Source organism: Nocardia speluncae NBRC 108251, from assembly GCF_001613245.1.
Taxonomy (GTDB): Bacteria; Actinomycetota; Actinomycetes; order Mycobacteriales; family Mycobacteriaceae; genus Nocardia; species Nocardia speluncae.
In genome coordinates, this window is sequence record NZ_BDBZ01000002.1 from 115,344 (window position 1) to 173,014 (window position 57,671).

The window sequence follows — 57,671 nt, forward strand, 5'->3', positions numbered from 1 at the left end:
GGTGTAATGCCGGAAGACGTCCGCATCGGCGAGGGCCGGGCATCCGCCTCCGAGGGTGTTCTTGGTGTAGAACGCCTGGCCGTGCGGGATATCGTGGCGACTGTATCCGTCCTGTTGATGGGTGCGGACATCGGCCAGCGGCCGGTTCACCGGGAGGTGGGCGAAATTCGGCCCGCCGAGGCGAATGAGCTGGGTGTCCAGGTAGGAGAAATTCCGTAGCTGCAGTAGTGGATCGTTGGTGAAATCTATACCGGGCACCACATTCGCGGTATGGAAGGCGACCTGTTCCGTTTCGGCGAAGAAATTGTCCGGATTGCGGTCGAGCACCATCTCACCGACCGGGCGCACCGGGACCTGTTCCTCCGGGATCATCTTGGTGGAATCGAGCAGGTCGAAATCGAAATCGAATTCCTGCTCCTCCGGTACGAGCTGCACGCCCAGTTCCCAGCGCGGGAAATCACCGGCTTCGATACTGTCCCACAGGTCGCGCCGGTTGTAGTCCGGGTCTCGCCCGGCGACCTGCTGACATTCGTCCCACACCAGCGAATGCACGCCCAGGGCCGGCTTCCAATGGAATTTCACGAAGGTTCCGCGGCCCTCGGCGTTGACGAACCGGAACGTGTGGACGCCGAATCCCTGCATCATCCGGTAGCTGCGCGGCAGTGCGCGGTCCGACATCAACCACATGATCGCATGCAGTGTTTCGGGCTGTTCGGCCACGAAATCCCAGAGCGTATCGTGCGCCGACTGCGCCTGTGGGATCTCATTGTGCGGTTCCGGTTTCACCGCGTGCACGAAATCCGGGAATTTTATGCCGTCCTGGATGAAGAACACCGGGAAATTGTTTCCGACCAGATCATAATTTCCCTGATCGGTGTAGAACTTCGTGGCAAAACCGCGGACATCGCGCACTGTATCGGACGAGCCGCGCGATCCGGCGACGGTGGAGAAACGGACGAAAACCGGGGTCCGGGTGCCGGGATCGGTCAAGAATTTCGCGGCCGTGTATTCCGCCAGCGAATCGTCGTAGGGGCGGAAATAGCCGTAGGCACCGGCGCCGCGCGCGTGCACGACACGTTCCGGAATGCGTTCGTGATCGAAATGGGTGACCTTCTCGCGAGCATGGAAGTCCTCGAGCAGCGTGGGCCCGCGCGCGCCGACGGTCAGCGCGTCGTCGGTGTGGTCCACCCGAACCCCCTGCTGCGTGGTGAGGTACCCGCTTTCGCGGTCCTGTCGCAGTGGATCGAGCTGTTGTTGTTTGGGGTCGGCATCGCCCCGGCCTGCGCCGAGCGGGCGCTGCGCCGCCTCGGACGCGGCGGGGTTCGCGGAGCCCTGTTCCGATGTTCGGTCCACGAGTTGTCCTCCTCGATGGCGTGCCCGGCTGTGCCGTGCCCGGACTGTGAACATGGTCGTTTCCCGGTCGGCGGCTTCCCGGATCCGCGGGCGGCAAACACTCGGGCGCGCTCCGGGCAGTTCCTCCCGGCACGGCCGCCACGGCACCGCGGCCGCCGGCGGGCAGGCTGCTCGGGGAATAATCGCAGTCATGAATGCGCGGGACGAGCTGCCGGAGTCCGAGGTCGAACTCGTCGAACGAGTGGTCGGTGCCGGCGATCCGCTGGAAGTGGGACGGTTCCGGTACTACTTCGCAACCCGCAGCTGGGAATGGTCCGCAGAAGCCGCCCGTATCTACGGTTATTCTCCGGAAGTCCGGCCCACCACCGAGCTGCTGCTCTCGCATAAGCACCCCGACGATCGGGACCGGCTCGAGGCCATGATCCTGTCGGTCGAGGACGGGGGCCCGTTCTCCAGCCGGCACCGCATCATCGATACGGCGGGCCGGGTCCTCGAAGTGCTCGTGGTATCGGAACCCATGGTCGACGAGGCCGGCGAAGCGATCGGTACCGAGGGCTTCTACATAGATCTGTCCACCACCGCGGACGAATTCCGCCGGGAAGCCCTCGACGACGCCCTGCCGCAGGTACTCGATGCCCGGATAGTCATCGAACAGGCCAAGGGTGCGCTCATGCTCGCCTACGGAGTCAACGCCGACCAGGCTTTCCATGTGCTGCGCTGGCGGTCGCAGGAAACCAACATCAAGTTGCGCCGGGTCGCCGAACAGATGGTTGCGGCTCTTCCGGGCATCGCCGACGACGAGGTCCGGCTACGCACCCGCCTCGACCACCTACTGCTGACACTGCACCACGACATCGGCGCGGGAAGCACCGACGGCGATCCTGCCGCGGAGCCGGCCTCTCAACCCTGACCTGCCCTGTTTGCTCAGGGCCGGACGGGGTAGCGCCGCCACATGGCGACAAGCGTTTTCCGTGACCGTCACGAGGCCGGGCGGACGCTCGCGACGCTGCTGGACCGGTTCCGCGAGCCGGATACCGTCGTTCTGGCGCTACCCCGGGGCGGTGTGCCGGTGGCATACGAAGTGGCGCAGGCGCTGGGGGCACCGCTCGATGTCCTGGTCGTCCGCAGACTCGGGTCTCCGGGTAACTCCGAGCTGGCGCTGGGCGCTATCGCCAGCGGCGGGGTTCTGGTGACCAACCGTGATGTCCTGGCCGCGGAACGGGTCGGCCCCGATGTCCTGGAACGGATAGCCCGCGCGGAGGGCCGGGAACTGCGCCGCCGGGAACACGCCTACCGGGGTGAACGGCCACTGCTCGATGTCACGGGCCGGACGGTGATCCTGGTGGACGACGGCCTGGCGACCGGCGCGACGATGGACGTGGCGGTCCGCACGGTGTATCGGATGCATCCGGCGCGTGTGGTCGTCGCGGTACCCGTCGCCCTCGAAGCCACCTACGCTGGGTTGCGCGCCCGGGTGGACGAGATGGTCTGCGCGCGGGTGCCTGCGGGGTTCGCCGGGGTGAGCGCCGAGTACCGGGACTTCACCCCGAGCTCCGACGAGGAGATCCGCGATATGCTCGGCCGCGCCGTACAGCTCCCGGCAGGCGAACAGCGTGCCGCCGCCACCGGCCCGGAGGTAGGTGTCAGGTCCGCCGCCACCCCGCTGCCCGACGGCGTCCCGTCCGACGACGTTCTGCTGGACTTGGTGGGTGACGCCCGGTACGTCCTGATCGGGGAGGCCACCCACGGCACCTCGGAGTTCTACGCCGCCCGGGCCCGGATGACGCGTGCCCTCGTCGAACTCGCCGGTTTCGACGCGGTCGCCGTGGAGGCCGACTGGCCCGACGCCCACCGGGCGAACCGCTATATCCGGGGGCGCGGCGACGACAGTGACGCCGAACAGGCACTACGCGGTTTCCAGCGCTTCCCGATGTGGATGTGGCGCAACACCGTGGTCCGCGATTTCGTGGAATGGCTCCGCGAATACAACGGGCGTGCCCCGGCGCGCACCGTCGACTTCTACGGGCTCGATCTCTACAGCATGCGCCGCTCCGCTGCGGAGGTCATCGGCTACCTCGACCGCGTGGACCCGGCCGCGGCACGGCGGGCCCGCGACCGGTACGCCTGTTTCGACCAGCACACCGATGAACAGCACTACGGTTACGCCGCCGCGTTCGGCGCCGGCGACGACTGTGCGGACGCGGTGGTCGCGCAGCTGACGGAAATGCAGCGAATGAGCACCCGGGAGCTGCGCACCGACGGGCACAGCGACCCCGACGAACGGTTCTACGCCGAACAGAACGCCCGCCTGGTCACGGCAGCCGAACAGTACTACCGGGCGATGTTCGGTTCCCGCGTATCGTCGTGGAATCTGCGCGACGAACATATGTTCGCCACCCTCACCGCATTACGCGCACATCTGCGGCAGCGCTCCGATTCCGAGCCGAAAGTCGTAGTGTGGGCGCATAATTCGCATCTCGGCGACGCACGCGCCACGGAACTCGGGTCGGCCGGCGAATTGAATCTCGGCCAGTTGGTCCGGCAGAACTGCCCCGGCGAATCCTGCATCCTCGGCTTCACCACCCACACCGGCACCGTACTGGCCGCCGACGAATGGGACGGCCGCCCCCGGGTGAAGCGGCTGCGGCCTTCCCTGCCGGGCAGCGTGGAGAATCTGTTGCACCGCACCGGGATCGAACGGTTCTTGCTGCGCTTGGATCGCGACCCGATCCCCGCGCTCGCCGCTCCCCAGCTCGAACGCGCCATCGGAGTCGTCTACCGGCCCGACAACGAACGGCGCAGCCACTACTTCCACGCCCGGCCGGCGGACCGGTTCGACGCCTTGCTGCATATCGACGAAACCAGCGCGCTGACCCCACTCGACCTCGTCGCGTATCGCGGGCCGGACGAACCCGGGATACCTACCTCCACACCGTTTGAACCGTAGGCTTGCGTTACGCACCACCAGTGCCTCGCCCCCGCCCGTAACCGGTCGAGTGGGCTAGGGTGGTACGCAGTCACGCGTTCACCTTGAAACATGCAGGGTCGGCGTGACCGCGATGCGCGAACGCATCCTGAGCCGAGTCGGGTGCATCATGAATGCCGATACCAACTTCTCCTCCTTCGCTTCGGCCCATGCCACGTCGTCGTATACGCGCTCGCCCGAGCAGCAACTCCTCTTCCGGGTCCGGCGCCGGGGCGAGATCATTGTTCTGTCGGCCCGCGGTCAAGCCGACGCGTACACGCTGCCGCTGTGGCGGCAGGAGGTGGGGAAGGCCGTCGAAACGGCGGCGGCCGGACGCGGCGCGCTGATCGTCGACACCACCAGACTCGAGTTCCTGTCGCTGCGCACCCTCGCGGCGCTGGCCGAGGATGCGGAACGCTATCGGCGCGACGGCGTCGAGATATGCCTGGTCACCCCGAACCCGCGAATCGCCCGCCTTGCAGGCGGCGATCCGCGAATCGTCGCCCTACCGGTCTGCACGACGGTGGTCGGCGCACTGACCTCGCTGCAACTTCACCGGCAGACCGAACGCCGGCCCGCGCGCCCACAGCCGTATCGGACCCCGCAGATCACCCGCGAAGACCCGGAAACCCAGCATGACCGCCTGCTCCGTGAGTCGGCGTGGCGCAACTGATGCGTACACCGGCCGGAACCGGCCGCTCAGCGCCCGGACGAACGTGGGGAGACACGGCCTTCCGACGAGGTAGGGCGGTGGATGCGGCGGCTCGGAGCGCAGGCATCACACTGTTCGGTGATGAAACTGCCCGAGCTTCCCGATCTGCCGATCCGTAGTGTTCTCGATCGCATTGTCGAGATACTGACCGAACACGAGACGGCGGTACTGGTCGCACCGCCGGGCACCGGTAAAACCACGCTCGTCCCCTTGGCGCTGGCCGCGGGTGCCGCGGGGCGGGTGCTCGTCGCCGAGCCGCGGCGGCTGGCGGCGCGGGCCGCGGCCGGGCGGATGGCCGCACTGCTGGGCGAACAGGTGGGGGAAACCGTCGGCTACTCCGTAAGGGGGGATCGCCGAGTCGGGCGGCGGACCCGGATCGAGGTGGTCACGTCCGGGCTACTGGTCCGACGGTTACAGGACGACCCCGAGATGGCGGGCGTCGATACCGTCGTTCTCGATGAATGTCATGAGCGCCATCTCGACGCGGACCTGCTACTGACGTTGCTACTGGATGCCCGCGCCGGATTGCGACCGGATCTGCGGGTACTCGCCACCTCGGCGACCGTCGCCGCCGACCGGCTGGCGACGCTGCTCGGTGACGGCCGGCCGGCGCCGGTGGTGCAGGTCGAGGGCCGGACCCATCCGGTGAATACGACATACCTTCCGCCGTTACCACGTGAACGCAAGGAAGCGCAGGTCGCCCGTGCCACCCGGGCTGCGCTCGCCGGAACCGGCGGCGACGTCCTGGTTTTTCTTCCCGGCGCAGCCGAGATCCGCAAGACCACGACACTTCTGGCCGACCTCGACGACGTGGATATCGTTGCGCTGCACGGGCGGCTGTCGGCGGCGCACCAGGACTCCGCGCTGCGACCGGGGCCACGGCGGCGCATAGTGCTGTCCACGGCGGTAGCGGAGTCGAGTTTGACCGTGCCCGGTATCCGGGCCGTCGTGGACTCGGGACTGTCCCGCGTGCCGCGTATCGATCGGTCGCGGGGACTGTCCGGGCTGGCGACAGTCCGGGTTTCGGCAGCGGTGGCCGGCCAGCGCGCCGGACGGGCCGGTCGCGAGGCCCCGGGCCGGGTGTGGCGCTGCTGGGCGGAATACGAGCACGCCACATTGCCCGCCTATCCCGAGCCGGAGATCCGCACGGCCGACCTGACCCGGTTGGCGTTGGAGCTGGCGTGCTGGGGCACCGCCGACGGGCACGGCCTCATCTGGTGGGACGCACCGCCGGCCGGCGGACTGGCGGCCGGGCGCGAGGTGCTGCGAGTACTGGGGGCCGTGAACGAAGACGGCGCGGTAACCGATCGCGGGCGGCGGATGGCACGGATCGGGTTGCATCCCCGGCTGGCGCGCGCATTGCTCGATGGGGCGGCCGTGGCCGGAGCGCGCACTGCCGCGGAAGTGGTCACCGTCCTCGACGACGACACCCATACATCCGGCGTCGATCTGGTGGCCGGTCTGCGGGTGCTGCGGCGGGAGCGGCCGGCGCGCTGGCACCGCGAAGTCGAACGGCTGACCCGGACGGTCGGGGGACCGCAGGGGGCCGACGATCCCGCCTATGTCGTCGCGCTGGCCCATCCCGAACGGCTCGCCCGTCGCCGCGGCCCGGATTCCGCGAGCTACCTCATGGCCGGCGGCACCGCCGTGACACTGCCCGCCGGCGCCGGAATGGGCGACGCGGAATGGCTGGCGGTCGGTGTCGCGACGCGTGATCCCGGGCGGTCCGAGGGATATATCCGGCTCGCGGCGGTCGCCGATGAACAGCTCGCTCGCCGCGCCGCGGGGAACCTGATCACGACTGCCGACGAAATCGAGTGGATCGACGGCGATGTGGTCGCACGGCGGATCGAACGCCTGGGCGCGATCACCTTGTCCGAGCGACCGCTCCGCGACCCCGATCGTCGCCTGCTCGCCGTAGCAGTGCGGCGCGGGCTGGCCTCGACCGGTCTCGGGCTGTTGCGCTGGGACGCGGACGCTGTCGCCCTGCGGCAGCGCCTCGATTTCCTGCACCGCACTCTCGGCGCCCCGTGGCCACCGGTCGACGACGAATCACTGCTGGCCGCCGCCGGCACTTGGCTGGGTCCCGAACTCGCCGCCGCCCGCCGCCGTGCCGACCTCGAACGTATCGACGCCGGGCAGGCACTTGCGCGCCTGCTGCCATGGCCGGACGCTGCCCGGATGGACGAATTGGCACCGGACCGCCTCGAGGTGCCCTCCGGCAGCCGCGTACGCCTCGATTACGCGGCCGACCAACCAGTGCTTGCTGTCAAAGTGCAGGAAGTCTTCGGCTGGAAAGAGACGCCGCGCCTGGCTCGCGGACGGGTCCCGATCGTGCTGCACCTGCTCTCGCCCGCCCGGCGACCTGTCGCGGTCACCGCGGATCTGGCGTCCTTCTGGCATACCGGCTGGCCGCAGGTCCGGGCCGACCTTCGTGGCCGCTATCCCAAGCACGCCTGGCCGGAAGACCCCACCACCGTCCCCGCTCACCGGGGCACTGCCCGCAACGCGGGTCGCGGCCGGCCGGCACCACGCTGAACTGCCTCCGGTCGGCCGGGCAAGCGGGCCGCCGACCCGCACTCGGCTCGAGTTCCGGGCCGAGTGCGGCGGCGGGGACGGGTTGATTTCGCTGTAGGACGGGAGTCGACACCGCGGGCCACCACCCGAGTACACGAGTGTGCGCCGTCGTGGCCCCGGCAGTCCGCGCCGTTGTCGCCTGCGATTCTCAGCGCACCGCAACGCGCAGATGGCAGTTTGCGCCGGGCGACACCCCGAAAATTTGCGCCGAGGTTGCCGGTGCGCGCAGACTCGATGCGGGCAACGGTCCTGCTCAGCTCGCACCGGGAGGTAACGGGTGACGTTATATCGCACGCTCACACTTTTCGCAGCCGCGCTGCTCGCCGTGGTGGGTTGCGGTGACGACCCGCACACCGGCGCCACCCGACCGCCGGCGATCCCCGCCCCGCCGCCGCAATTCTGGTCGGCGCCGGCCGACACCCCGCAACAGCAGGCCGCCGTCGCTCAGGCGACCCGCCAGATCGACGTCTGCGCCCTGCTCCCCCGCGATACCCTCGACGACCTGGACCTCGGTGAGATCCGGGACGTCACGATCGGCCTCGACTCGTGCCGCGCCGTCCTGGGTGACCCGGCCCCGGCCGAAGCCGCCACCCTCACCTGGCATTCGACCCTGCTGCCGCCGCTCGCTCCGAGGATCGGCGCCAACAAACAGCTCGGTGACGTGAACATCCTGCTGGTCCCCGACCGCGAGCCCGGCGCCCGCTCCTGCGGCGCCACCGCCCGCTTCCCCTCGGGCGCCGCCTTCTACCTCGGCCTCTCCATCCCGAACCGCGATTCGTGCGCGGTCGCTGACAGTTTGCTACCCGGTATGATCGACCGCTGGCGGCAGTCGCCGGCCCAGGGCACCTCCCCCGACACCGTCACCACGGTCCTCCTCGGCGCCGACCCGTGCGCCGTACGCGCGAAACTGGACGGCACCGCCGATACCGACCAGCTCCGGCTCACCCAATGCCTGTTCCACTTTCGCGACGAAACCGCCACGGTGGCCTACGATTACCGCGTCACCGACCAGGTGCGCGCCCGTGCCACCGAGGAGAAGATCGACAACCGCACCGTGTTCCGCACGACCTCGCTCTACGACAGCCGAATCCCCATCTACTCGGCTGTCGTCGGCCCAGAATTACCTGCCGCCAGCACAGCTTTCGTTCCCCGCGTCCCGGCCGTCGAGGTTACCTCGGCCACCGACGACGTCGCCCGGCAGGTGATGTCGCAAGTCCTGACCCTTTTCCCGCAGTGAGGCGCTATCACGATCACCGCAGATGAATTGCCCCGCCGCACCGAATACCTCCGGCCCGGAACTCTTCAACGGAACGCGATACCACCCCAGCCCAGCGGGAGCTCGACGCGGCCGGCCCGGATATCGGCGACCAGGTCGGCGTAACCTTCACGAGCTTGGGCCAGGTGGAACCACGCCGTGCGCCGCAAGCGCACATCTGCGGAGTGCCGGACGGTCCACCAAGCGTCGACATACCGCATCGCGACCTGGTCGATCACGTGTCCGAGTGAATGGGTGTGGCTGCGCGCCCCGGTGCCGTGCGGCAGATGCCGAACCCGCCACGTATCGATAGCCGCCACCACCGTGGCGATCCGCCGCCGCGAGTCGGCTTCGCCGGATCGCAAGAGGCTCTCGCCCGGATTCATCGCCGAGGCCAGAACCGCGGCGCGCAGGGTTCCCAGTTCACAGGCCAATCCGGCCACCCCCGGGCTGCTGCGGGTCCCGAGATGACCCGCTATCGCGGCGAGCAACCGCTCGGGTGACAGCAGTTCCGCGGCGCCGCCCTCCTGCGGTCCACTGCGTGGGGAACAGCCGGTGCGGGTCCGGACATCGGCGTTCATGCCGCCCGACCCGATTCTGCGCTTCGCGCGGCGCCGGCGGTCTCACGTTGCCGGATCTGACGCAGCCGGTATGTCACCACCTCGTCGACTCGCGTGGCTTCGGCGATATTTCCGGCCTCGTCGTTCACGTAGGCCGCGCCCGCCAGCAAGGTGAGTAGCAGGCCGGTTGTCCAGGCCAGCCATCCCGCGCCCTCGGCGGCGAACCCGCCGACCCAGGGCGCGATGAACAGCATGAGTCCGATGACCGACAGCGCCCAGTGGTCCTTGGCCGGATTGCGCGCCAGTAGTGACCACATCGCGAATATGACGGTCAGCGCGCCCAATCCGATGGTAAGACTCGTGCCGGCCGGCGTCGTCGGGACCCACACCGGGATCAGTGCGGTCACTGTCCCCAAGGCCATCGCAGCCCATCCGACCGTCCGGTTCTCGATCATTCTCCGCATGCCATACCTCCATTTCGATACGCTACCCGTAGCGTAGCATCAATGCTTGGCATGATGGAGCCAGTTGTGCCGGCCAGACACCGAGACGAGGGAGATCCGATGAGCGATGCATCGGGAGCACGTGACGAACGGATCACCGCCGCAACACTGGAACTGCTGCGCACCAAAGGACCGAGAGCAGTGACCGTCGAAGCCGTGGCCGCCTTGTCCGGGGTGGCGAAGACCACGATCTACCGTCGATACAGCAACCGCCGCGATATGCTCACCGCCTCGTTGAGTTCCGTCGCCGAGCCCGAGCCACTCGCGGATACCGCGACCTTGCCGATCGTGACGCAATGGGTTGCCGAACAATCCCGGTATGTGATCGACGCGAGTATCGGCGCCGGCGGACTGGCCGCGCTACTCACCGACGAGGACCCGGAATTCACCACACTGATCCGCGCGCTGCTCGTCGAGCACCGTCGCCGGCTGGCAGAGGCGCTCAGTCGCGCACTCACCGCGGAGAGGCCGCGATCGGAACTCGACGTCGAAACCGTCCTGGACATGATCGTCGGCGCCTATCTCGCGGAGAACGCGCGCAGCGGCACCGCCCGAGACGACTGGACCGAGCGGGTACTGTCCGTCATCGACGCCGCACTGGGCAGCGGCCAACAGGATCGTCACCGGACCAGCCGATCGGCTTGAGGACTGCGGGGGTGTCCCTGGATATCGAACCATTCCCGCGTCGGAGCTCGGGTGTCAGCCGCGGTGGTAGCGCATTTCGTAGCTTGCCTTCTCCTCAGCGGCGCGGCGCTGCCGATCCGGGTCCGCCAGCACGGGGTCGAGACCATGCCTGACCAACACGTGACGCCGGTGCACATACACCAGGGCGACCGCGAAGAAGGCGAGCGGCAGGAAAACCAGCGCGGCCATCGAAACCCCCATCCACCACGGGCCCGGCACCAGGCCGAACAGGCACAGGAGCGGAATCGGGGGCACCAGGAAGCGTTGCAGATACCGCCGGGTGGCGCCCGGACCGGTCTGGTCACGCAGCACCCACTGCTGCATCGAGGATGGCAGCGGCCGGCCGAAAATGTAGCGGATGCGCTGGGTCGGTGTGGGAGTCCGGTCGGTCACAGGGCCCTCCTGCCGGCGGTTCGACACGCGCGCTTCGCCGCGGCGGCTCACGGATGCATTCATAATTCGTTCTCCTGATGCACAAGCGCTGCACTGCGGGCCGCCTCATTGACCCGGCCGAGTACTTCGCGCAATTCCTCGAGGTGGTCGAGCCCCACACCCAACCGGTCGACGACAGCGGGCGGAATCCGTTCGGCTTCCCGACGTAGCGCGCGCCCCGCTTCGGTGAGGTCGACCACGAGGGTGCGCTCGTTACCGGGGTCGCGCCGCCGGGTGATGAGTCCGGCGCTCTCCAAGCGTTTGAGCAGCGGCGACAACGTGGGCGAATCGAGCTGGATCGCCTCCGCGATGGCCTTGACCGACATCGGCGCCTCCCCCCACAGCGCCAGCATGACGAGATACTGCGGGTGCGTCAACCCGAGCGGCTCCAGCAGCGGCCGATAGACCGCAAGCACCGAGCGGTTCGCCACGGCGAGCGCAAAACACACCTGCCGCTCGAGCCGCAGCGGGTCATCGATCTCCGCGGTCATCACACCCCTATTCGATCGTCCGGCGCTTCCAAGATAGCCCACGAATCATTCGTGCACAAATTATTCGCCTATGATCACCATGGCGGCCACGGGGCCCTGCCTCATGGCAGCAGATCACCGAGGCATACCGATACCCGCGCAACCTGATGCCGACCAGGGCTATCTCGGTCGGACCACCCGACAACTGCGCCGGCGATGGTTGCCGACCGCACGGCAGGAAGAAAAGACCCTCGGATTCAGGCGCCCCACGGAGTGAGTACCAGTTTGCCGCGCACCCGCCCGGATTCGCTCAGCCGATGAGCTTCCTGCACCTCGTCCATCGGCAGGACGCGGTCGACGTGAACTCGTACCTGCCCACGGGCCACCGCTGCCCCGATCTCCGTCAGCGTGGCTGCCGACGGCCTGCCGGTAACCATCCGGAATCGGGGATCACCGGTGGCGTCGGAGTCCTGCACGGTGATGTAGCGGCCGTTGTCATCCAGCAGCTGGAGCGAACGCTTGCCGTACTCCCCGCCGACGAGATCCAGCACCACGTCGACGCGGTCGATGGCTTCGGCGAAATCGGTTGCTGTGTAGTCGAGGACTTCCGCGGCGCCGAGCCCACGCACGAACCGATGGTTCGCGGTGCGCGCGGTGCCGATAACGCGCGCACCGCGACGTTCGGCGAATTGGACGGCGAAGTGCCCGACACCCCCGGCGGCGGCGTGCACGAGCACGGTCTCACCGGGCCGCGGGTCCGCTGCGTCCAGGGCCTGCCAGGCGGTGAGTGCCGCGGTGGGCAGAGCGGCGGCCGTCACGTGGTCCACACCGGATGGGCGAGGTGCGAGTGCATTCGCTCGGGCGATGACGAATTCACTGTAGGTCCCGGTGCGGCTGTGGACCATCCCGAAGACGTTGTCACCCGGGTGCATTCCCGTTACGCCGGTGCCGGTTTCGACGACCGTGCCGGAGATATCGAAACCCAGTGTGAAGGGCGGGTCGCCCAGAAACCGGACCCGGCCCGCCCGGAGTTTGCAGTCCACCGGGTTCACCGCGGCGGCGCCGAGCCGGAGCAGTACCTCGCCGCTGCCGGGTACCGGCCGGGCGCCCTGCACTGTTTCCAGCACTTCCGGGCCACCGAACCGCTGCTGGCCGATGAATTTCATCGCTACTCCTGCACTTTCGGTTCTCTCCGGTCCAGGTGCCGCCTCACCACCGCGCTGGAGCGGGGGTTTCCATGGACAGCGGGCGCTCGTAGGAAAGGTCCGATTCGTCGCGGGTCCCGACGAGATAGCCCGCCTTCGTGAAGAAACTCGATTGCAGCATCGACGCGTCCGCCGCGAACATCGTCTCGACGGTCGAGCGCCGCACCACGATGCGCCACCCACCGTCCCGGCACTCGAGCCGGTCCAGATAGCGGCCGGCGATCACCTGGGCGCTGCGGCCGTCGTGTCCGAGCAGGACGACGATGACATAGCTCTCCGCGTGTGCGGTATCACCGTCGATCTCGCAGTTATGCGTCGTGATGTGGTGGGTGTGCACACGGGAGGTGGCCGCGTGCGTGGAATTGGCCCATTCGGCGTATTCGGGGCCCGGGTTCACCGCGGAGCCGTGTTCGTCGACTCCATCGGGGTGATAAGCGGCGGAGACGAGATCGGGGTCGTGGCGATCGCAGCCGCGCGCATGACCCGCGATGCAATCCAGGATCGCCGACCGGTCCATCAGGTATCGAACGTCTCGCTGCAACGCCGCCAAGTCGCTGTCGGTGGCCATATCTCTCCTCGGTGGCATGCGGCGAACAGGGCCGGTCGAACACTCTGACGTTCTCTCACCGCGTGTGCTGTACGATCGTACAGCACACGCGGTGAGAGAACGGGTGTTCACGGGGAGAACAGGAGGCGGGCACGGTGGCATCGGCACGGCGCACCGGCACCGAGACGTCCCGGACCAGGGGCGTCCTACTGGACTGCGTGGAGCAGTTGATGCTGGAAGAGGGATACGCGGCAGTGACGTTCCGCGCCGTCGCTGCCAAGGCCGGTGTCACCCCCAGCTTGGTCCAGTACTACTTCCGCACCCTCGACGGTATCTTCCTCGCCGCCATCCGCCGCTACACCGAACGCAATATCCGGCATCTCACCGAGGCCCTGGCGGTACCGCCCGGCCAGCGGCCCCGCATACTCTGGGATTACAGCCGCACCGAAGCGGCCAGTGCGCTGACCACCGAGTTCATGGCGTTGGGCAACCATCGCGAATCAGTCCGGGCCGAGATCGCCGAAGCAACCGAGCGGGTACGGAAACTCCAGCTCGACGCCCTGTCGCAGGGAGCCGACGGGCTCAGATTCCTCGATCGGAAACTCACCCCTGGCGGGCTGCTGCTTCTCATCACCGGTATCCCGAAATACCTTGCGCTCGAAGAAGGGATCGGTGTCCGCACCGCCCACCAGGAGCTGGTCGATGCCTTCGAGGAGTTCCTGGGTCCGGTGCCGGCGACCGTCGGCAAAGGCAAGTCCGCGCGGCCCCGCCGCGACCGACCGGGTGGCCGACTCCAGACCCGGTAACCCTGATCGGCCTCGGCACAGGGCATTTCGTAGTGCCGAAGCCGCCGCCACGCCTGGCTACCGCGAGGAACGACCGCCGCCTTCTCCGGCACCGACACGCCGGCCGAGCCGTGTCGAGATTCGCGACGAAGCCACAGCCCCAACAGGTTCGACCGGTCGGCCGCGCTCCCCTACTGGTCCTCGACGACCCGGGTCCCGTCTGCGAAGCGATCGTGCCAGCCCTGTTTGGTGGGGCTGGAGCTGATGGTCACCGCTATGCCCAGGGCGGCGAAAAACCAGAGCACGCCGCCGATACACGGGATGAGATTGAGCAGCATGTAGGAGTTGCGGAACGCGGATTCCTTGAGACCGGGCTTGGCTGCCCCACCGGCCCCTTCGACCTGTAGCCCGAGCAGTTTCTTGCCGGGTGTGGCGCCGGTGGTGACCTCGAAGCCGATGAAGTACAGGAAAGCGAATCCCGCACCGGGCAGGATGGAGAGCCATTCGGGGGTGCCGAATTTGTTCAGTATCCAGAACAGGATTGCACCGACAACGCCGGCGACGATCCAGTCGATGAAGCGGGCGCCGGCACGCTTACCCAGGCCACCCGGGGTAGCCCCGACCGGGGTGCCGAGTCGGGGATCGTATCCGTCTGTGCTCATTGATTCTTCCTTGTGATAGAGACCGCGCGGGTCGGGGTTCCGCCTGCCGAATGGCCGGTCACGCTACTTGCGCCCGGCGGCCCAGCGCAGACCCCACTGGTAGGCCCGGTCGAGGTCGGCCTGGCCACCGTCGACGTATTCGACCTCACGCCCCACGGTCAGCCCACGACCCGTATTCGTCAGCAGCGCGACCGCGCAGATTCGTGCCCCGTCGACCGCCGAATCCAGACGGACCTCGATCTGCGGCCCGGCGGTCGGATACATGGTGACCACACCGTCGACCGCCGCCCAGTTCGCGGCGCCCTCGTAGATCATGGCGAAGACCAGGATCCGGCGGAACGCGCCGGGGTCGGCGAGGTTGATGTGCAGATTCTCCCCGCCGGTCACGGCACCGGTGCGGTCGTCACGATCCAGCGCGATGAACGGCGGCCTGTTCAGGTCGCCGTAGCTGTTGCCCAATGCCTGGACGACTCCCTTGGAGCCGTCGGCGAGTTCATAGAGGCAGCCGAGGTCCAGGTCGATACCGCCACTCGCGCCGAGCAGTTTCGCGAAGAAACCCGGCTTCCCGGCCGGTCCCGGATCGGTCCAGTTCAGGTTCACCCGCATCACGCCCTGGCGTTCACCGCTTTTCGTGAGGTCGACGCTGCGTTCGTTCTTGGTGAGTGTCAGCTTGTTCGGGCCGGACCCCCGGTTCACGTCGCCCGCCGCGGACGGCGCCCGGCGCTTGGTGTAGTCGATGCCCATCGGCCGTGCTCCCGATCGCAGACGAGGTCAGATGTTCACGCCGTAGTCGCGGGCGATGCCCGCCAGCCCGGAGGCATAACCCTGGCCGATCGCGCGGAATTTCCACTCCGCACCATGGCGGTAGAGCTCCCCGAAGACCATGGCGGTTTCTGTCGAGGCATCCTCGGTCAGGTCGTAGCGGGCCAGTTCCGCACCTGTCGTCCGGTCCACGACCCGGATGAACGCATTGCGGACCTGCCCGAACGACTGCTGCCGCGCGTTCGCGTCATGGATCGATACGGGAAAGAAGATGCTGGTGATCGTGGGCGGAGTGGCGGCGAGGTCGACGTTGATCACCTCGTCGTCGCCGTCACCCTCACCGGTGAGGTTGTCGCCGGTGTGCTCGATGCTGCCCTCGGGCGAACGCAGGTTGTTATAGAACACGAAATGCCCATCCGAGAGGACCTTCTGATCCGGCCCGGTAGCCATGGCGCTGGCATCGAGGTCGAACTCGGCACCCGTGGTCGACCGCACATCCCAGCCCAGACCGACCGCCACCGCAGTCAGATTCGGTGCCTGTTTCGACAGCGATACATTGCCACCCTTCGCGAGGGTCACGCCCATCCTGCTGCACTCCTTCTCATGGTGAACGGCCACGGCCATGCTGCCGGGCCGCGAACATGGTGCCCGGAGAATGCTTAAGCCAGCATTAACGACGGTTCGGCGCGGGGGTCGCGGTGCCTGCACCGAATCGCTTCGACCACGGTGAGGAGCAACCGAACAGCACGGTTGCGGCCGGACGGACAGCGTCGATTCATACTGGGTGCCGTGCGCATATTGGTGGTCGACGACGAGAGCCGCTTCGCCGACGGGCTGCGGCGAGGACTTCGAGCCGAGGGTTTCGCCGTCGATCTGGCCTACACCGCGACAGACGGCCTCTGGCAGGCGCGCGAGGTGCGCTACGACGCGCTCGTCCTGGACGTGATGATGCCGGGGATGAGCGGATACGCGGTGTGCCGGACCCTGCGAGACGAGGGAAACTGGACACCGATTCTCATGCTCACCGCCAAGGACGGTGAATGGGACCAGGTCGAAGGACTCGATACCGGCGCCGACGACTATGTGATCAAACCCGCCGATTTCCCGGTCCTCGTTGCCCGGCTACGCGCATTGATCCGCCGCGGCCGCCCGGAACGCCCGACCTCACTGCGAGTGGGCAGCCTACGTCTCGACCCGGCCACCCGGGAGGTCCGCCGCGGTGATACCCCGGTGCGGTTGACTGCCCGGGAATTCGCTGTCCTGGCGTTCTTCGCGCGCGAGCCGGGCGTGATCCGCTCCAAGAGCGATATTCTGGCCGGCGTCTGGCACGGCGAATTCGACGGTGATTCCAATATCGTCGAGGTCTATATCGCACACCTGCGAGCCAAGATCGACAAACCGTTCGCTCTCGACACCATCCGGACAATCCGCGGCGCGGGTTATCGGCTCACGCCCGATGTCTAGCCTGCGTCTGCCGTCGCTGCGGGTGCGGATCACGGTGACGACCACGGCCGTCGTGCTGGCGGTCCTGGCCGGCGGTGCGGTGACTTTTCTGGCGCTGTTCCGACACACCCTGGTCACCGGGCAATCGGATGCCGCCGATATCCAGGCCGCGCAGATTGCCACGGACGCCCAGCACCGGCTCGAGAACGCCGCGGGTCCGATATTGCTACCGGTGTCGGAGGTCGACGATGTGATCATCCAGCTCCAGCAGGACGGTCGCGTGATCGCCACCTCCGAGGGGGATTCCGCCAAAGGGCCGACCCTGCCCGTGCCGTTCGCCGCCCGCTTTCCCCTCGGCGGGGACAGCTACGTCGTGCAATCGGCGCCGATCCCGGCAGAATCTGGAGCGGTGCAATCCGTTGTCGTCGCACGCTCACTCGAGGACGCCGACAGCGCAGTGCGATCGGCCGCCCTGCTGCTGGCCGCTGCGGTGCCCACCGTCAGCGCGTTCGTCGCGGCACTGATGTGGGCGGTGGTCGGCCGCTCGCTGCGACCGGTCGAGCGCATCCGGCTCGACGCCGAATCCATCGGTGCGGATCTTTCCCGGCGAGTGGATCCACCCGCCGGGAAAGACGAGGTCGCACGGCTGGCAGCGACCATGAACCGAATGCTCGACCGGCTGGAATCCTCACACCGTGCGCAGCAACGGTTCGTCTCCGACGCCTCCCACGAACTGCGCTCGCCCGTGGCCGCCATCCGCCAGCACGCGCAGGTCGCGTTGCACCATCCCGGGGCGACCGATCTGGCATCGCTGGCCGGGGTGGTCGACAGCGAGGCCGGGCGATTACACGGTCTGGTGGACGATCTGCTGCTGCTGGCACGTCTCGGAGAAGGGCCCGGCCACAACCGCGGCGAGGTCGATCTCGACGATATCGTCCTCGCCGAAGCGAGCCGGTTGCGCCAACTCGGTGTAACGGTCGATATCGCGGCCGTGGGACCGGCCCGGGTGTTCGCCGATGAAGGACTCCTGGCCAGGGCGGTTCGCAATGCCACCGACAATGCGCGCCGCCACGCCCGCGTTCGTGTCGATTTCACACTGCGCTGCGAGAACGGACAGGTTGTCCTGTGGGTCGACGACGACGGCGACGGCGTCCCGGAGACCGACCGTGACCGGCTGTTCCGCCGTTTCGAACGCAGCGACGACAACCGCAGCCGCACCCAGGGCGGCGCCGGCCTGGGCCTGGCCATCATCGCCGAAGCCGCCCGTCACACCGGCGGCAGCGCGCGATTGTCGAGTTCGCCCCGCGGCGGAGCCCGCCTCGAGATCAACCTGCCGGAACACACCGACGATTGACCCGGATACAGATCTCACCCCTGCCTCTGGAATCTCTCAGAACTGCCTCGAGCCCTCCGGCCCCGGAAAACACGCAGCAGGGATGCTGCCTCGGATCGCCCGACGTGCCGGCGAGGATCCTGCGTTACGAACACCACGGCCGTCTCTTCGCGGCATCAGTGCTTGCGACCAGCCGAAACCGACAGGCTGGCCAGCACCCCGGCGGGCGCGAGAAGCACGGCTGCCCAAGCGACGTTGGAGGTGCGCTTCCGGTCGCACTTTCCCTCCATCCGATCCTTGTGCTCCCAGCTCGAACCCTGCTCGGCCAAGGGAATATCGCCCTTGACTTCCCTGTACGAATACGAACGAGTGCCGTCACCCTCGTAGAAAATCTTGCTGTTCCAGCCGGCCTGAACCACCGACTTGCACTCCACCTCCAGCTCGTCCTCCCCATAGAACGTCAATGTGATAGGCGTGAAGAGCAGAGCCAGCGCCCACACAGCCAGCACCCCGGAGACCACGCCGCAGCCGATCCTGAACTTCGCGGACATCGCGCACTCCCTCGTCCTTCTCGCTGTGCCGCGCCCCTCGGACAGTGCCCTGGAGGCCGTGCGGACGGTCGCCGAAAAACTGTACGCCGCCCCCACTTCCGCCGCGACAAATTCAACTATGTGTAGCCGGTGCAGACGCGTGGAGATCCCGGGAGGACACGGGAGTGGAGCAGGAAGGACAGGGAGAACATCGGGGGTGAGTTCCGATCGGCTGGGGACTTCGGACTTGCTCGCTAGGGTGCGAGTCCGACGACGGCCTCCAGGTCTTCGAGGCCGGCCAAGTCTGCCGTGAGTTCGCTGCGTTCGGCTTCGGTGAGGGGAACGGCGCGGGCTCGGGTGAGGGCATCGACCGCGGCGGTGGTGTCGTCGGCGCGGATGGCGAGTTCGGCGCGGTAGGCCAGCGCCGCGAGCAGTTCGCCGGCGGGCGCGCAATCATGCTTCCGGGCCAGCGTGGCGTCCAGGATTTTCGCCGCCTGCTGATTGTCGCCCTTGGAGTCGCCGAGCACGACGGCGTTCTCCAGCGCCCTGGCCAGCGTGCCGACTGCGGGCGCACCGGTGGTGCCGGTACCCGGGGACGAGAAGATCCGGATCCAGTTCCCGCCGGGGTCGACGACCGTGAACCCGGAGTAGTTGTCGGCGTTCTTACGTTTGCGCGGGCGGGTCATCCGCGGGATCCCGGAGACCAGGAGCTTGCCGTGGACCGCGCGCATGCCCGCGGCGAACGCTTCGAAAAGCTGCTGGGTGTCGGGCACGAGGACCACACAACTGCCGTAGGAGTCCTCGGGCCTGAAGTTCGGCATGCCGAAGAACTGCAGCTGGAGGTCTTCTCGCTGTAGGCCCACGCACGGGTACGGGCGAACCTGGTAGTAGGTTCGGGTGAAGCCGAGCATGGTGTAGAACTCGACGATCTCGTCGATGGGTCCGCAGGGAAGTAGCGGGACGGTTATCTCGTGGGCCATGACATTGCTCCGTGCCGAAGGGAAGGTTTCGCCGATACTCGCGGCCGCTACTCGGCCGGCTGTGCAGGGTGACGGGTGGGGGAACCGGGCTCGCCGGCCATGCTGAATGCGCCCTCTTCCAGGCGCTCGATCAGCCGCTGGGTCCACTGGGCGCCGGTATCGGCGGTCGCCAGCCACAGCGAGATGACCTCGCCCACCGGACCCCAGGCGTCCAGCTCCGTGTCTGCGGGCAGGTGTGCGGTGATGCCGGTGCGCCAGTCGCGCATCGCGCCGGCTCGGGTGCGCAGGACCTGCAAGGCCTGCTCCCGGGGCAGGTCCTCGATCAGGCCCACCGCGGCGCACAGGACGTCCAGCCGCGGCTCGCGGTCGGCCAAGGCCCGACGCAGGAGACCGAGGTACTCCTGCTCACCCTTGTCCGTCAACTCGTATTCGATCCTCGGTGGACCCCCGCCGACCGAGGGATCTGCATCGGCCGTCGCTGCCAGAAGGCCCTGCCCGGCCATGCTTTTGAGCGCGTGATATACCGAACCCGATGTAGCAGTGGACCACTCGTGTGCACCCCAGGACTCCAGATCCGCGCGGATCTGATAGCCGTGTGCGCGACCGCGCCTGCGCAGCGCTCCCAGGACCAGAAGTCGTACCGGCTTCATCGAACCCTTTCCGCGTGGATAGCCAAATTTGGCTACTTCAGGAACATACTCCACCGCGGGCGTATTAGCCAAACTTGGCTACACTGGATCGTGGGTCGCCGCCGCCCGTGCATCTCGCTCTCGTCCCGCTGCGTCGCCGGTGTCCACGCAAGGGTGACTGCTCAACGAGACCCCCGTCGCACGATCGTTGATCAGCGAAGATTGGGGATTGCGCCTATCCGGAACGCTCGATTGGTGAACTGCCGGGAGTCCTGTCCCGACCCCTGCGTCAGCAGGTGCCGGAAATCCCTGACGAACTCTTGCCTCGGCGCCGCCGAGAACGAAACGACACCCGCGCAGAGGGCGCGTAGTTTTCGCCCATACCCGAGTTACCTTTTCCCGACTCTGAACTCACCGACGGAGTCGTGCCCCTGCGCAGCTGGGGATCGAGCGAGCCGTTCGCCGAAACATCGCCGGCTCAGCTGCGTCAGGCCACGACCGGGCGCTGGGAGACGCCGACGTATTCGCTCAGCGGCCGGATCAGCGCATTCGATTCACCCTGTTCGATGATGTGGGCGGTCCAGCCGGTGATCCGGCTCATCACGAAGATCGGGGTGAACACCTCGATACCGAATCCCAGCAGATGGTAGGCGGGGCCGGTCGGGAAGTCGAGATTCGGTTTGATTCCGGTGGCCTCGTCCATCGTGCGCTCGAGGGCCTCGTACATCTGCACCCACTGCTGCCCGTCGGTGACCGCCGCGATGTCCAGGAACGCTTTCTTCATCGTGGGCACCCGGGAATCGCCGTTCTTGTAGACCCGGTGGCCGAAACCCATCACCTTTTCCTTCTTCGCCAGCTTCTCGCGCAGCCACGCCTCGGCCAGGCCGGGGTCGCCGATCTCGAGCATGTGATGCATGACGGCCTCGTTGGCGCCACCGTGCAACGAACCCTTCAGGGCACCGATGGCGGCGGTGACCGCGCTGTAGATATCCGACAGCGTCGAGGTGACCACCCGGGCGGCGAAAGTGGAAGCGTTGAAACTGTGTTCGGCGTACAGGACCAACGACACCTCGAACGCCTTCACCAGTTCCGGCGCGGGTACCGTGCCGAAACACATGTTCAGGAAGTTCTCGGCGTAACCCATATGCGAATGGGGTGCGATCGGGTCGAGGCCACGGCGGCGGCGGTGGTCGGCCGCGACGATGGTGGGCAGCACCGCGAGCATCCGCAACGACTTGGCGCGGTTCGCATTCGCCGAATTATCGTCCTCGGCGGGGTCTTCGGCGCCGATATAGCTGATCGCCGTCCGGACCACGTCCATCGGGTGACAGGTATCGGGCAATTTCGCCACCAGTGACAGCAGCGACCGGTCGGCGCGGCGCGAGGCCCGTTCCTGCTGCTGGAACCGCTCGAGTTCGGTGTCGGTCGGTAGCTCGCCGTACCAGAGCAGGTAGGCGACCTGTTCGAAACTGCAGTGGGCCGCGAGATCCTGCACGGCGTAACCACGATAGGTCAGCGAGTTCGTTTCCGGCACCACCTTGGAGATCGAGGTGGTGTCGACGACGATGCCTGCCAGACCTTTGTAGATGGTCGGTATCGCGGTGTCCGTCATCACTGGTCCCTTCCCAACATGAAATCGAAGACATCGGAATCGAATTCGTTGTAGCGCTCGTACTGCAGCAATTCGTAGAGGCGGCTGCGGTGCTGCATGCTGTCCAGCAGACCCGACTGAGTGCCTTCCGAGTAGATCTCTCGCAGGCCCGCCTCGGCGGCGTGCATCGCCAACCGCAGGGTCGAGACCGGGTAGATCACCGCGTTGTAGCCGATCGATTCCAGCGTGGCGGCCGGGATCAGTTCGGATTTGCCGAACTCGGTCATATTGGCCAGCAGCGGGGTCGATACGGCGGCGCGGAACTTCTCGAACTCCGCAGGGGTGTGCAACGCCTCGGTGAAGATCAGATCGGCGCCCGCGTCGGCGTAGGCTTTCGCCCGCTCGATCGCGGCATCGATTCCTTCGATCCCGGCGGCGTCGGTGCGCGCGCAGATCACGAAGCCCGGATCGCGGCGGGCCGAGATCGCGGCCCGCAGCCGGCGCACCATCTCCTCGGTGGGCACCACCGCTTTGCCGTCCAGATGACCGCACCGTTTGGGATTGACCTGGTCCTCGAGGTGGCAGCCGGCGATCCCGGCATCCTCCAGGACGGTGACCGTGCGGGCGGCGCTCATCGGTTCACCGAACCCGGTGTCCGCGTCGATGAGCACCGGCAGGTCGGTGACCCGCGCGATCTGGTGACCGCGCCCCGACACCTCGGTCAGCGTGGTCAAACCGATATCCGGCAATCCCAGATCGGCGGAGAGCACCGCACCGGAGACGTAGACCCCCTCGAAACCGATCTCTTGGATCAGTTTCGCCACCAGCGGGTTGAACGCGCCGGGGAACCGCTGGATCTTCCCGGAGCCCAGCCCGGTACGGAAAGCCGACCGCTTATCGGCCGCTGCGGTCGAGGCTGCGAGCAGGCCGGTCATCAGAACAGTCCTTTCGGGGAACGGGGCGCGCGGGCGAGCACATCCGCCGAGACGGTGAAAGTGAGCTCCGACAACTCACCGGCGGACAGCTCGCCCGCGCGCTGGACCACTTCGAGGAAGCGGTCCTGCTCGGCCGGATCAACAACCCCCTCGGCGAGGGTGCGGAATTTGGCGATGTACTGATCGCGGGCGAAGGGCCGCGCGCCCAGCGGGTGGGCGTCGGCGATCGCGAGTTCGTCGACGATCACCTCACCGCTCTTCAAGGTGACCTCGGCGCGCGCACCGAACGCCTTTTCGGCCGGGTCGGTGGAGTGGTAGCGGCGGGTCCACTCCGGGTCTTCGGCGGTGGAGATCTTGCGCCACAACTCGACGGTGTCCGGTCGCTGCGCGCGTTCGGGCGCGTAGGAGCGCTCATGATGCCAGGTGCCGTCCTGCAAGGCGACCGCGAAGATGTAGGGCACCGAGTGGTCGAGGGTCTCCCGCGACGCTGTCGGATCGAACTTCTGCGGATCGTTCGAACCGGTACCGATCACGACGTGGGTGTGGTGGCTGGTGTGCAGCACGATCGAGGCGATCTGATCCAGGTCGCCGATCCGGTCACGGAGGCGGCGGGCCAGATCGATCGGCGCCTGACTCTGGTACTCGGCGGAATGCTCCTTGGTGTAGGAGTCCAGGATCGCCCGCTTGGCCTCGCCCGGGCCGGGTAGCGGCACCGAGTACTCGGCCTTCGGGCCGCCCAGCAGCCAGGCGATCACACCGTCTTCGCCTTCCCAGATCGGGGACGGCGCGCCTTCCCCGCGCAGCGCGCGGTCCACGGCTTCCACGGCCATCTTCCCGGCGAACGCCGGAGCGTAGGCTTTCCAGCTCGAGATCTCGCCTTTGCGGGACTGGCGGGTCGCGGTGGTGGTGTGCAGCGCCTGCCCGATCGCCTGGTAGATCGTCTCCGTATCCAGTCCGAGCAGGGTTCCGATACCAGCGGCGGCCGACGGGCCGAGGTGGGCGACGTGGTCGATCTTGTGCTCGTGCAGGCAGATCGCGCGCACCAGGTCGATCTGGATCTCGTAACCGGTAGCCAGACCCCGGATCAGATCCCGGCCACTACCGCCCGCGTGCTGGGCGACCGCCAGGATCGAGGGAATGTTGTCGCCCGGATGTGAATACTCGGCAGCCAGGAAGGTGTCGTGGAAATCGAGTTCGCGCACCGCGACACCGTTGGCCCAGGCCGCCCACTCCGGGGAGAAGCGGCCGTCGACGCCGAACACGGTCGCGCCCGGCCGATACGGGTGCGCGAGTGCCTGGGCGCGGGCGTTGGTGACCGGACGCCGGGTCAGCGACGCCGCGGCGACGGCCGCGTTGTCGATGATCCGGTTGACGATCATCTCCTCGGTCTCCGCGGCAACATCCACCGGGTCGGTCGCCACCTCCGCGATCCGCAACGCCAGATGCTGCTCGCGGGGGAACTGCTCCGCGGAGCGGTGGGTACGGACGAGATGATTCTTCACAGTCCTCGGCCTCCAAGGGGATCGGCGTACTTGGCTCGATTCGGACGTTACAGACGCGAAAGAGCTGTGGAAATCCGTCGCAAAGGGCGAATTTTGTGGAGGCCGACCTGCAAAGTTGCGGAGTTTGTGGAGGGCAGCACCGGGCCGGAACAGTCACCGCAGTCACCCGCTGTCAGTCGGTTGATGCGGGCGCGTATGGGGTGTTCGCCGGACGGTTCTCATCGGCGGCAAGCGGCCGTCCGATCTGCGGGAACGCGCGTTGCGCACACGCGGTGCGTTCACAGACCCGGCATCCTGCACCGATCGGAACAGTGGCGGCCGCGTCATGGATCGGAAGGCCGTGGGAATAGACGAGTTCATCGGCGAAGGCGAGATCGCATCCGAGACCCACAGCGAAATCCCGCGAAGGCGAGAGATATCCGGGATTACTCTCCCCTGTCGTGCGCGCCAGCCACAGATACGTGCGCCCGTCGGGCATCTCCGCGATCTGGGTGCGGATCCGGCCCGGGGTGGCGAAAGCGTCGTGCACCACCCACAGCGGGCAACTGCCGCCCGTCCGGGAGAAGTGGAACGCGGTGGCGGACTGCCGTTTCGAGATATTTCCCGCGCGATCGGTGCGGACGAAGAAGAACGGCACGCCCCGCTGCCCGCGCCGCTGCAGCGTCGACAGACGGTGACACACGGTTTCGAAACCGACCTCGAATTGCGCTGCGAGTAGGTCGATGTCGTAGCGCAATGCCTCCGCCGCGCCGAGAAACAGCCTGTAGGGCAGGACGAGCGCGCCCGCGAAGTAGTTGGCCAGCCCGATACGCAGCAGCCGCCGCGACTCCGCGGGCAGCGCCGCCGTCTCGGTGAGCAGAGTTTCGATCACCTCGGACTGGGTGAGGAACGCCAACTGTGTCGCCAGCTGGAACGCACGCTGCCCAGCGGTGAGACGCCGCGCGAGCGTGAGCGTGCGCGCTTCCGGGTCGTAGCTCCGTTTGGGCCCGGGCCGCCCCGGATCCTGCGACCGGATCAGCACCGTCACCCCATGCTCGTCGCGCAGCAGTCGCGCCAGCTGTAGATCCAGCCCGCCGATACTCAACCGGCTCGCGGCGAAGAGATCCTCGGCGGCGGTATCGAGTGCGGGGATGTGGTTACGCCGGTCGTAGAAATAGTCGCGGACATCTTCATAGGGCATCGCGGTACGTGCATCCAGGACTGGACCGTCGAGTCCGGCAGTGAACTGCTCGAGCTGCCCGTTGGCCGCGCGCAGGTGCCGGTGCTGCCTGATCAGCAACCGCGCCGCCGACGGCGCCCGCGAAAGCAATTCATCCAGTTCGGCGCCGCTCACCGAGGCAGACTCGGGGTCCTCGGTGAACACCTCGTGCAGATCAGCCAGCAACCGAGCATCGGTTTCCGGCGCGAAGAACCCGACCTCCAAGTCGAATGTCGAGGTCAGACGCATCAGCACCGGCACCGACAACGGGCGCTGATCGTTCTCCAGCTGATTGACATAACTCAGCGACAGCCCGAGCGCCTTGGCCAGCCCGGATTGCGACAAGCTCCGCTGCTCACGCAGAGCACGAAGTCGGCCACCTGCATACATCTTCTCCACAGCCGGCATCCTTTCCATGATCGGCACCGGCTCGCCCACGCGATCCGCCGGTGTTCCGGCCGCACCGGCCCTCCGCTCCCAGGTGACCCGAACCGCATCGCGGTGAAGGATCCGAATGCGACGGCATGATGCGAACTCCTCGGGTGGCAGCCTGTGACCGTCACCGATGCGAGCGCGCGCGACGACTACACACCCGGCAAGACCCGGATGCGTGAGAATCGGCGTACCGCCTGATCCACGAGGCGACGACCGCCGGACACGTCGTGCCCGGCGCAGCCGGCAGGTCTTCGGACTCGTGGGCACCGACCTCGATCGGTCGACTCGGGACCTGTCACACTTCCCGAGCTGGTACTACCACGCCGTCGCTTCCCAGGACTCGGCCCAGTGCATGTGACGGCGGTCGCTCCCACTCACCGCTGCGGGACAGTCCCGGATTCCCACCGGGTTCCCTCTCACCCCCGCTCGCGGTCGCCCGACCTCGAGCAGAAAGGCTTCGACATCTCCCACCGCCGCAACAGCGCGAGACGAACCAGCTGCGCTCATCAGAATATCCCTGCTGGTGAACCCCGCCCCAACGCCCCCGGGTCGAGCCGGCACCGGAAAGCCGCCGGACCCCACCACCCGATTCCGCCGTCGCCGGGGAAACACTGACCTGCTCGGTGGGGCAACGTCTTCGGGGAATCGAGTCTCCTCCGACCGCGGTGCTGTCGGGCGGGATCGACTCGAGCTCGGTCACCGTACTGGCCGCCGAAGCTTGCGGGGCAGTGAGCACCGGTCCTGGCCGCGCTGGGGTACTCCCGTGTTCCCCTACGCGCCGTCGGCGCTGTGCGCGAGTTCGTCCGCCATTGCGGTGGTGATGAACTCGGGTATCTCCGGGGCGAAGATTCTGAGGTAGGCGTCTATCCAGTCGGGGCGAGTATTGAGGAAAGGAAAATCGGTGGGGACCATATGGCGGACGGCGAGAAGGGGCAGCGGTGAATCGAGGGCCGGAAAGTCGGGGTTGTGCAGCCCGGAGACGGTGCAACCCGGATAGAACTGGCCGAGCATCAGGCCGTGTTCCACGAACCGGGATTTCTGATCGCGTTGCACGGTTTCGATGCCGGCGTATTCGGTGAGATCGGGAAAGACCGCGAGAACGGCTTTGAAACCGGAATCGGGCGGGTCCTGGGGCTCCAGGACGGGATACAGGTCGTAGAGGTCGTCGGCGACGGCGAGTATCCGCTCGACCTCGAAATGGCGACCGCCCAAGAATGCGGCCCACAGGAACTGGTGCTTGACGGCGTGGCTCATATAGGGGCAGACGGGTCCGTGGCGGCCGAGATCCGGATGGGACCGGCACAGGTACTCGGTGGTCCACTGTCGTAATTCGGGGGCGAGCGGATGCTCGGTGACATCACTCACCGGGTCGCGAGCGAACAGGTTGACCGGCTCGATGCCGGAACGGGTACCTACAGCGGTGTCGGTGGTCATGATCGGTTTTCCCTTGCTGAAGTCGAGGTCTCCGACACAGGAGTCAGGGCGGAGCGGAAGTGTTCGGTGAGGACGAGTCCGATTGCGCGCAGTGCGTCGGGGGCGGTCATCCGGTCGTGCCGGGCTGAAATACGGTGCTCGGCAATATGACCCGTGATGTGTTCGGCCCATGCGAGAGCCGGAGAGGAGCCGGTGTCTTCGTCGCCCGGTGCGGCGCTGAAATAGATCAGATCACCGTCGAACGGCGCCGGCCGGTGGTTCCAGGTGAGGTCGACGAGCCGGGTGTAATCGCGGTGCAGGACCTCGAGATGCCCCGGGTTCAGGGCTGCGCCGAGTCCGTCGTACCGGGCCGGCAACTCGGCCGCGGCGGCGAGGGTGAACTCGTCGGAGTCCTCGGGAACGGGAAGGCCCGTGACCTCGGCGAGCATCTTCCCGATGGTGGGTGTGGGTGCCCGGACGCTGTCGGCGGTGACGGCCCGGGTGTCCATCATGGCCAGCGTGGCGACGTGGTCGCCGTCCCGCCGGAGCTGCACGGCGATCGCGTGGGCGATGGTGCCGCCGAGCGAGTAACCGAGCAGATGATACGGGCCGTGCGGCTGGACGGACCGGATCTCCTGGACGTAGCGGGCGGCGAGTTCCTCCAGGGTGGTGAACCGGGTGTCGGGTTCGGTGAATACCGGGGATTGCAGCCCCTGGACGGGACGGTCGGGGTCGAGGTGCTGCACGAGTCCGCTGAAACACCACGCCAGGCCGATGGCCGGGTGAATGCAGAACAGTGGTGGACCGCTGCCGGTGGCGCGTAGCGGAAGCAGGACCGAGAGTCCGTCACCGGGTTCCGGTTCGTCGAGGCCGTGGCGGCGGGTCTCGATGCGGCGGGCCAGCGCCTGCGGAGTCGGATCGGTGAAAACCCACTGGACGGGAACGTCGACACCGGTCGATTCACGCAGTCGAACCGCCAATCGTGCAGCGGCCAGCGAGTCGCCGCCGAGCGTGAAGAAGCCGTCCTCGGTACCGGCTCGTTCGATATGGAGCGTATGGGCGAAGGCAGTGCAGACCGTGGCTTCGAGTGGCGTGGACGGCGACCGGAAGGGGACGGGTGACCGGCCCGGCACGGGCAGTGCCCGGTAGTCGAGTTTGCCGGTGGCGGTGAGCGGTATTCGATCGAGGGCGACGAGTCCGGTCGGGATCATCTGGGTGGGTAGCCGGGCAGCGAGATGGGTGGTCAGCGCGGAGGTGTCGAGCGTGGCGCCGGGTACGAGCACCACATAGCCGACGAGGTGGTCGGTGCCGTCGGGGCGGGTGCGGACCGTGACGGCCGCCTGAACGACGTCGCTATGGCTGCGGAGCGCGGACTCGATATCGCCGGGTTCGATGCGGTTGCCCCCGATCTCGATCTGCAGGTCGTTGCGGCCTCGATATTGCAGTGTGCGGCCGGTGGTCCAGGAGACCAGGTCGCCGGTGCGGTACATCCGGGTCCCGGGCGGCCCATACGGGTCCGGCACGAACCGGGCTCCAGTAGTGGCGGGTTGCCGGTGGTAACCACGGGCCAGGCCCGGACCGGACAGGTACAGTTCGCCGACCACTCCTGGTGGGACGGGGCGCAATCCGCGGTCGAGTACGACGGCGGTGAACCCACGGACCGGACCACCGATCGTCATCGGGCCGGCCGGAAGTGTGGTCGGTGCGGCGGCGCAGCTCATGATCGTGGTTTCGGTGGCCCCGTAGCTGTTGATCACCGTGCGGCCCGGTGCCCATCGGGCGACCAGATCCGGTGGGCAGGTTTCGCCGCCGAGGATCAGCGTGCCGAGGGTGCCTACGGCGCCGGGGTCCAATGAGGCGAGCACTGTCGGCGTGAGAGCCGCATGGGTGACGCGTCCGGCCTCGATCGTTTCGGCCAGTTCGGCGCCCGCGATCACTGATGCGGGCGCGAGCACCGCCGTGGCTCCCGCGGCCGCGGCGCCGAGCCATTCGAGGATCGAGACATCGAAGCTCGGCGAGGCGGCGGCCAGTACCCGCGCGGTCGCGGTGAGACCGAATCGTTCCCGCGCCTCGGCGGCCAGATTCGCGATCCCGGTATGGGTGACGACCACCCCTTTGGGAGTCCCGGTGGAGCCCGAGGTGTAGACCAGGTAAGCCGGGTGCTCCGGCCGTAGCGCCGTGGTGCGCTCGGCATCGGTGACGGTGGCGGTGGACGCCGATGCCGCCATCGCGGCGAAGGCGGGGCGATCGAGGACGCGCCATTCGATGTTCTCCGGCAGCCGGTCTCGGCAGGTGTCCAGCGTCAGCCCCGTGGCGACACCGGAATCGGCGAGAATTCGCGCGATCCGGTCGCGCGGGTGAGCGGGGTCGATCTGCACGAACGCGGCGCCGGTTTTCGCGACCGCCCATACGGCGGTGACGGCGTCGAGGGAGCGCGGTACCGCGAGGGCCACCACCGATTCCGGCCCGATCCCGGTGTCGGCGAGTACCCGCGCCCACCGGTTCGAGGTCTCGTCGAGTTCGCGGTAGGACAGGCTTGCGCCGTCGCACACCACCGCCTCGGTGTCGGGGGTCATGGCAGAGGTCAGCACCTGCGGCAACACCGACGTCACCGCGCCGGGCCTGCCGCGAGCCGGTACCAGTGCTGTGTGCGCCTCCGGCGACAGCAGTGTGAGATGCCCGAGCGGGAGATCGATATCGTCGACGAAGGCGTCGAGTACGCGCCGCACCCGGTCGGCGAGGGCCTCGATGTGCTTGTAGGTGAACAACGAGGGCAGGTACTCGAAGGTCAGGTGCAGCCCGGTGTCGTGGTGGATGATCAGGCCGAGCGGATAGTGCGCGGCGTCGCGTCCGTGCACGTCCAGGACGTGCATCCCGGCGATATCGAGGGCTTCGGACAGCCCGGCCCGATCGACCGGGTAGGACTCGAAGACGGTCACGGTGTCGAACATCGCGCCCGGCCCGACCGTGTTCTGGATTTGCGCGAGGCCGAGGTGGTGCTGGTCGAGCAGTGCGGTCTGTTCGCCACGGATCTGCTCTGCCAGCCCGGCAAGGGTTTCCCGGCGATCGAGCCGGACCCGGACGGGCACCGTGTTGACGAACAGTCCGATCATCGATTCGATACCGGGGATCTGTGGTGGGCGCCCGGAGACGGTGGCACCGAAAACGACATCGTCGCGGCCGGTCTCGGTACCGAGCACAATCGCCCAGGCGGCCTGGCAGAGGGTATTGAGCGTGACCTCCTGCCGATTGGCGGCGGCGACCAACTCCGCGGTGCGGTGCTCGCTCAGCGGTAGGTCGACCTCGCGCGCGCCGACGGCGAGCCGGCGACCACGGTCCGCGGGTGCCAGGAAAGTGGGTTCGGTGGTACCCGCCAGTGCCCGCGCCCATGCCGCTTCCGCCGCGTGCCGGTCCTGCTTTTTCAGCCACGTCAAGTAGTCGCGGTAAGGAGGTACGGGAGCCGGTGCCGCGGAATCACCGTCGCGGGCGTAGAGCGTCAGCAGTTCGCGGATCAGCAGCGGTGTGGACCACCCGTCGATCAGGATGTGATGCATGCTCAACACCAGCCTGTACCGGTGGGGCCCGGTGCTGATCAGGGTGACGCGGAGCAGTGGCGCGGATCCGGTGTCGAAGCCGGCGCGGCGGTCGGCTTCCATGATTTGTTCCAGTGCGGCCGCGGGCTCCGCACCGTCGCCCGAGTCGATCCAGGTGAACGGCACCTCGACGTGCCGGTGCACCACCTGGAGCGGTTCCCCGGCACCGTCACGCACGAACGCGGCCCGAAGGTTCGGATGCCGCCCGACGAGAGCCCCCGCGGCGCGCCGCAGCCGGCCGGCGTCGACGTCCCCGCCGAGTTCCAGACAGAGTTGCACCACATAGGCATCGAGATCGCCGGCCGCGAGCTCGGCATGGAACAGCAACCCCTGCTGTAGCGGTGTGAGCGGCCAGATGTCGTCCAGTCCCGGTTGCCGGGCCTCGAGCCGGTCGATCGCGGCCTGGTCGAGATCCACCAGATCCAGGTCGGAGGGAGTCAGTCCGCCGGTCCCGGGCCGGGCTGCGTAGGCCGCCAGCGCGGTCACGGCATCGCACCACAGGCCCATGAGGTCGGTGACCTCGGCCGAGGTGAGCAGACCTGCCGGGTAGTCCGCGACGGCGGTGAGCGCCGGGCCGCCGGGTGTGTCGGTGGTGACGGCGTTGATGCCCAGCACGGCGGCGACGGGTGCGTCCGGGTTCTGTACCCCACCCGCCGAGAGATTGTCGCCGGCGGGCATCCACCCGGCGTCGCGTGCCGAGGCGGGCAGGGTGTCGAACCGGCCGAGATAGTTGAAGCTCACCTGCGGGGTGGGCAGCGCGCTCAGGACGCGGGCGGTGGCGGGGTCGAGATAGCGCAGCAGCCCGTAGCCGATTCCGTGCCCGGGTACCCGCCTGAGTTGTTCCTTGACGGTTTTGACAGCTGTCGCTGCGGCCGGCCCGGCGTCGAACGCGTCGTCGATATCGGTGCCGGACAGGTCGAGCCGCACGGGATAGGTGGTCGTCAACCAGCCGACGGTGCGCGTCAGGTCGGCACCGGGCAGGACGGTGTCGTGCCGGCCGTGGCTTTCGACGGTGAGCAGGGTCTCGGCACAGGGTGCGCCATGGTCACGGCGCCATCGCGTCAGCGCCAGCGCGAGCCCCGCGACGAGCGCGTCGTCCACATTGGTGCGGAATGCCCGCGGCAGGGTGGTGAGTACGTCACGGGTCACCGCGGTGGACAACGTGACCGTGACTGCGGCGGCGGTGGCCTGCACATCCACGTCCCGATCGAGCGGACGGGAGCCGATCGGTGGATCGTCGGTGGCGAGGGTGGACCGCCAGAGCTCGAGTTCGTCGTGGCTCTCGGCGGCGGCCTGCAACGCAGCCGACCAGCGGCGCATCGACGTACCGACGGGTGCGAGCCGAGGCCGGTGCCCGGCACTGACCTGAGCCCATGCGGCGGCGAGATCGGGAACGAGAATCTGCCACGACACACCGTCGATCACCAGATGGTGTGCAACGACCAGCAGCCGGCCCGGCCGCCCGGGCCACTCGAACCAGACCAGTTGCAGCACTGTTCCCGCGTCGGGGTCGAGGCGCTCGGCCGCCGCGTTCGCCTCCGATTCGGCGATCGTGGCGAATGCGCTGCTGTCCGGCGCCACGTCCACCGGCACATGCCGGATCAGTCCGGCGGCCGACATCGAGGTCGCCTGCACCCGCAACCCACGGCCCGACGGGTGCACGGGGTCCGGGTAGAGCCGGGCCCGCAACATGTCGTGATGATCGATCACCGCCTGCACGGTGGCACTGATACCCGCGGTGTCGATACCGGCCGGCAGTGTCAGCACCACCCATTGGCAGAAGCGGTCGAAACTTCCGCGTTCGAACATCCAGCACATGATCGGTGTCAGCGGTACCGGCCCCACCCCGCCGCCGGGAAGTTCCGCTGGGCGGGCGGCCACCGCCGACTCCTCGTCGCGCACCGCGATCCGGGCCAGCCCGGCAACCGTTTTGTGGTCGAACACCTCACTGGTGGAGAACAACACTCCCGCCGCTCTGGCCCGGTTCACCAGCTGGATCGACATGATGCTGTCCCCGCCGAGTGCGAAGAACGAATCGTCGCGCCCGACCTCGTCGAGTCCCAGCACCTCCGCGAACAGCCGTGCCAGCGTTTCCTCCACCTCGGTCACCGGTGCCCGGAAATCGGTTCGGCCCGCGGCGAACTCGGGTGCGGGCAGCGCGGTGCGATCGAGTTTGCCGTTCGCTGTCACCGGCAGCGCGTCGAGCACCACCACTGTCACCGGGACCGTGTGCGGAGCCAACTGCTCTCCGGCGTAGGCGAGCACCGCGGCCGGGTCGATATCCACGCCGGGCTCGGCCACCACGTATCCGATCAACCGGCCTCCGTTCGCGGCATCCCGGTGCACGGCCACCGCCGCTGCGGCCACACCCGGACAGGCCCCGAGAACTGATTCGACCTCGCCTATTTCGATGCGGACGCCATGGACCTTGACCTGGGAATCCACCCGGCCCACATAATCCAGCGCCGGACTGCCCTGCGGTGACCGCAACCAGCGCACCAGATCCCCGGTCCGATACATACGCTGCCCCGGTCCGGTGAAGGGATCCGCGACGAACCGCGACGCGGTCAGACCCGCCCTGTTGTGGTAGCCGCGAGCCAGACCCGGACCCGCCAGATACAACTCACCGACCACCCCGACAGGCGACGGCCGCAACCGGGCATCGAGGACGACCTGCTCCACCCCACGGATCGGCCCGCCGATCGTCACCGCCGCACCGGCCACCATCGGCGCACTGGCATCGGTCTCGATCGTGGCCTCGGCCGGGCCGTAGGTATTGAACACCGTGCGGCCCGGAGCCCACCGCGACACCAGTTCCGGTGGCGGTACCTCGCCGCCCAGCACGATATTCGCGAGATCGTCCAGCCCGGCCGGATCCATCGTCGCCAGGACCGTCGGCGTCAGCGCGGCATGGGTCACCCGCTCCCGCGCCAGGATCTCCGCCAGCTCGATGCCGCCGTGGACAGCGGGCGGTGCTATCACGAGCCGGCCACCCGATGCGAACGCGCACAACTGTTCCAGGACGGCCGCATCGAAACTCGGCGAAGCGATATGCAGCACCCGCGCGTCCGGACCGACAGCGAATCGCGCCCGTTGTTCGGCGACCAGATTCGCCAGCCCCCGGTGCGATACCACCACCCCCTTGGGGACACCTGTCGAGCCGGATGTGTAGATCACATACGCCGCCTGGTCGACCCGCACCGGCAGCGTTCGCTGCGCGTCGGTCACCGGCGTCGCCGGCAGTTGCGCCACCTCCGCCGCGACCGCCGGCTCGTCGAGCACCGACCACCGCACCGTCGCGGGCAGCCGATCCCGCCAACGCGCCAGCGTGATTCCCGAGACCACACCGGAATCGGTGCAGATATGCGCGACCCGGCCGGCCGGGTACGTCGGGTCCACCGGTACGAACGCTGCCCCCGACTTGGCCACCGCCCACACCGCCAGTACCGACTCGACCGACCGGGGCAACCCCACCGCGACGCCGCTCTCCGGTCCGGCGCCTCGGCCGATCAGCAACCGCGCCAACCGATTCGACTCCGCATCGAGCTCGCCATAGGTCCACCGGCGCTGCCCGCACACCACCGCGACCGCATCCGGATCCTGCCCCGCCGCCAGCAGTTCCGGCAGTACCCGCTCCGGCGCGGCCGGAGCACCCGCCACCCGCGTCAACTCCCGGTACTCGGCCGGAGAGAGCAGATCCAGCCGGGCCAGCGGCAGATCCGGGTCGGCGGCGATGAGGTCCAGCACCCGCAGAACCCGGTGCAGCGTGGCCGTCATCGCGTCGCGGTCGAACAGTTCGGGCAGGTATTTGATCCGGAGGTGCAGCCGTGTATCGATATGCGCGACCACCCCCAGCGGATAGTGGGCGGCGTCGAGACCGGTCACGCCGGTCACCTGCACGCCGGCGATCTCGGTCTGCGCGGTCAGCCCGGCCCGATCGACCGGATAGGATTCGAACACCGTCATCGTGTCGAACACCGCACCCGGGCCGGCGATCTGCTCGATCTCGGCCAGACCCACCTGGTGGTGATCGAGCAGGGCGGTCTGATCCGCCTGGACCCGGTCGAGCAACTGCCCCAGGCGCGCGGCGGGGTCGAGACGGACCCGCACCGGCACCGTATTGACGAACAGGCCGGTCATCGATTCGATCCCCGGAATCTGTGCGGGACGTCCGGAAACGGTCGATCCGAACGTCACATCGTCGCGGGATGTCGCCGAACCCAGCACGATCGCCCATGCCGTCTGCAGGACTGTGTTGAGAGTGACGCCCCTGGCCTGTGCGAACTCGGTCAGCGCTGCGGTCCGTTCCTCGGTCAGATCGCCGAGCACATCGCGGGAACGGGTGTATCGCCGACCGGGATCGGCCGGCGACAGCAGGGTCGGCTCGTCGGCGCCGTCGAATACGCGGCGCCAGACCTCGAGCGACGCGGCCCGGTCCTGCCCGGCGAGCCACTCCAGGAAGTCCCGATAGGGACGGGCCTCCGGCAGCGCCGCGACGTCCCCGTCGGTCCCATAGAGCACCACCAACTCGCGCAGGAGCAGCGGTAGCGACCAGCCGTCGAGCAGCAGATGGTGATTGGTCAGCACCAGCCGGTAGCGTTGTGGCCCGGTGGTGACCAGCATCCAGCGCAGTAGCGGGGCGCGCGCCGGATCGAACCGGGTCGCCCGGTCCGCGGCCAGCAGCAGATCCCATTCGCGTTCCCGGGCCTGATCGTCGAGCTCGGACAGGTCGAGCTCCGTCCAGGGCGCCTCGACGCCTTCATCGACCACCTGCACGGGGCCGGCATCGGCGACGAATGCGGTGCGCAGGTTCGCATGCCGGTCGAGCAGCAGCTGCCCGGCTCGGCGCAGCCGACGCGGATCGAGGGCCCCCGGAGTTCTACGACCAGCTGCACCACGTAGGGGTCTGTCGATTCGTCCGCCATCAGCGCATGGAACAGCAGGCCCTCCTGCAACGGCGTCAACGGCCAGATATCGCTCGCTGCCGGGTACCGTTGCTCGAGGCGTTCGATCTCCGACTGTGCCGGCCGGACCAGATCCAGATCCGACGGTGTCCGCCCGCCCACCTCGCCGCGCCGGGTAGCGGCCGCCAACGCGGTCAGCACCGCGCGCCACGAATGCGCCAGCTCGTGTACCTCGTCGACGTCGAGCACGCCGGTGGGATACGACCAGATTGCCCGCAAGCGCGGCCGGCCCCCGTCGTCGACCGTGCGTGCGGTGATATCGAGTGCCGCGGTGACCGGCATATCCGGATTCTGCGCGCGGGCGAGTTCGGCTCCCGAGAAGTCGCCGCCGTCGTCCACCGGCAACCAGCCCGTCGCCGGCATTCCGGCGGGTATTCCCGTGCTGATGCGGCCGAGATAGTTGAACCCGATCTGCGGTGCCGGCGTGGGCCGCAGCACGGATCCGCTGTCCTCGCCGAGATACCGCAGCAGGCCGTAGCCGATCCCGTGGTCCGGGATCGCGCGCAACTGTTCCTTGACGGATTTGACCGCGGCCGCGATGGCCGGCCCGCCCGCGCAAGCGTCGTCGACATCGATATCGGAAAGATTCAGGCGCAGTGGGAAACTCGTAGTGAACCAGCCGACCGTACGGGTCAGATCGGCGCCGGGGACCGCGGTCTCTTCACGGCCGTGCCCCTCCAGGCCGATCACCACATCCGTGTGGAGGTCACCGTCGGCTCCGATCTGCTGGGTACGCCGCCACTTGATCAGCGCCAGCGACAGGGCTGCCAGTAACCCGTCGACCACACTGCCGTGGAATGCCGCGGGTACCTCGGTCGTCAACACCTCGGTTACTTCGGGGGGCACGTCGACCTCGACCGCGCGGACGGTGGCCGTCACGTCGATCTCGGGGTCGAGGGGCCGGGACCCGATCACCGGATCGTCCCCGGCCGTCATCGCCTGCCACGATCCGAGCTCGGCGATCCGCCCGGGCTCGTGGGCTGCCTCGATCAGTCCGTGCGCCCACCGGCGCATCGAGGTCCCGGCCGGGGCGAGATCGGGTGGCGCACCGGACCGGATTCGCGCCCAGGCGACCGCCAGATCGGGCACCAGCACCCGCCAGGAAACGGCGTCGATCGCCGAATGATGCACCAGCACCAGCAATCGGCCCGGTTCGGTGGCTTCGACCGGATCGAACCAGACCACCTGCACCAGTACCGCGGCGCCCGGATCGAGCCGGCGGACGGCCGAATCCAGCTCCGCCGCGACCGAGGCACGGAAACCGGCAGTGCCCGGCTCCTGCTCCGTCACGACCCGATGGATGGCATCCTCGGACCGGATCGAGCCGGCCGGCAACACCTCCCAGGTCCAGCGTCGGTCATCGGCCCGGCGCAACCGGGCGCGCAACATATCGTGCCGATCGAGTACCGCCTGCACCGTATCCGCCAGCTGCGGCCGATCGATGGCGACCGGCAGACTCAGCAGCAGGGCCTGCGAGAAGCGATCGAATCCCGGCTCCGCGTTGTCGAGAAGCCATCGCATATTCGGCGTCAGCGGTATCGGCCCGACGCCCGCGCCGGGCAGCTCCGCGAGCGGCGGAATCTCCCCGGGACTGCCCGCCCGGACCGCGATCCGGGCCAGTCCGGCGACCGTCTTACGCTCGAACACCTCACGCGCGGAGAACAACACCCCCGCCGCCCTGGCCCGGGTCACCAGCTGGATCGACATGATGCTGTCCCCGCCGAGCGCAAAGAACGAATCGTCGAGACCGATAGCGCCGGTACCCAATACCTCCGCGAATGCCCGGGCGATACTGCGTTCGACCGGTGTCTCGGGTGCCCGGAACTCCACACTGCCGGCGAAGACGGGTTCGGGAAGTGCCCTGCGGTCCAGCTTGCCTGTCGGGGTCAACGGGAAGTGATCGAGCACCATAATCGTGGCCGGGACCATATACGAGGGCAACCGGCCACCCAGGTAGCCGGTCAGAGTCGCGACATCGATCGAACGCCCCTGCGCCGGAACAACATACGACACCAGCGATACGGATCCGGTACTGCTGCGATGGCCGATGGTGGTGGAGAAGAGCACGGTTTCATGAGCGGCGAGCAGGGAATCGATCTCGCCCGGTTCGACCCGGAGACCACGAATTTCGACCTGGAAGTCGGAGCGACCGAGATATCGCATCGTGCCGTCGGCGGTCCACCGGACCACGTCCCCGGTGCGGTACATCCGGGCACCGGGCACCCAGGGACAGGCGACGAAACGCGCGGCCGTCAACCCCGACCGGGCACGATAACCACGAGCCAGCAGCGCACCGGCGATGTACAACTCCCCCGCGACCCCCACCGGCACCGGCTGCAAACGATCGTCGAGCACCCACTCCGACACACCACGAATCGGACCACCGATCGACACCGGTTCTCCCGCCACCAGCGGCGCGCTCCGATCGGCCATCATCGTGGTTTCGGACGGACCGTATCCGTTGAACACCGCACGGCCGTCGCACCACCCTTCGACCAGTTCGGCGCCGTAGCCCTCGCCACCGACCACCATGGCCCGCAGTGCCGGGAGCGGCCGGCGGGCCGGGTCGATCGTGGACAACGGGGACGGGGTGATGAAAACGAGGCCGACCTCTTCCCGGTCGAGCAGTTCGGCGAGCGCGTCGCCGCCGTAGACGTCGGCGGGCGCGATGACCAGGGTCGCGCCTGCACACAGCGCCGACAGCAACTCCTCCACCGCGACATCGAAACCCGGTGAGGACAGCGACAGGATCCGGGTGCCGGGGTGGATATGCAGGGCGGACAGGTGCTCGTCGGCGCAATTACGCAGGCCGCGGTGGCTCACCGCGACAGCTTTGGGTAGCCCGGTCGATCCCGAGGTGTAGATGACGTAGGCGATATTGTCGACCCGCAGGGGCCGGATCCGGTCCGCGTCGGTGATCGGCCGGTCGCTGTGGGCCGCCTCCAGGTCCGCGAGTGTCAGCCAGTCGAGCGCACCGGGTAATCGCGCCCGCACCGAGGCCACCGTCAGACCGAGCACCGCCCCCGAATCGGTCACCATATGGGTGATCCGTTCCGCGGGATACGCCGGGTCGATCGGCAGGAACGCGGCCCCGGTCCGGGCCACCACCCACACCGCGAGCACAGAATCCGCCGAACGCGGCATCGCCACCGCCACCACGTCCTCCGGCCCCACACCGCGCGCAATCAGCATCCGGGCCAACCGGTTCGCACGTCGATCCAGTTCCCCGTAGGTCGTTCGTGCGCCGTCGAACACGATCGCCGGCGCGTCGGGATCCCGCGCAGCCGCCGCGGTCAGCAACTCGGCCAGGGTTACCGGAGGGGAGCCACCGGCACCGGAACGCGTCAGCAGATCGGCCCGCTCCGCGGGCTCCAGCAGGTCGATCGAACCCACCGCGACCACAGGATCGGCGGCCACCGACTCCAAGATCCGGCGCCATCGGCGCATCAGCGAATCCACGGTGTCCGCGTCGAACAGGTCGGTCGCGTACACCACCCGCACCGCCGAACCGCCACTGCCGTTATCGGACAGCACAACCTGAAGATCGAACCGGGATACGTCGTCGGGCAGATCGACCAGCGAAACCTGCACCCCGGGTAGTTCCAGGTCGGCGGGCGCCAAGTTCTGGAACGCCAGCATCACCTGGAACAACGGGTGCCGGGATTGGGATCGCTGCGGGCCGAGCTCGTCCACCACCTGCTCGAACGGCACATCGTCGTGCTCGAGCGCGGCCAGATCGACCGTCTTGACGCGGTCGAGGAATCCGGTGAACGATTCACTGCCCTCGACCTGAGTCCGCAACACCACTGTGTTGACGAACATGCCGACCACATCGTCGAGCTCGGCGGCGCCCCGACCGGCGACCGGTGTACCGATCGCGATATCACCGGAACCACTCATCCGCGCGAGCAGCACCGCCAGCGCGGCGTGTATCACCATGAACACCGAGCAGTTGCGCGCCCGCGCAAGCTCTTCCAGCTCCGCGGTTGTTCCCGGCGCCAATTCGAACCGGTTGCTCCCACCCCGGTGCGACCCCACCACCGGCCGCGGCCGGTCGAACGGCAGCCGCAGCTCCTCCGGCAGATCGGCGAGGGTTTCCCGCCAGTACCCGAGCTGGCGGGCGCACAGTGATTCCGGATCGCCGGGAGAGCCGAGAACAGTGCGCTGCCAGAGCGCGTAGTCCGCGAACTGGACCGGTAGCGGTGTCCAGGACGGAGCCGCGCCCCGTGCGCGGGCGGCGTACGCCGTCGTCACATCGCGGGCCAGCGAAATCATCGAGAAGCCGTCCGCGGCGATATGGTGAACCACCACCGACAGCACATATTCGGTGCCCTCGACACCCACCATGCTGAACAACCGGGCACGGACCGGCGGCCGGGTACGCACATCGAAGCCTTCGTGGACGGAATCGGTCATCACCGTGATCAACTCGTCCGGGTGGACCGGCACCGGGCTCAGCTCCCTGTCCGGCTCGCCGGCAGGTTCCACGACCTGGACGATCGTTCCGTCACGGTCCGGATACCGGGTGCGCAGGGACTCGTGCCTGCGCAGCACATCGGTGAGGGCAGATCGCAGGGCCAAGAGGTCGAGTTCGCCCCGCAATCGGAGGGCGATCGGCATGTTGTACGCCCCGGAACCGGTGTCGTACTGATTGAAGAACCACATCCGCTGCTGGGCGGGCGCCAACGGCACGAGGTCGGGACGTGGCCCGGCAACCAGTGGCGGGCGTTGCCGCCGCGCACGAGCCCGCTGTTCGAGGCAGGTCGCGAGCGCGGAGACCTTCGGTGTCTCGAACAGCAACCGCACCGGAATATCGGTATCCAGTGCCGTGCCGAGTCGCGCAGCCACCCGGGTGGCGATCAAGCTGTCACCACCGAGCGCGAAGAACGAATCGTCCAGACCGACGGCGCCGATACCCAGCACTTCGGCGAAGGCCTGCGCGATCGCGCGTTCGACCGGTGTTTCGGGCGCACGGAATGGTGGGGTGTCGGTGGGTACGGGATCCGGTAGTGCGCTGCGGTCCAGTTTGCCCGCCGGTGTCAGCGGGATGTGCTCGAGCACCATGATCGAGGACGGGACCATATAGGACGGCAGCCGGGCGCGCAGATATTCGCCGAGGATCGCGATATCGATCGAGCGATCCGGTACGGCGACGACGTACGACGCCAGCAGTACGGCGCCGGAGCCGCTGCGGTGGCCCACGGTGGTGGCGAATCCGACGGTGTCGTGCGCCGCCAGTACCGCATCGATCTCGCCGAGTTCGATACGCAGACCACGTATCTTGACCTGGAAATCGGACCGCCCCAAATGCTGGATCCCGCCGTCGGCGGTCCAGCGGACCACGTCCCCGGTGCGGTACATCCGTTCGCCGGCTGCCCAGGGGCAGGCGACGAAACGCGAGGCCGTCAGCCCTGCCCGCGCATGATAACCACGAGCCAGCAGCGCACCGGCAACATACAACTCCCCCGCGACCCCCACCGGCACGGGCTGTAACCGCTGATCCAGCACCCATTCCGCGGCACCACGAATCGGACCGCCGATCGTCACCGGCTGCCCCGGCGCCAGCGCGCAGTGATTGGTCATGATCGTGGTCTCGGTGGGCCCGTAGGCATTGATGAACTCACGACCACCGGACGCCCAGGACCGCACGAGCTCCGGTGAGCAGTCGTCGCCCGCGGCAACGACGACGCGCAAGCTGCCGAGCCCGGCCGGATCGACCGATGCCAGCGCAGCCGGTGTCACCACCGCGTGGCTGACCCGCTCGCGGCGCAGCAGCTCCGCCAGCTCGATGCCACCGTAGGTACCGGGAATCGCGATAACCATCGTGGCGCCGGCTCCCACCGCGAGCAGCAGTTCCCAGACCGAGGCGTCGAAGCTCGGTGACGCGAAATGCAGTGTCCGTGAATCCGGTTGCACCGCATAACGTTCCCGCTGCTCGGCACTGAGCGCGGCCAGTCCGGCATGGGTGACGACCACGCCCTTCGGCACACCGGTGGAGCCCGAGGTATAGATCATGTAGGCCGGATGCTGCGGGCGCAGCGCGGTGGTGCGTTCGGAGTCGGCGACCGGCCGGGTGTCCGAGGTCCCGTCGAGGTTTGCGGGTATCAGCCATTCGATGGTGCCGGGTAACTGCTCGCGCACCGAGGCCACCGTCAGACCGAGTATCGCTTCGGAGTCGGTCGTCATATGGTTGATCCGCTCGGCAGGATACGCCGGATCGATCGGCAGGAAGGCAGCTCCCGTTCTCGCCACCGCCCACCAGGCGAGCACAGAATCCGGCGAGCGAGGCATCGCCACCGCGACGATGTCTTCCGGCCCGACCCCCCGCTGGATCAGCATCCGGGCCAGCTGGTTGGCCCGCCCATTCAGTTCCCGGTAGCTCATCCGGTCACGGCCGAATACGATCGCCGGCGCGTCCGGATTCCGGGTCACCGCCGCGGTCAGCAACTCGTCGAGAGTGCCGGACGCGGACGTGCGGGCTCCGGACCGGGTCAGCAGATCAGCGCGTTCGGCGGGCTCGAGCATATCGATCGCCCCCACCGCACCCGTCGGATCGGCGGCTACCGATTCCAGTATCCGAACCCATCGGCGCACCAGCGAATCGATCGTGCGCGCATCGAACAGATCCGTCGAATAGGTGACCGTCACCGCCACACCGGCGTCGGCACCGGCGGACACCACGAACCGCAGATCACACTGCGGCCCACCCGCGCGGAGGCCGGTCACCGAACGGAGCGAACCCCGATTGGCGCGCTCTGGGTTCTGAAATGCCAGCATGACCTGGAACAACGGATTCGGCGACGGTGAGGGTTGCGGCGCGCACTCCGCCACCAGCTGCTCGAACGGCACATCGGCATGCTCGAAAGCGGCCAGATCGGACCGCCTGACCCGCTCGAGCAACCCGGTGAACGATTCACCGCTGTCGACCTCGGTCCGCAATACCGCCGTCTCGGCCGATCCGGCCGCGTCCTCGAGTACAGCGTCGCCGGACCCGGCCACCGGTGTGCCGATCGCGATATCACCGGAACCGCTCAACCGTGCGAGCAGAATCGCCAGCGTGGCGTGCAGCACCGTGAACAGCGACGAATCGTGCTGCCGCGCGAGTCTTTCCAATCCCCCGGCCGGCCCCGCCTCCACTCCGAACCGGCAGCTGCCGCTCCGGTCCGACACCACCCGCGGCCGCGGGTGGTCGAACGGGAGATTCCACTCCACCGGCAGACCGGCCAACGTGTCCCGCCAGAAGGCGAGGTTCTGCCGCTGGTGGCGGATCCGAGCGGCGGCCTGTGCCGTCTCGGGGTGGATCTGCCCGAGGTCGGTATCCGGTGCCGCGGCGGCGAACGCGTCGAGCAGCCGCGCGAATCGGTCGTGATGCGCCGACAGTTCGGCGTGGGTGTAGAGGTCGGGGTTGGCCATGAAGTGCAAGATCGTCCGTGGCGGATCTCCGGTCCGATAGAGATCGACCAGCAGATCCTCGACAGGCCCGGAGCTGAGAATATGGAATTCCCCCGTGACCGGCCCGAGCCGGATTTCCTGGGGGAAGTACATGACATTGACCATCGGGCCGGCGAAACGCCGCTGCCCGTCGGACCCGGCGGCAGCCCGGATATCGTAGAGGCCGCAGCGCTGATGCCGCAGTGCGCCGATCAGGTCGGACTGCACGCGCCGCGCGAGTGTCGCGACCGTTTCCCCCGTGCCGAGCACGATCGGGAACGGCGCCACGTTGACGAATACTCCCCCCGACCGTCGCAATACAGCGCTAGTCCGCCCCGACACGGGTATGTCGACCATGACGTCGTCGCGCCCGGTCATCCGCGCAAGGTAGCATCCGAAAGCGGCGATCACCACCGCGGCCGGGCTGGTATCCAGTTCCTTCGCGCACTGTTCGATACGCGCTTCCGTCACCGCCGTCAGCTCCCCGATCGCGGCTACGCTGTCCGCGCACGCCGGTGCGTACCCGCGGGCCAAGCTGGATACCTCGTGGACGCCGGCGAGTCTGTTCGCCCAATAGGCGCGATCGTCGGCGAACCTCGTCGATTCCCGATAGCTGCGGTCGGCCTCGTACAAGGTGCGCAGTTCCGCAGCCCGGTTCGGCGCCCTCGGCTGCTCCCCGGCCGGGTCCTGCAGTGCCGCGGTGTACAGCGCCGCGATCCGGTTGACCATCGTCATCGCGGCGTAGCCGTCCGAGGCGACGTGATGAATCCTGTTGTACCACAGAAAATGACGATCCCCGACCTGGATGAGCGCCCACGCGACCAACAGGTCCCGGATCATGTCCAGCGGTGCGGTGTACTCCTCGCGCATCCACTGCAGCGCCGCCGACATAGGGTCCCGTACGCCGCGCATATCGATAACCGGCCCCGGCGGCTCCAGCGTCGGATCGAACACCTGGTACGGCTCGCCGTCGGCTTCTACAAGGCGTAGATATGCCGACTGGAATTCACGACCCACTCGTATGGACGTCCGGCGCAGCAACTCGATATCCAGATCTCCGTGGAGTTCGATATACTGTGCTTCGGATATCGGCACATCGGGGCGCAATTGCTGTGCCAGCCAGAGCGTCCGCTGACCGGCCGTCAACGGTACAGGCCGTGTCGCCGAAAGTGCAGGGATGCCAGTTCCATCCGGAACCGAGCCAGAGTTGATATGCGGCCGCGGACTTGCCATCGCTCTCCTCCAGAGACGACCTATCCTCGCTTCCCGACCGGAATCAGTTTAAGCCGAACCCTCGCCCGCGTATACCCCGAAAAACATGATCTGTACAGTAAGTTTGCTTAAAACTTTATAATAAAGATAGGCCCTTGTGCAGTAACTTCCCAGCTGGGGCGGTCGCAGCACCGACCAACGGGGAGCAACCGCCTCGAACTTCCAGGCAAAGTAGAATTTCCATAAATCCGGCCTGGTTATTCGTATCGTTTTCCAACCGAGAAGCCGGACATATCGAAGATTTTCGGATACCTCTACAGCCGAGGAGCGCATCCGGCCCGAAAATCGGCCATCAGGGACACAATCGGCCTACATTTCGATCCCATCGAGTATACGGAAATATCAAATTTCGCGGGTCCGGATTTCGGGAAGGTCGCGGTCGGCGACAGAGCACTTCCGCAAACCCTCGGTAGCGCTCGGGTGATCCTGGAGATCGACGCTCCGGCATCGCGTCCCCGGTTGATCTTCCCGGTGAGCGCCTCGCCTTCCGACTCCTCGGTCCGACAGCCGATCCCGACCGCCGGACCACCGATCCGTCCCGCCGAGTATCGCCGCCGCCCATCTCCCGGGCCTGCGCCGGTCTTCATGCTCGAGGAATGGTCGGCCACACAGCTCGGCCGATAGGCCGTTGTTCTGAGATTCTGCTCTTTCTGCTGGTCCGGTTGGTAAATGATGTCGCCAGTTGCCGGTTGGGTTTACGGATACTGCGAGGGTCGGCCGGTTGATTGATGCCGATCAGGTGCGGGTCGCGTTCCGGCTCGTCGGCCGAGCTGCCGAGGAGATCCGCCCGTATCGCGAAGTATCCGTCGAAGTCCCGAGTGCCGCGGTGCGGTGGCGGCAGTTCCGCTGACGTCACGGCCAGAAGCGCTATTCGGGGGTCGTAGTGGTCGGCGACCGACTTCGAAGGAAGGGGAGCGCGGCGTGGTCAGGAGGAGTCCGGCCCAGGGATGCGGATGCCGGCGGATCGGAGTTTCGTTTCGGTGAGCGCGGTCAGCCGGGAGGAGATCGGTGCCTGGTCTCCGCGGTGGTTGTTGATCAGTCTGTACTGGGTAGAGGCGTTGGTCCAGACATGCGGGCCGGTGAGACTTCCCAGCAGTGCGGGGTTGGCGAGGTAGTGGTCGGCGATGGCGGACGCGAGTTCTTCGATTCTCGGATCGTCCGGTTCCCAGGTCTCGGCCTTCGCAGCGCATTTGGTCAGTTCGATGTACCCGGGGTCGTCGAGCCGGCGTTCGAGTTGGGTCAGGAAGCTGTCGAAGCCCTCCGGAACCAGTGCCCGGGTCAGTACCAGGGCTTCGCGTTGGGCTGCCACATAGTCGGAACCGAAGCCGAGGCCGGCCATGCGGTCCAGGATCGCGCAGGCGTGGTCGGGCAGCAGAGCTCGGTCGTTGTCGGCAATCCGGTGCAGCGTGTCGCGCCGGGCGGTCAGGTCGGGGATTTGTTCGGTCAGCCGCCGCTCGGCGGCAGCGAGGGCGGTGGCGAACTGCTCGGTATCGGCGTCGAGCATCGGTCCGATCTCGGCCAGCGGTACGCCGGCGGTGGCCAGTGTCCGGACCTGGACCAGCTGCAACAACTCTGCCGATCCGTAGCGCCGGTAACCGGAGCTGTCGCGTTCCGGCTCCGCGACCAGGCCGAGCTTGTGATAGTGGCGCACCGTTTTCACCGTGACGCCGACGAATGCCGCCGCCTGCCCGATCGTGACTCCGTGTCTCATCTGTCCGTCCTGTCTGTGCTCATGCTCGGCGACTGCGCAAACCATCGCCGAGCATGAGCGCGTGTACCGATCAGGTGTTCAGTCCGTCGGCTGAGCCGGTTCGGTATGCCCGCCGCCGAACACTTCGTCGACGAGCCGTTGCTGGGCGTTCCGGAATGATTTTGCGATGGACATGTCGGCGTCGTCCACATAGTTCAGCGCCGCGGTAAGGGTCTTGCCACCGTCTGGCGTGCTGTACATGAGCGCCGCGGCGGCCACGTTGCTGCCGTTGTGGGAGATGAGGGTGCGGCCGTGAGCCGTGGTCACCACGAACACACCCAGGCCGTAATCCATGTTCGGGATGCCGGTCGGGTGCGGTGTGCGCATTTCATCCAGCAGCTCGGACGGCAGGAGCTCGCCACGGTTCAGTGCGGCGATGAAGGTGCTCAGGTCCTCAGTGGTCGAGATCATGTCACCGCCGGTGCAGACCCAGGAGGGGTTGTAGCGGGTGACGTCGATCGTCTGCTGCTCGCCGTCGTCCTCGTACCGGTAGTAGGAGTGAGCGTGCGGCTCGGGGATCTCCGATGAGTCGTCCGGCACTACGGTGCCCGCCAGTCCGAGCGGCGCCAGAATCCGACGCTGCATCTCCTCGACGAGTGAGTTGCCGGTGACCTTCTCGATCAGCAGCCGGGCCAGCACATAGTTGGTGTTGGAATAGCTCCAGCCCGTGCCCGGCTCGAACCGCGCCGGCCGGGACAGCGCCAACTCCACGAGCTCCTGCGGCCGGTAGGTCCGGAACCGGTTGTCCACCCACTCTTCGGCCGTGGTGCCGAAGGGAACGGGAACCCCGTGCACGATCGTCCCGTCGTCGTATACCTCGCCCGTGAAGTTGAATACTCCGCTGGTGTGCTGCAACAGCATTCGCACCGTGACACACTCGTCCAGCGCGAACTCCGGCAGGTAACCCACCGCCGGGGTGTCCAACGCGATCTTACCCTCTGCCACCAATTGCAAGACCAGGGTCGCGGTGAATGTCTTGGTGTTGCTGCCGATCCGCACATGCCCGTCGACCGGCGGCTTCGCGGTTCCGCCGAGCTCGGCCACCCCGGCGCTGCCGACCCACTCGCCCCGCTCGTCGCGCACGCGCAGCGTAATCCCGGTCACGCCGGAATCGACGATCTCCTCGATCATCTGCTGCAGTTCTGGGCGATCCGACCCGATGGAAGCTGCTGGTGCAGAAGCCGTCCGCAGGGTGTTCTTTTCCTGGCCGGAAGAGGTGATGGACATGATGGTTGCTCCTCGAATCTGGTACGTCCAAGTCGGCGTCGTGCCGCTGTGCCGAGCTTTCACCCTGACCCGAGGTCAACCTCAATAGTGATCCAGCTCATATCTACCTATGGGGCAGCGGGCCCTCGTGGACCGTGACCGGGCGCCGGGCATGACCACGGTCGAGTCGGCGCAACTGTGCGATGCGCTGGCCCGGATCAAGCAACTCGAAGTAGAACTTCGCGCGATGCGGCAGGCAGCCCGACACTCGAGGACACCACGATCGGCCCGAAAGCCGGTTCCCGGCTATCACGACCTCGACCGGGCGAACATCAGCATCCACACCGCCTGTCGCGTGCTCGGGGTATCCGAGCACGGTTACCGCCATCACCGCAACCGGCCGCCCAGTGGTTACATCGGTGATTTATGACGTCGCACATCGGTGGATGCCGGCATCGGTGCGGTTCGGAAGATAGTCGTATCGGCAATTTCGACGTCGTGATCTTGCTTGCGGTGCAAGATCGGTATGAATGTTTCCGTATCGGGCGCGCAACCGTCTGCCACGTCCCGATCCAAGGCCGGATCACTTCGTCGACCTATTACTGGTGGTGCAAACGTTCGGAACAGCCCTCGGTACGGGAGGTCGCGGACGAGGCGTTGCCGGCCGAGATCGGCGATATCCATACCAGTTCCGGCAGCGCTTACGGCTCCTCCGGGGTGCATGCGATGCTGGCCCGCCGGCGGTGTCGTCGTTCGCCCCGGTCTTCTCACTCGGGCTGATCGGCATGATGCTCGGCGGGATGATATTCGGTCCGGTTTCGGACCGCATCGGACGACGCGGTGTCATCATCGGCTGCACTATCAGGTTCGGCGTCCTGACCCTGGCAACCTCACAGGCGCAATCGGTGGAAACCCTCATGGCGCTCCGTTTCCTCACCGGACTCGGACTCGGCGGAATCACTCCCAACCTGATCGCCCTCGCCGCGGAATACGCCCCGGCCCGGCTCCGCACCACCGTGGTAACCATCGTGGTCTGCGCATTTTCGGTCGGCGGCTTCGCCGGCGGTTTCATCGCCGCCTGGTTGATCCCGGCACTCGGATGGCGTGCCCTTTTCGTCATCGGCGGGTGATCCCGCTGGCCATCGCCGCATTCGCCTACCGCCACCTACCCGAATCGGTGCGCTACCTGACAGTGGCGGGCAAAACCGAGAAGGCAACCGAAACCGTTCGCCGGATCAACCCGTCGATACCGGCGGGCAGCGTTCCAGAGCTCCCCGGGACGACAACCGAGAAGCCTTCGCTTCTCTCGTTGTTCGCCGATGGCAGAACCACGCTCATCCTGTGGGCTATCTTCTTCATGAACCAGCTCGTCATCTACTTCGTCCTGAGCTGGATGCCGTCGCTGTTCGGCCAGGCCGGCCTATCGGCATCCACGGCACTGATCGCCACCTCCCTGTTCAACCTCGGCGGCGTCGTCGGCGGAATTGTGATCGGCCGACTCTCCGACAAACGCGCCCGCCCGTTCGGCACGATCGCCACGGCCTATGTAATCGGCGCCGTCTTCATCGGCATCACGGCTCTGACGTTCGAGATCGTTCCGGTAATGCTGATCGCAGTGTTCCTGATCGGTGTCGGCGTATCGGGATCGCAGACCGGCATCAGTGCCGTCGCGGCCGCGACCTACCCCACCACCGCTCGCGCCACCGGTGTCGGCTGGGCCTACGGCATCGGACGGATCGGGTCCATACTCGGCCCCACGCTGGGCGGACTCTTCATCAGCATCGGACTCGCGCCTGTCGCCATCTTCACCTTGACCATCATCCCCACCTTGATCGCCGCCCTAGCGATCATGCAGCTCGCCCGGGTCGTCGCCGACCGCACCGCAACGAGACAAACGGAAACCAACAGCGACGAGGTCCTCGAAGCCACATGACCGCCATGGATTCGAAACTTCGCATCCATGGCCGCTGTTCGTCGACCTGGCCCGCGACCTTGAATCCGCACACGATGGCAACGTGGCCCCAACTCTCCAATGAATGACCGGAATGCCCGGCGCAACTCGACGAGGGAGATACGCCGGGCATTCTGCTGAGACCCTGATCTGCCTCCAAACCAGACAGTAATGCGGAAACATCAAGGGAATAAGCACCAATAGGCCGCCGGCGACCTGACCGGAGAGGCGCACAATGAAGAACCCCAGGATCAACAGCACCATGTTCAGCATGACCTCGGGGATGTCGGTGTGCGTGAACATCGCCACCACTAACATCACACTGAACCCGACCAGCAGGAACGCACCCACCAAGACCGCGATCGGTTCACGCTGAAGGAGCGACCACCACATCTTCCAACGGCGCTCCTTCAGGTCCTTAATACCCTTCCGCATTTCCATATCGAAAGCAGCATCACGCGCCTGCTCGGAATCAGCAGCCCGCCCAACAGCGGTGTGCTGCGCAATAAGGTCTTCAGGCTTCCGGCGCGCGTCGGGATCGCTGACATTCTCCTCAACGCCCTCCCGGATGATGGATAGTTCGCGGTCGGTGGTGGACTTGCTCAACCCGGCACGCAATTGTCTGCGGAGTTGAAATAGTAGCGTTACAAGAGCGTTCCTGCCCACGGTCAGAGTTCCGCCTACACCGTCAGGCAGCATCACTGCGGACGTTTCCCGTCCTCGCAGGTTCAATGCAATCTCGTCCACTTCGTGGAGCCAACCAGCGAAAACCTCCGGCGTCGCTCCCGCCATGTCTTCCGGTATTCCGAATAGGCGTAGGAGTGCCGTCTTGGCTTGGCCGATAGTGACATGTGGCCGGTCATCGTCGGCGGGTCATCGTCGGCGGGTCATCGTCGGCTCTCTCGCTGTCTTGCAACGCTACCCTTCCCGTCTGCATCCGCTCTGCTGGCCGGTAACGTACGGGCTCCGCACCTCCGTCGGGATGGGATTGCTCCCGGCACCACATACCGCCAACCCCGAGCGCATCCATCACCCGGTCCACGCGCCCTTCAGTATGGGATCGACAGGATCCTCAGGCTTACACGACCTCTAGCGCGTAGCATCGTGGCGTGATCAGCGGACACGACACCAGCTGCTTCGAGACACTATGCGCGGCTTGTCCATTCAGCGGTTTCGGCGGACCTTCACAGCAGGGAGGTCGCGGGCGTTGAGCGCGCAAACACGCCCCGACAGGGCCAGGCGGCAGCCCCACCGGATCACACCGAGACCGGCACCCCGCGCAGAGGAACCGCCTGAAGAACAGCCAGAGCAGCAGCCCCCTTCACGCTGGCAACGAACGAAAGCCTTCCTTGCGCAGGGAGTCCGGAAACCGATCGCATGGCTGGCAGTGATCGTCGTCGGGGCGGTCGCCACCTGGAGCGCCACGATGGTCGAGAAGTATCTTACGCAGGGGCTCGAACGGCTCGGGGACGATATCCGAGTCGTAGATGTGAACCCAGCGTTCGAGTTGTATGCGACGTTCGCGGTCCCCCCGGATGCGGATCTGTCACCGCCGGAAGGACAACTCGCGCTCGACGCAGAGGAAATCATGGCTCGGGGCGGGGTGTACCTGTCCGAGACGGTCATTCAAATCACGCTCGAAACGAGTCGCAGCAAGCCAGTGACGGTGACTCGGATAGCTCCTGTCCTGGTGGGGAGTGGTTGTTCCGAACCACTAGGTGAAGGCTGGGGATTCGTTGACAATGGCGGACAAGGCGGCATAGATGGGCTGGTTTTCATGACAACAATCGACGCACCGAGCCCGGTGTTGAATCGGACGGGGTTTGACAACTCGGAGCCTGTCGACCAACCCGACTACTTCGGCAACGGCAGCATGATCGAACTGGTGGACGGCGAAACTACCGTCTTGCAGATAATGGTTGAAGCAGGCAGCGGTTTTTGCCACTTCGCTTTCCGGGTTGAATATATAGGCTCCAACGGGCCAGGCGTTCTGACCATAGATGACGATAGCAAACCATTTAAAGTATCTGCCGTTACCGGCATGACTCCTGCTATCGTGCCCACAAATAACTTTGACTGGTTCATGCCGCACGCAACAGATGGCTGCCTGACCAGTGATGGACAGAGAGCGAAACTGACAGAGGAACAGGTAGCGAATAGAGCACGCCTCGAGGGTCGAGAGTGGCAAGAGTATTGCGCCAAGGTCGGTGTAGCGTGATCGCCGTGAACGCCACTTTCTGACGCTGCAACTCGACGGGCGGAGAATATAGCGTGCCGTGCTGGTTCGCGTGATGGAACAAGCAGTACGGGACGGGCTTCGAGAGACCAATCCGCCTCGCGTACGTGGCTGGCAGAAGCTGTACCAGCAGATCGAGGACGAGCTCGACGACCCGCGGGCCCTCACACTCCCGAACTGTACAGCCCTGGCAACGCTTGCTGATGCGCTCGTTCAGCGTTCGGCTGATCGGTACCGCGGATGGGGTGACGTGGTGATCTTCGCTGCGTGCACGGCATCCAGAATCGGCGAGGTCGCCGGCTGCCGTGTCGGCGATATCGACACCGATACGTGGACGTGGCGAGTGCGTCGTCAGACAACCCCCTCGCCGGCGGCATGGCGGACAAAGGCACCAAGGGCAACCGTGCCCGGCCTGTCCCGCTGGTGGAAGAAGTTCGGCAACTCGTCTCGGACCGGCTCGATGCGGTCGGACGGGGCAAACCCGATGCGCGTCTGTTCCGTGGACCACGGGGTGGGCGGATTGCTACCAGTGTCCCGCGGGACACTACGCATTGGGATGAGGTCGTTGCAGCACTCGGGTATGAGCATCTGCGGCGGCACGATCTCCGGCATACCGGTCCGACGTGGATGGCCGATGCCGAGGTGAGCCTGCACGTGCTCCAGAAGATCGCCGGGCATGCCGACAGCCGGACCGCCGAGCGATATCTACACCCGGATCAAAAGGAGATCACCGGCGCCGGGGACAAGCTCTCCAAGCACCTGCGGTCCCGTTCTGGTCCCGCCCTCCGGGTGGTCGGATGACACAGAAAACCCCTCCTGAGCTGGTCAGGAGGGGTTTTCTGATTGTCGGGCTGACAGGATTTGAACCTGCGACCACTTGACCCCCAGTCAAGTGCGCTACCAAACTGCGCCACAGCCCGCCGCGCCCCTCAGGGCGCCCGATGAGATTACCCCAGAGTCGTTAGTGACTACTAATCGGCAGGTCAGACGGCATAAATTGTCACACCCGAGGTCCATCCCCTGCGGATCACTTTTTCACCACCGACAGTTGCACAACAGGGGGCATTCGTTCTGTTACCGCTTGAGAGCAGCGATGATTCAGGACGGGCAGTTCGCCCGGCAGCACATTGGGACGCGGGCGCCGGATCCGAATGCTGAAGGGCACGCCGGCCCGGCCACCCCTGGGGTTTCGATGCCGAGCAGCAGCCTCCCCGACACCGTTCGACCGACTGGGCCCGGCTCATTACCGCATGTCGCTGCAGCCGGCACCGGCGACGAGAAGACCGTCGAACGCTGGATGGCGACGGAGTGGGCGCCTTGGCTACGACATAGACAACCCCGTGGGCGATCACCGAGTACGCCCCGGGACTCAGGAAAATTCCCAAGTTAGATACACCCAAAACTGTGTAACAGGCCACATTGCTCGGCGATATCAATCGGCCGGGATCGAACTGCGCCCACATCGACCAATGTCCGAAGGGAAATACCGTGGCCAATCCGCACTATCCGCAGCAGTCGTACGGCGCCTACCCGCCACCACCACCGAAGAAGACGACACCGAAGTGGGTGATCGTGTCCGCTGTAGTCGGCGCGCTCCTGGTGATCGGCATGATCGGTAACGCGCTCGGAGGAGGCAAGGAGGATTCCACCGAGAACACGATGGTGCCGATTGCTTCTACACCTGCTGCCACGACACCCGCGTTCCTGAAGCCCGCGGCCCCGGCCGGCACCGACGTGCCGGTGATGGACCTGACCGTGCCGGACCTTGCGGGCACGAACGGCGAGATCGCCGCCGAACGACTCGAAGATCTCGGATTCACCAACGTGCAGTATGCGTCTGCCACCCCCGGTAAGGATGTGGTGTTGCTGCGCGCCAACTGGACAGTTCAGTCGGTCGAACCGGGACCTGGGACTGTTGTTCCGTCCGATTCGACGGTTGTGGTGACCATGACGAAGAACAACGCATAGGCTGGTCGGCTGCGAATCCGCGCTGGTCCGGCGGCAATCGCTGCGTGGTGCGCGGCAGATGCGGAACGCTCTGCCGCGCACTTTCCTGTCCCGCTCAGCCCACGAGGGCGGGAAGGACCAGGTCGCGGTAGCGCTGCTTCATTGTCTCGATTACTTCTCGGCCGTCACCGGCCCAAATGTCGGCATTGAAGATTTCTACTTCTACGTCGCCGCGGTAACCAGCGGCGCGAACCCACCGGCCGATGGTCGTGAAGTCGATGACGCCGTCGCCCATCATCCCGCGGGACAGCAGCGGGTCGGCGGTCATCGGGTTCAACCAGTCACATACCTGGTATGAGCTGATCCGCCCGGCGGCACCGGCCTCTGCGATCTGTGCTTCGAGGGCCGGATCCCACCAGATATGGAAGGTGTCGACCACGACTCCTACGGTCTCCGCCGGATAGGGCTGCGCCATCGTCAATGCCTGTGCCAGCGTGGAGATCACTGCCCGGTCGGCGCAGAACATGGGGTGCAGCGGTTCGAGGGCGAGGCGGATGCCGCGCTCGGCCGCGTACGGCGCCAGTTGCGCGAGACGCTCGTCCACTCGCGCCCGCGCGGCGGCGAGTTTGCGGTCGGGCATACCGCCCACCACCATCACCAGTTCCTGCGTGCCCAGTGTCGCTGCGTCGTCGATGGCGCGGCGATTGTCGTCGAGCGCCGTCTGCCGGTCGTCCGGCTGGGTCAGGAAGCCGCCGCGGCACAGACTGGAGACGCGCAAGCCGGCATCGCGGACGATTTTGGCGGCGGTGTCGGCACCGATCTCGTCGACCCGGTCGCGCCACAGCCCGATCGCGCCGAGCCCTGCACGGGCGGCACCGTCCACCGCCTCTGCCAGGGTCCACCGCTTCGTGGTGGCCGTATTCAGCGACAGCGACCGGTACGGATCGTCCAGATCGAACGGGAGATGCTGTGCTGCAACAGATGTCATGATGTCAATCCGTTCAGTTCCAGGTAGACCCGCATGCGGTGCGCGGCCAGTTCCGGGTCCGACAGGAGCCCCGCTTTGTCTGCGAGCCGGAACAATTCGGCCAGGTGAGTCACGGATCGGCCGGTGGACAGCCCGCCCACCATCGAGAAGCCCGATTGTTTGTTGTTGAGCCATGACAAGAACGCGATGCCGGTCTTGTAGTAATACGTCGGTGCGGCGAAGATGTGACGCCCGAGGGCCTGTGTGGCGCCGAGGATATCCGACGCTCGTGTCACATTGCCGTTGTCGAGTTCCTGTAGCGCGGTGGACGCGGCGGGATAGATCGCCGCAAAGATACCCAGTAGCGCATCCGAATGCCCGTGCGAATCGCCGATGATCAGCTCCGGATAGTTGAAATCGTCGCCCGTGTACAACCGCACACCGTCCGGCAGCGCGCGGCGAAGTGCGATCTCGTGTGCCGCGTCGAGCAGTGAGACCTTGACTCCGTCGATCTTGGATCGGTTGTTCTCGATGAGTGTTCGGAATGTTTCGGTGGCGGCACCGATATCGGGGCTACCCCAGTATCCCCGCAGCGCGGGATCGAACATGGTGCCGAGCCAGTGCAGGATCACCGGCCGGTCCACACCGGCCAGCACCTTCTCGTAGACGGATAGGTAGTCGGCCGCCGAGCGGGCGACCTGGGCGAGTGCCCGTGACGCCATCAGGATCACCTGAGCTCCGGCGTCGGTGACCACGTCGATCTGTTCACGATAGGCGTCGACGATCGCGGCGAGTCCGGCCGGTCCGGAGGGCAACCCGGCGAGGTCGAGCTGATCGGTTCCGGCTCCGCAGGCCAGCCTGCCACCGGCCGAGGCTGCCTCGGCGCCGGATCGCCGGATCAATTCCGCTGTCGCCTGCCAGTCGAGGCCCATTCCGCGCTGTGCGGTGTCCATGGCGTCGGCGACGCCGAGTCCGTAGGACCATAGTTCATGCCGGTAGGCCAGCGTCGCGTCCCAATCGATGGCTGCGGGCTCCCCTGGCGTGTTGGCGGCCGTGGCGCGTGGAATGACGTGCGCGGCAGCGTAGGCCACACGGGAGGTGATCGGGCGGGCCGGCTGCGTCCACACGCCCGGCGCACCGAGAATGTACGGTTCGAGCCGGGTGCCTACGGGCAGCAGGACCGTCACACCCGTGGACGCCGCGGTCACAGCGTCACCTCCGGGATCTCCATCCGGCGGCCTTCGGCGGAGCTGCGCAGTCCCAGTTCGGCCAACTGCACCCCACGCGCGGCAGAGAGCATCCCGTAGCGGTGCGGCCGGCCGCGCACCACGTCGGTGAGGAACTCCTCCCACTGCAGCTTGAAGCCGTTGTCCAGATCGGCGTTGGCCGGCACTTCCAGCCATTGGTCACGGAACGGCTCGGTGACCGGGAGATCCGGGTTCCACACCGGTTTCGGTGTGTGCGAGCGATGCTGGGCAACACATGTGCGCAGGCCGGCTACGGCGGAGCCGTGTGTTCCGTCGATTTGGAACTCGACGAGCTCATCTCGGTACACGCGCACCGCCCACGACGAGTTGATCTGTGCGATCACGCCGTTTTCCATCTCGAAGATCCCGTATGCGGCATCGTCGGCGGTGGCCGGATACGGCTCGCCCTGTTCGTCCCATCGCGTGGGGATGTGGGTTGCCGCCTTCGCGGTGACCGCCCCGACCTTGCCGAGCAGGGCCTCGAGTACGTAGTTCCAGTGACAGAACATATCGACGACGATGCCGCCGCCGTCTTCGGCGCGGTAGTTCCAGCTGGGCCGCTGGGCGGGCTGGCCGTCGCCCTCGAACACCCAGTAGCCGAATTCGCCACGCAGCGAGAGGATCCGGCCGAAGAAGCCTTCTTCGACGAGCCTGCGCAGTTTCACCAGACCGGGTAGGTAGAGCTTGTCGTGCACGACCCCTGCGGTGACGCCGGCGTCGGCCGCCACCGTGGCGAGCTCGACGGCCTCGGTCAGCGTTTCGGCGGTCGGCTTTTCGGTGAAGACATGTTTGCCCGCCTTCATCGCTGCGGCCAGCGACTCGGCGCGGCGGGAAGTAACCTGCGCATCGAAGTAGATATCGATCGACGGATCGGCGATCACGGCAGCGGCATCTGTGCTCCATTCGGCGATCCCGTGCTGTTCGGCGAGTTCGGCGAGTTTGGCGGCATTGCGGCCGACCAGGATCGGCTCCACCTGGACGCGGGTGCCGTCCGGGAGCAGCAGCCCACCGCCGTCGCGGATCGGCAGGATGGATCGCACCAGGTGCTGGCGGTAGCCCATGCGACCGGTGACGCCGTTCATGGCGATGCGGAGCGTGCGCTGTGGAGTGGAATCGGGCATGGCTGGTGCCTCTTCTGATTTGCGTGGCTGACGACCGCGGATAGGTCGTGGGAGAGCGCGGAGGGAGCCGCGCCTGCCGAGTGGACGAGACAGCGTCGGAATGCGCTTTCCAAGCTATGCTAGTCGCGAAGTCCGGTCAACCCCCGACGCACGAGAGAGAACGAGGCACGAGGCCATGGCGGCTGTGAGATTGCAAGATGTCGCGACCCGGGCGGGCGTCTCCCAGGCGACCGCTTCCCGCGTACTCAACGGCTCGTCCCGGGTACCCGGCGAAGGCGTCGCCGACCGGGTTCGCGCCGCCGCCACCGAATTGGGATATGTGGCAAACGCCCAGGCCCAGGCCCTCGCACGGTCCTCGACCGGACTCATCGGACTCGTCGTGCACGATATCGCCGACCCCTACTTCTCCTCGATTGTGCAGGGCGTCCAGGCGGCAGCGCGCAGAGCCGGCAAACTCGTCTTGCTGGCCAGCACGCAACGCGATTTCGATATCGAACGCGAATCCGTGAGCACCTTCATCTCGCA

General features: G+C 66.9%; 43 protein-coding genes, 1 tRNA gene, 1 pseudogene and 1 riboswitch (2 of these 46 cut by a window edge). Of the genes and pseudogenes, 18 read left to right on the top strand and 27 right to left on the bottom strand.

Annotation, left to right across the window (positions count from 1 at the left end; all coding sequences use genetic code 11):
- Positions 1 to 1,353, bottom strand: partial view of a catalase gene (locus tag NS6_RS03395; RefSeq protein WP_371859298.1) — the 5' portion only. Its footprint begins 801 nt before the window's first position; 1,353 of the gene's 2,154 nt are visible here — the first part of the coding sequence; it begins with the start codon at positions 1,351 to 1,353; its stop codon lies off the left edge, out of view.
- Between the two features lie 190 nt (positions 1,354 to 1,543).
- Between NS6_RS03395 and NS6_RS03400 the strand changes: the two genes are divergently transcribed.
- From NS6_RS03400 to NS6_RS03420, 5 genes are all read left to right on the top strand, one after another.
- The gene (locus tag NS6_RS03400) at positions 1,544 to 2,263 is read left to right on the top strand and encodes a PAS and ANTAR domain-containing protein (RefSeq protein WP_084470580.1); all 720 of its coding nucleotides are present in this window, start codon (positions 1,544 to 1,546) and stop codon (positions 2,261 to 2,263) included.
- Positions 2,264 to 2,305: 42 nt separating this feature from the next.
- Positions 2,306 to 4,300, top strand: coding sequence for an erythromycin esterase family protein (locus NS6_RS03405; protein ID WP_068036288.1), 1,995 nt, complete (start codon positions 2,306 to 2,308; stop codon positions 4,298 to 4,300).
- Positions 4,301 to 4,448: 148 nt separating this feature from the next.
- Positions 4,449 to 4,991 carry an STAS domain-containing protein gene (locus NS6_RS03410; RefSeq protein WP_168443390.1) on the top strand — a complete coding sequence of 181 codons (543 nt, stop codon included), beginning with the start codon at positions 4,449 to 4,451 and terminating at the stop codon, positions 4,989 to 4,991.
- Positions 4,992 to 5,111: 120 nt separating this feature from the next.
- Positions 5,112 to 7,568 (top strand): ATP-dependent helicase HrpB, encoded by a 2,457-nt coding sequence (hrpB, locus tag NS6_RS03415; protein ID WP_068036292.1) that lies wholly within the window; start codon positions 5,112 to 5,114, stop codon positions 7,566 to 7,568.
- A 316-nt stretch (positions 7,569 to 7,884) separates the two neighbouring features.
- Entirely contained in the window at positions 7,885 to 8,844 is a 960-nt protein-coding gene (locus tag NS6_RS03420; protein WP_068036294.1) for a peptidase, read from the top strand.
- A gap of 65 nt (positions 8,845 to 8,909) precedes the next feature.
- Here the strand turns inward: NS6_RS03420 and NS6_RS03425 are convergent, their stop codons facing one another.
- Positions 8,910 to 9,443 carry a hypothetical protein gene (locus NS6_RS03425; protein WP_068036296.1) on the bottom strand — a complete coding sequence of 178 codons (534 nt, stop codon included), beginning with the start codon at positions 9,441 to 9,443 and terminating at the stop codon, positions 8,910 to 8,912.
- Positions 9,440 to 9,886: an SPW repeat domain-containing protein gene (locus NS6_RS03430; RefSeq protein WP_245669114.1), complete on the bottom strand. Its 447-nt coding sequence runs from the start codon at positions 9,884 to 9,886 to the stop codon at positions 9,440 to 9,442. The genes NS6_RS03425 and NS6_RS03430 overlap by 4 nt, the downstream gene beginning before the upstream one ends.
- A 99-nt stretch (positions 9,887 to 9,985) precedes the next feature.
- On the opposite strand from NS6_RS03430, the gene NS6_RS03435 reads away from it, so the two are divergent.
- On the top strand, positions 9,986 to 10,570 hold the full coding sequence (locus NS6_RS03435; RefSeq protein ID WP_068036301.1) for a TetR/AcrR family transcriptional regulator: 585 nt from the start codon (positions 9,986 to 9,988) through the stop codon (positions 10,568 to 10,570).
- A gap of 54 nt (positions 10,571 to 10,624) precedes the next feature.
- On the opposite strand, the gene NS6_RS03440 is transcribed toward NS6_RS03435, so the two are convergent.
- The 4 genes from NS6_RS03440 to NS6_RS03455 form a co-directional block, all read right to left on the bottom strand.
- Positions 10,625 to 11,002 carry a DUF5313 family protein gene (locus tag NS6_RS03440; protein WP_068037816.1) on the bottom strand — a complete coding sequence of 126 codons (378 nt, stop codon included), beginning with the start codon at positions 11,000 to 11,002 and terminating at the stop codon, positions 10,625 to 10,627.
- A gap of 59 nt (positions 11,003 to 11,061) precedes the next feature.
- Complete coding sequence (locus tag NS6_RS03445; RefSeq protein WP_068036303.1) at positions 11,062 to 11,532, bottom strand: MarR family winged helix-turn-helix transcriptional regulator; 471 nt, start codon at positions 11,530 to 11,532, stop codon at positions 11,062 to 11,064.
- A 236-nt stretch (positions 11,533 to 11,768) separates the two neighbouring features.
- The gene (locus NS6_RS03450; protein ID WP_068036305.1) at positions 11,769 to 12,677 is read right to left on the bottom strand and encodes an NADP-dependent oxidoreductase; all 909 of its coding nucleotides are present in this window, start codon (positions 12,675 to 12,677) and stop codon (positions 11,769 to 11,771) included.
- 43 nt (positions 12,678 to 12,720) lie between these two features.
- Positions 12,721 to 13,284 carry a nuclear transport factor 2 family protein gene (locus tag NS6_RS03455; protein ID WP_068036308.1) on the bottom strand — a complete coding sequence of 188 codons (564 nt, stop codon included), beginning with the start codon at positions 13,282 to 13,284 and terminating at the stop codon, positions 12,721 to 12,723.
- 134 nt (positions 13,285 to 13,418) lie between these two features.
- Here NS6_RS03455 and NS6_RS03460 point away from each other — a divergent pair, with 134 nt between their 5' ends.
- Positions 13,419 to 14,069: a TetR/AcrR family transcriptional regulator gene (locus tag NS6_RS03460; protein ID WP_068036309.1), complete on the top strand. Its 651-nt coding sequence runs from the start codon at positions 13,419 to 13,421 to the stop codon at positions 14,067 to 14,069.
- Positions 14,070 to 14,239: 170 nt separating this feature from the next.
- Here NS6_RS03460 and NS6_RS03465 read toward each other — a convergent pair whose 3' ends face one another.
- From NS6_RS03465 to NS6_RS03475, 3 genes are all read right to left on the bottom strand, one after another.
- Positions 14,240 to 14,710, bottom strand: a complete 471-nt coding sequence (locus NS6_RS03465) for an RDD family protein (protein ID WP_068036311.1) — start codon at positions 14,708 to 14,710, stop codon at positions 14,240 to 14,242.
- 63 nt (positions 14,711 to 14,773) lie between these two features.
- Positions 14,774 to 15,454 carry a TerD family protein gene (locus NS6_RS03470; RefSeq protein WP_068036313.1) on the bottom strand — a complete coding sequence of 227 codons (681 nt, stop codon included), beginning with the start codon at positions 15,452 to 15,454 and terminating at the stop codon, positions 14,774 to 14,776.
- 27 nt (positions 15,455 to 15,481) lie between these two features.
- Positions 15,482 to 16,057, bottom strand: coding sequence for a TerD family protein (locus tag NS6_RS03475; protein WP_068036315.1), 576 nt, complete (start codon positions 16,055 to 16,057; stop codon positions 15,482 to 15,484).
- A gap of 204 nt (positions 16,058 to 16,261) precedes the next feature.
- Between NS6_RS03475 and NS6_RS03480 the strand changes: the two genes are divergently transcribed.
- Positions 16,262 to 16,936, top strand: a complete 675-nt coding sequence (locus tag NS6_RS03480) for a response regulator transcription factor (RefSeq protein WP_068036317.1) — start codon at positions 16,262 to 16,264, stop codon at positions 16,934 to 16,936.
- Positions 16,929 to 18,269, top strand: coding sequence for a sensor histidine kinase (locus NS6_RS03485; RefSeq protein WP_068036319.1), 1,341 nt, complete (start codon positions 16,929 to 16,931; stop codon positions 18,267 to 18,269). Before NS6_RS03480 ends, NS6_RS03485 begins: the two co-directional genes overlap by 8 nt.
- A gap of 155 nt (positions 18,270 to 18,424) precedes the next feature.
- On the opposite strand, the gene NS6_RS03490 is transcribed toward NS6_RS03485, so the two are convergent.
- The 7 genes from NS6_RS03490 to NS6_RS03520 all read right to left on the bottom strand — a co-directional run bounded on the left by NS6_RS03490 (position 18,425) and on the right by NS6_RS03520 (position 26,012).
- Positions 18,425 to 18,799: a hypothetical protein gene (locus NS6_RS03490; RefSeq protein ID WP_157112606.1), complete on the bottom strand. Its 375-nt coding sequence runs from the start codon at positions 18,797 to 18,799 to the stop codon at positions 18,425 to 18,427.
- Positions 18,800 to 19,032: 233 nt separating this feature from the next.
- The gene (locus NS6_RS03495) at positions 19,033 to 19,758 is read right to left on the bottom strand and encodes a DUF8817 family protein (RefSeq protein WP_068036324.1); all 726 of its coding nucleotides are present in this window, start codon (positions 19,756 to 19,758) and stop codon (positions 19,033 to 19,035) included.
- 47 nt (positions 19,759 to 19,805) lie between these two features.
- Positions 19,806 to 20,408 carry a PadR family transcriptional regulator gene (locus NS6_RS03500; protein WP_068036326.1) on the bottom strand — a complete coding sequence of 201 codons (603 nt, stop codon included), beginning with the start codon at positions 20,406 to 20,408 and terminating at the stop codon, positions 19,806 to 19,808.
- A gap of 466 nt (positions 20,409 to 20,874) precedes the next feature.
- Positions 20,875 to 21,999: a bifunctional 2-methylcitrate synthase/citrate synthase gene (locus NS6_RS03505; protein WP_068036328.1), complete on the bottom strand. Its 1,125-nt coding sequence runs from the start codon at positions 21,997 to 21,999 to the stop codon at positions 20,875 to 20,877.
- Entirely contained in the window at positions 21,999 to 22,913 is a 915-nt protein-coding gene (gene prpB, locus NS6_RS03510; RefSeq protein ID WP_068036330.1) for a methylisocitrate lyase, read from the bottom strand. The genes NS6_RS03505 and prpB overlap by 1 nt, the downstream gene beginning before the upstream one ends.
- A complete protein-coding gene (gene prpD / locus NS6_RS03515) occupies positions 22,913 to 24,415 on the bottom strand; it encodes a 2-methylcitrate dehydratase PrpD (RefSeq protein WP_068036332.1) in 1,503 nt (500 codons plus the stop codon). Before prpD ends, prpB begins: the two co-directional genes overlap by 1 nt.
- Positions 24,416 to 24,587: 172 nt before the next feature.
- Positions 24,588 to 26,012 (bottom strand): short-chain fatty acyl-CoA regulator family protein, encoded by a 1,425-nt coding sequence (locus tag NS6_RS03520; RefSeq protein WP_174552568.1) that lies wholly within the window; start codon positions 26,010 to 26,012, stop codon positions 24,588 to 24,590.
- A gap of 281 nt (positions 26,013 to 26,293) precedes the next feature.
- Positions 26,294 to 26,463, bottom strand: a riboswitch (cobalamin riboswitch).
- A gap of 196 nt (positions 26,464 to 26,659) precedes the next feature.
- Between NS6_RS03520 and NS6_RS36410 the strand changes: the two genes are divergently transcribed.
- The gene (locus NS6_RS36410) at positions 26,660 to 26,869 is read left to right on the top strand and encodes an asparagine synthase-related protein (RefSeq protein ID WP_157112633.1); all 210 of its coding nucleotides are present in this window, start codon (positions 26,660 to 26,662) and stop codon (positions 26,867 to 26,869) included.
- Here NS6_RS36410 and NS6_RS03525 read toward each other — a convergent pair.
- The 3 genes and pseudogenes from NS6_RS03525 to NS6_RS35605 form a co-directional block, all read right to left on the bottom strand.
- Entirely contained in the window at positions 26,820 to 27,482 is a 663-nt protein-coding gene (locus NS6_RS03525) for a DUF6875 domain-containing protein (RefSeq protein WP_084470581.1), read from the bottom strand. The two genes, NS6_RS36410 and NS6_RS03525, sit on opposite strands and share 50 nt — an antisense overlap.
- Positions 27,479 to 36,169 carry a non-ribosomal peptide synthetase gene (locus tag NS6_RS33635; protein ID WP_084470582.1) on the bottom strand — a complete coding sequence of 2,897 codons (8,691 nt, stop codon included), beginning with the start codon at positions 36,167 to 36,169 and terminating at the stop codon, positions 27,479 to 27,481. Before NS6_RS33635 ends, NS6_RS03525 begins: the two co-directional genes overlap by 4 nt.
- Positions 36,067 to 44,682 (bottom strand): annotated as a pseudogene (locus tag NS6_RS35605) (amino acid adenylation domain-containing protein); the annotation flags it as partial. The gene NS6_RS33635 and the pseudogene NS6_RS35605, both read right to left, overlap by 103 nt.
- A gap of 760 nt (positions 44,683 to 45,442) precedes the next feature.
- Between NS6_RS35605 and NS6_RS36135 the strand changes: the two are divergent.
- Entirely contained in the window at positions 45,443 to 45,571 is a 129-nt protein-coding gene (locus NS6_RS36135) for a hypothetical protein (RefSeq protein WP_281211386.1), read from the top strand.
- A 75-nt stretch (positions 45,572 to 45,646) separates the two neighbouring features.
- Here NS6_RS36135 and NS6_RS03540 read toward each other — a convergent pair whose 3' ends face one another.
- Positions 45,647 to 46,432, bottom strand: coding sequence for a MerR family transcriptional regulator (locus NS6_RS03540; protein WP_068037824.1), 786 nt, complete (start codon positions 46,430 to 46,432; stop codon positions 45,647 to 45,649).
- 78 nt (positions 46,433 to 46,510) lie between these two features.
- A complete protein-coding gene (locus tag NS6_RS03545) occupies positions 46,511 to 47,698 on the bottom strand; it encodes a serine hydrolase domain-containing protein (protein WP_068036337.1) in 1,188 nt (395 codons plus the stop codon).
- Positions 47,699 to 47,807: 109 nt separating this feature from the next.
- Here NS6_RS03545 and NS6_RS03550 point away from each other — a divergent pair, with 109 nt between their 5' ends.
- From NS6_RS03550 to NS6_RS03565, 3 genes are all read left to right on the top strand, one after another.
- Positions 47,808 to 48,107 (top strand): hypothetical protein, encoded by a 300-nt coding sequence (locus NS6_RS03550; RefSeq protein ID WP_157112607.1) that lies wholly within the window; start codon positions 47,808 to 47,810, stop codon positions 48,105 to 48,107.
- A 313-nt stretch (positions 48,108 to 48,420) separates the two neighbouring features.
- Entirely contained in the window at positions 48,421 to 48,807 is a 387-nt protein-coding gene (locus tag NS6_RS35115; protein ID WP_068036342.1) for an MFS transporter, read from the top strand.
- Positions 48,804 to 49,610, top strand: a complete 807-nt coding sequence (locus NS6_RS03565; RefSeq protein WP_068036344.1) for an MFS transporter — start codon at positions 48,804 to 48,806, stop codon at positions 49,608 to 49,610. Before NS6_RS35115 ends, NS6_RS03565 begins: the two co-directional genes overlap by 4 nt.
- On the opposite strand, the gene NS6_RS34520 is transcribed toward NS6_RS03565, so the two are convergent.
- Entirely contained in the window at positions 49,518 to 50,375 is an 858-nt protein-coding gene (locus NS6_RS34520) for a hypothetical protein (RefSeq protein WP_168443392.1), read from the bottom strand. The genes NS6_RS03565 and NS6_RS34520 overlap by 93 nt on opposite strands.
- 640 nt (positions 50,376 to 51,015) lie before the next feature.
- Between NS6_RS34520 and NS6_RS03570 the strand changes: the two genes are divergently transcribed.
- Both NS6_RS03570 and NS6_RS35610 read left to right on the top strand, forming a co-directional pair.
- A complete protein-coding gene (locus NS6_RS03570; RefSeq protein ID WP_068036346.1) occupies positions 51,016 to 51,846 on the top strand; it encodes a hypothetical protein in 831 nt (276 codons plus the stop codon).
- Positions 51,847 to 52,194: 348 nt separating this feature from the next.
- On the top strand, positions 52,195 to 52,665 hold the full coding sequence (locus tag NS6_RS35610) for a tyrosine-type recombinase/integrase (RefSeq protein ID WP_068036348.1): 471 nt from the start codon (positions 52,195 to 52,197) through the stop codon (positions 52,663 to 52,665).
- Between the two features lie 45 nt (positions 52,666 to 52,710).
- Here NS6_RS35610 and NS6_RS03580 read toward each other — a convergent pair.
- A tRNA-Pro gene (locus NS6_RS03580) sits at positions 52,711 to 52,784 on the bottom strand.
- Positions 52,785 to 53,352: 568 nt separating this feature from the next.
- Here NS6_RS03580 and NS6_RS03585 point away from each other — a divergent pair.
- On the top strand, positions 53,353 to 53,832 hold the full coding sequence (locus NS6_RS03585; protein WP_068036350.1) for a PASTA domain-containing protein: 480 nt from the start codon (positions 53,353 to 53,355) through the stop codon (positions 53,830 to 53,832).
- Between the two features lie 94 nt (positions 53,833 to 53,926).
- On the opposite strand, the gene NS6_RS03590 is transcribed toward NS6_RS03585, so the two are convergent.
- From NS6_RS03590 to NS6_RS03600, 3 genes are read right to left on the bottom strand one after another with little or no spacing between them, the layout of a single operon-like run.
- On the bottom strand, positions 53,927 to 54,799 hold the full coding sequence (locus tag NS6_RS03590) for a sugar phosphate isomerase/epimerase family protein (protein WP_068036352.1): 873 nt from the start codon (positions 54,797 to 54,799) through the stop codon (positions 53,927 to 53,929).
- Entirely contained in the window at positions 54,796 to 55,986 is a 1,191-nt protein-coding gene (locus tag NS6_RS03595) for a dihydrodipicolinate synthase family protein (protein WP_068036354.1), read from the bottom strand. Before NS6_RS03595 ends, NS6_RS03590 begins: the two co-directional genes overlap by 4 nt.
- Positions 55,983 to 57,146, bottom strand: coding sequence for a Gfo/Idh/MocA family protein (locus NS6_RS03600; protein ID WP_068036356.1), 1,164 nt, complete (start codon positions 57,144 to 57,146; stop codon positions 55,983 to 55,985). Before NS6_RS03600 ends, NS6_RS03595 begins: the two co-directional genes overlap by 4 nt.
- Positions 57,147 to 57,321: 175 nt before the next feature.
- Between NS6_RS03600 and NS6_RS03605 the strand changes: the two genes are divergently transcribed.
- On the top strand, positions 57,322 to 57,671 hold the beginning of the coding sequence (locus NS6_RS03605) for a LacI family DNA-binding transcriptional regulator (protein WP_068036358.1). The gene runs 691 nt beyond the window's last position; 350 of the gene's 1,041 nt are visible here — the first part of the coding sequence; its start codon is at positions 57,322 to 57,324; the stop codon falls past the right edge of the window.

Excerpts from the sequence above, each read along its gene's own strand:
- NS6_RS03400 (WP_084470580.1), top strand. The coding sequence starts at position 1,544 with ATGAATGCGCGGGACGAGCTGCCGGAGTCCGAGGTCGAACTCGTCGAA.
- NS6_RS03405 (WP_068036288.1), top strand. The coding sequence starts at position 2,306 with ATGGCGACAAGCGTTTTCCGTGACCGTCACGAGGCCGGGCGGACGCTC.
- NS6_RS03410 (WP_168443390.1), top strand. The coding sequence starts at position 4,449 with ATGAATGCCGATACCAACTTCTCCTCCTTCGCTTCGGCCCATGCCACG.
- hrpB (WP_068036292.1), top strand. The coding sequence starts at position 5,112 with ATGAAACTGCCCGAGCTTCCCGATCTGCCGATCCGTAGTGTTCTCGAT.
- NS6_RS03425 (WP_068036296.1), bottom strand. The coding sequence starts at position 9,443 with ATGAACGCCGATGTCCGGACCCGCACCGGCTGTTCCCCACGCAGTGGA.
- NS6_RS03430 (WP_245669114.1), bottom strand. The coding sequence starts at position 9,886 with ATGCGGAGAATGATCGAGAACCGGACGGTCGGATGGGCTGCGATGGCC.
- NS6_RS03435 (WP_068036301.1), top strand. The coding sequence starts at position 9,986 with ATGAGCGATGCATCGGGAGCACGTGACGAACGGATCACCGCCGCAACA.
- NS6_RS03445 (WP_068036303.1), bottom strand. The coding sequence starts at position 11,532 with ATGACCGCGGAGATCGATGACCCGCTGCGGCTCGAGCGGCAGGTGTGT.
- NS6_RS03450 (WP_068036305.1), bottom strand. The coding sequence starts at position 12,677 with ATGAAATTCATCGGCCAGCAGCGGTTCGGTGGCCCGGAAGTGCTGGAA.
- NS6_RS03455 (WP_068036308.1), bottom strand. The coding sequence starts at position 13,284 with ATGGCCACCGACAGCGACTTGGCGGCGTTGCAGCGAGACGTTCGATAC.
- NS6_RS03465 (WP_068036311.1), bottom strand. The coding sequence starts at position 14,710 with ATGAGCACAGACGGATACGATCCCCGACTCGGCACCCCGGTCGGGGCT.
- NS6_RS03470 (WP_068036313.1), bottom strand. The coding sequence starts at position 15,454 with ATGGGCATCGACTACACCAAGCGCCGGGCGCCGTCCGCGGCGGGCGAC.
- NS6_RS03475 (WP_068036315.1), bottom strand. The coding sequence starts at position 16,057 with ATGGGCGTGACCCTCGCGAAGGGTGGCAATGTATCGCTGTCGAAACAG.
- NS6_RS03485 (WP_068036319.1), top strand. The coding sequence starts at position 16,929 with ATGTCTAGCCTGCGTCTGCCGTCGCTGCGGGTGCGGATCACGGTGACG.
- NS6_RS03490 (WP_157112606.1), bottom strand. The coding sequence starts at position 18,799 with ATGTCCGCGAAGTTCAGGATCGGCTGCGGCGTGGTCTCCGGGGTGCTG.
- NS6_RS03495 (WP_068036324.1), bottom strand. The coding sequence starts at position 19,758 with ATGGCCCACGAGATAACCGTCCCGCTACTTCCCTGCGGACCCATCGAC.
- NS6_RS03500 (WP_068036326.1), bottom strand. The coding sequence starts at position 20,408 with ATGAAGCCGGTACGACTTCTGGTCCTGGGAGCGCTGCGCAGGCGCGGT.
- NS6_RS03505 (WP_068036328.1), bottom strand. The coding sequence starts at position 21,999 with ATGACGGACACCGCGATACCGACCATCTACAAAGGTCTGGCAGGCATC.
- prpB (WP_068036330.1), bottom strand. The coding sequence starts at position 22,913 with ATGACCGGCCTGCTCGCAGCCTCGACCGCAGCGGCCGATAAGCGGTCG.
- NS6_RS03525 (WP_084470581.1), bottom strand. The coding sequence starts at position 27,482 with ATGACCACCGACACCGCTGTAGGTACCCGTTCCGGCATCGAGCCGGTC.
- NS6_RS03540 (WP_068037824.1), bottom strand. The coding sequence starts at position 46,432 with ATGAGACACGGAGTCACGATCGGGCAGGCGGCGGCATTCGTCGGCGTC.
- NS6_RS03545 (WP_068036337.1), bottom strand. The coding sequence starts at position 47,698 with ATGTCCATCACCTCTTCCGGCCAGGAAAAGAACACCCTGCGGACGGCT.
- NS6_RS03550 (WP_157112607.1), top strand. The coding sequence starts at position 47,808 with ATGGGGCAGCGGGCCCTCGTGGACCGTGACCGGGCGCCGGGCATGACC.
- NS6_RS03590 (WP_068036352.1), bottom strand. The coding sequence starts at position 54,799 with ATGACATCTGTTGCAGCACAGCATCTCCCGTTCGATCTGGACGATCCG.
- NS6_RS03600 (WP_068036356.1), bottom strand. The coding sequence starts at position 57,146 with ATGCCCGATTCCACTCCACAGCGCACGCTCCGCATCGCCATGAACGGC.